This is a genomic window from Amycolatopsis sp. CA-161197, from assembly GCF_050942255.1.
In the GTDB taxonomy this organism is placed as follows: Bacteria; Actinomycetota; Actinomycetes; order Mycobacteriales; family Pseudonocardiaceae; genus Amycolatopsis.
The window spans coordinates 6,248,495-6,304,949 of record NZ_CP192059.1 but is presented as its reverse complement, the minus strand read 5'-3'; the positions used below and the strand labels follow the sequence as shown (position 1 = coordinate 6,304,949).

The following is a 56,455-nucleotide window of genomic DNA, read 5'->3' as shown; positions in this document are numbered from 1 at the left end:
GAGGTAGAGCGGGATGGGGGAGAGCCCGATCCGGCCGGCGAGCCTGCCCAGCACGCCGAGCACGAAGAAGACCCCGCCGAGTTCGATCAGGGACAGCGCGGTGTGGTCCATCAGCCTTGCTTGAGGATCTTGGCGGCGGCGTCCAGACCTTCGGACGTCCCGACCGCGACCAGCAGGTCGCCGGCGGTGAAGGTGAAGTCGGGCGTCGGCGACGGGTGCACCTGGCCCGCGCGCGCCACCGCGACCACCGACACGCTCGTGCGCGTGCGCATCGCCGTGTCGCCGAGCGTGCGGCCGTCGAACGGCCCGTCCTCGGTGATCGGCAGCTGGCGGGTGTGGATGCCCGGCAGTTCGCGGTGTTCCTCGGTGAGCTGCGCCACGAGCTGCGGCGCGCCGAGCAGGTTGGCCAGCGCGCCGGCCTCGTCCGCGGTGAGCGGCAGCGAGGCGAGGCAGGCGTCGACGTCGTCGGCCTTGGACACGATCAGCTCGATCTTGCCGTCCCGCTGGGTCACGACGCCGATGCGCCGTCCCGCACGCGTGGCGAAGTCCTTCCGGACCCCGATTCCGGGCAGGGGAGTCACTTCCACGTTCACACCGGCCACGGTAACCCATTGTCCGATTCGCGAGGCTCGGGCGAGCTCCGGCAGACGAGTGGTCACGACCACCGCCGGCCGCGGCGTCCCGGTGAAATTCCCGCCCCGCACCAGGTCTGGAGCACCGCGGCCGGGCGCGCCTAGGGTTCCCCGTGGTGGGAGGAGGCCACGATGGCCGAGTTCGCACGCGGGCGCGTCACCGCGAACGGGATCACGTTCGAGTACCTCGAGGCGGGTGAGGGCCCGCTCGCGTTGTGCATGCACGGGTTCCCGGACACCCCGTTCACCTACCGGCACCTGCTGCCCGCGCTCGCCGCGGCCGGGTTCCACGCGGTCGCGCCGTTCGTGCGCGGGTTCGCGCCGACGGAACTGCCGCCGCTGCGCCACTTCGTGCACTCCAGCGTGATGGTCGCCGACCAGATCGCGCTGACCCGCGCGCTCGGCGGTGGCCCGGACGCGCTGCTGGTCGCGCACGACTGGGGCGCGGTCGGGGCGTGGGGCGCGCTCGGGCGGGCTCCCGAGCTGTGGGGCCGCGCGGTGATCCTCAACATCCCGCCGTTCGAGATCTTCGGCGAGAACCTGGGCACCTACGCGCAGATCAAGCGCAGCTTCTACTTCTGGTACTTCCAGATGCAGCGGGTGATCGAGGACCGGATCCGCCAGGACGACTTCGCGTTCATCCGCGACATCTGGGGCGACTGGTCGCCCGGCTACCCGGCCGACGAAGACCTGGGCTACCTGCGGGCCGCGCTCGCCGACCCCGACCACCTGCACGCCGCGCTGGGCTACTACTGGGGCCAGTTCGACCCGACGCGGTTCGGGACGCCCGAGTGGGTCGCCGAGCAGGCCGCCGCGTGGGGTGGCAGCGCGCCCCAGCCGCTGCTCTACCTGCACGGCACCACCGACGGCTGCCACGGCATGACCGCGGCCCAGGTCGAGCGGGTCAAGGAGTTCGGCGGGCCGGGCTCCGAGTCGGAGCTGATCGAGGGCGTCGGCCACTTCATGCTCGTCGAGCGGCCGAAGGAGCTCAACAACCGCATCAGCGGCTGGCTGGACCGCACCGGCTGACCGGCCGCGCCACGTGCCGTGGCGCAGTCCCCGTGGCGCCGCCGGTCAGGAGAGTTCGAGCAGGAGCGTGGCCACGACCATGACGGCCGCGGTCGCGCCGTGGACGGAGAACGCGATCGCCCGGCTTCCCTTGTGGCGCAGGATGATCAGCATGTCGCCGACGGGGATGAACGCCTCGGCGAGCAGGATCCAGCCGAGGACGTGCGGGCCGCCCGCGAGCATCGCCGCGCCCACCACCAGCCCGGACGCGATGTCACGCACGCCCTTGATGTGGAAGAACGCCGTCGTGCCGGTCGGGATCGTGGCGAGGCCGAAGCCGGCGGCGGTCTTCTCCGGCGCGAGCAGGTAGCCGAGCCCCACGTAGATGATGCCGATCGCGACGATTCCGGCGATGACGTAGGCGGTGACGATCACGGGGTCCTCCAGGAATCTAGCGTTGCTAGGAACCCTGCCAACGGTAACTTGGTGACGCTAGTTTGTCTAGCGTTGCTAGATCTGCTCGTCGGTGACCTGACCTTCGCCGCGGGGGCGCCCGGCCGTGCCGTTGTCGCGCTTCGGTGGCTGACCGGCCCGCCGGGCGCGCCGCCGGGCGGGTTGCCGGACCCGGACGAACACCCCGGCAGAGCCGCCTCACCGGCCGTGACGGGCGGCGGGCAGAATGAACGCCGATCACGCAGAGCACGACGAACGCGAGGAGAGTTTCGGTGACGGGAGCCCTACGTGGTGTGGTCGCGCTGGACGGCCCGTCGGGAACCGGCAAGACCACGGTCGCGCGCAAGCTCGCCGACCGGCTCGGCGCGGGCTACCTCGACACCGGCGCGATGTACCGGCTCGTGACGCTCGCCGTGCTGCGCGCGGGCACCGACCCGGCCGACACCGACGCCGTCGGCCACCTCGCGCACGACGTGCACTTCAGCATCGGCACCAGCCCCGAGCGCCCCGAGGTCCGCCTCGGCGACGAGGACGTGGCCGCCGACATCCGCGGGCCCGAGGTCACGCAGGCCGTGTCGGCCGTCTCCGCCGTGCCGCAGGTGCGCGAGCTGCTCGTGGCGCGCCAGCGCCGGATCATCGCCGACGTGCTGGCCGCCACCGGCGGCATCGTCGTGGAAGGCCGGGACATCGGCACGGTCGTGGCGCCCGAGTCGCCGCTCAAGGTCTACCTCACCGCGTCGGCCGACGTCCGCGCCGCGCGCCGCAGCGGGCAGGACAGCGCCGCCGGGCGCGAGACGAGCGTCGCGGCCGCCCGCCAGTCCGTCGAACGCCGTGACCGCCTCGACTCCACGCGCGCGACGTCGCCGCTGCGCGCGGCCGAGGACGCCGTGCCCGTCGACACCTCGGAGCTGTCCATCGACCAGGTGATCGTCGCGCTGTCCGAGCTGGCCTGCCGCCGCGGCCTGCTCGACGACTGCCCGGCCGGAGCCGGGGCCGAGGCGCGCGCATGACCGGTGGCGCTCTCCCTGAGGGTGCGAACGGCCTCCTGCACGACGCCGGGCGGGTGTTCGCCCGGTACCATCTGCGGTCGGCCTTCCGGATCCGCGTGCACGGGCGCGACCGGATGCCGGATGCCGGCCCGGTCGTGGTGATCGCCAACCACAGCTCCATGATCGAGCCGCAGCTGATCTTCGGAATGCTCCCGCGGCGTTCGGCGTTCCTGGTCAAGGCCGAGATGTTCAAGGGCGCGGCCGGGCGGTTCCTGCGGGCGATCGGCCAGATCCCGGTCAAGCGGGGCGAGATCGACCGCACCCCGCTGATGACGGCGGCCGGCGTGCTGAAGGCCGGCGGGGTCGTCGGCATCTTCCCCGAGGGCACCCGGGGCGCCGGTGACGTCGGCGTGGCCGAGAAAGGCGCGGCCTGGCTGGTGCGCGCCTCCGGGGCGACCGTGCTGCCGGTCGCGACGCGGGGCACGTTGAAGCCCGCGGACGGGAAGCGGCGCTGGCGCCCGCGCGTGGACATCCTCGTGGGGGAGCCGTTCACGCCGAAGGTGGGCCCGGGCCGGACCGGCCTGGAAGAGGGCACCGAGGAGCTGCGCCTGCAGCTCGCGGGGCTCGTGAAGACTTTGGACGATTGGCGCGCCGAGAACCGAATCGGCTCGCCGTAGGTGAAGTGGGAACACGATGACAGGGTTTGACGGCGCCACTGACGCCGGGTTCGAAGGTGCCGGAGAGATCGACGGCACCTGGTCCGACGAGACCGAGTTCGCCGCGCTCGACGCGCAGATCGAGGCGGAGGGCGCCGCCGAGGAGGCGAACCTCGCGCAGCCGGTGCTGGCCGTCGTGGGCAGGCCCAACGTGGGCAAGTCCACGCTGGTCAACCGCATCCTCGGCCGGCGCGAGGCCGTGGTGCAGGACGTGCCGGGCGTGACGCGCGACCGCGTCGCCTACGACGCGTACTGGGGCGGCCGTCGGTTCACGCTCGTCGACACCGGCGGCTGGGAGCCCGACGCGACCGGCCTGCAGGCGTCGGTGGCGGCGCAGGCGGAGATCGCGATGCAGACGGCCGACGCCGTGCTGCTCGTGCTCGACGCGTCCGTGGGCGCCACGGCCACCGACGAGGCCGTGGCCCGCGTGCTGCGGCGCTCGAAGAAGCCGGTGCTGCTGGCCGCCAACAAGGTGGACGACGACCGGCTGCTCGCCGACACCGCGTCGCTGTGGCGGCTCGGCCTGGGCGAACCGCACCCGGTCAGCGCCCTGCACGGGCGCAGCTCGGGCGACCTGCTCGACGCGATCATCGAGGCCCTGCCCACCGCGCCGCGCGAAGCCGGCACCGTGAGCACCGGGCCGCGCCGCGTCGCGCTCGTCGGCAAGCCGAACGTGGGCAAGTCGAGCCTGCTCAACAAGCTCTCGGGCGAGCAGCGTTCGGTCGTCGACTCCGTGGCCGGCACCACCGTCGACCCGGTCGACTCGCTGGTCGACCTCGACGGCGAGATCTGGCGGTTCGTGGACACGGCCGGCCTGCGCAAGCGCGTGAACTCCGCCAACGGCGCCGAGTACTACGCCTCCCTGCGCACCAAGACGGCGATCGACGCGGCCGAGGTCGCGATCGTGATGCTCGACGCCGCCGAGCCGCTGTCCGAGCAGGACCTGCGGGTGCTCACGATGGTCGTCGAGGCGGGCCGCTCGCTCGTGCTCGCCTTCAACAAGTGGGACCTCGTGGACGAGGACCGCCGCCACGCGATGGTGCGCGAGCTCGACCGCGGCCTGGTCCGTGTGCCGTGGGCGGAGAAGGTGAACATCTCCGCGCTCACCGGCCGGTCCGTACGCAAGCTCGCGCCGGCGCTGCGGACGGCGCTGAAGTCGTGGGACCAGCGCGTGCCCACCGGCCAGCTCAACGGGTGGCTGTCGGACCTCATCGCGGCCACGCCGCCGCCGGTGCGCAGCGGCAAGCAGCCGAAGGTGCTCTTCGCCACGCAGGCCGGCATCCGCCCGCCGACGCTCGTTCTTTTCACCACCGGTTTCCTGGAAGCCGGTTACCGACGGTTCATCGAACGCAAGTTCCGCGAGCGCTTCGGTTTCGAGGGCAGCCCCGTGCGGGTGAACGTGCGCGTGCGCGAGAAGAAGGCGAAACCCAAGGTCGGCGGCAAGGCCGCCAAGACCCGCTGACCCGGTCGAACGCTGATCGGACACGGTCCGGACGCGCCGGGGAGAGGGCTTCCCCGGCGCGTTTTCGCGCTCTGTCACCGACTGCGGAACCGGTGACGTCCGACACTCGACCGTGACCCTTGCGCTATCTGACGTTCACCTCCGCGTATTGTGGACGGTCTGCACCGGGCGCCTCATTCGGAGAGCCAGCCCGAATGACGCTCGCGGAAGGTGAGTGATGGGCTTGCGCGCCCAGGGGATGACTTTGTACGGCCTTTTTCCGAAACCCATGGTCACGTTGCGTGACGGGGTGGTCCGGTGACTCTCACCGCCGACCACGCCCGCACCGCCGACCTCATCCCGGTCACCGACGACGCGAGCGCCGCTCTCACGTGCGTTGCGGAGGTGACCCACGCTCCTTCCGAGGCGCCGGTCGCCGACCGCGCCCTGTTCTGGTCCGGCCTCGGCGCCAGCGAGCGCACGCTGCTCCAGATCCTCACGGAGACGGCGGAGCAGCACCCCAACGCCGCCGCGATCGACGACGGCAGCACCACCCTGACCTACCGCCGGCTGCTCGAGGAGATCGAGACCTTCGGCCGCGAGCTGCGCGCCCACGGCGTCGGGCTCGGCGACCGCGTCGGCGTCCGCGTCTCCTCCGGCACGGCCGAGCTCTACGTCGCGATCCTCGCCACCCTGTCCGTCGGCGCCGCCTACGTGCCGGTCGACGCGGACGATCCCGAAGAGCGCGCCGAGCTCGTGTTCGGCGAAGCCGGCGTGGCCGTGATCATCACCGACGGCACCATCACCGTCGCCGGCACCCCGGGCGGCCGCGACGGGCGCCCCGGCCCGGCCGACGACGCGTGGATCATCTTCACCTCCGGGTCCACCGGCAAGCCCAAGGGCGTCGCCGTCACGCACGCCTCCGCCGCGGCCTTCGTGGACGCCGAGGCCCAGCTGTTCCTCACCGAGGAGCCCATCGGGCCCGGCGACCGCGTGCTCGCGGGCCTGAGCGTCGCGTTCGACGCCTCCTGCGAGGAGATGTGGCTCGCGTGGCGCCACGGCGCCTGCCTGGTGCCCGCGCCGCGCGCGCTGGTGCGCACCGGCGTCGACCTCGGCCCGTGGCTGGTCGCGCAGCGCATCACCGTCGTCTCCACCGTGCCGACGCTGGCCGCGCTGTGGCCGGCCGACGCGCTCGAGGACGTGCGCCTGCTCATCTTCGGCGGCGAAGCGTGCCCGCCGGAGCTGGCCGAGCGCGTGGCCGTGGAAGGCCGCGAAGTCTGGAACACCTACGGCCCCACCGAAGCCACCGTCGTCGCCTGCGCCGCGCAGATGACCGGCGAAGGTCCCGTGCGCATCGGCCTGCCGCTGGCGGGCTGGCAGCTGGCCGTGGTCAACGAGGCGGGCGACCCGGTCGCCATGGGCGAGACCGGTGAGCTCGTGATCGGCGGCGTCGGTCTCGCGCGCTACCTCGACGCGGAGAAGGACGCGCAGAAGTTCGCGCCCCTGCCGTCGCTGGGGTGGCAGCGCGCCTACCGCAGCGGTGACATGGTCCGCGCCGAGCACGAGGGCCTGCTGTTCCTCGGCCGGCTCGACGAGCAGGTGAAGCTCGGCGGCCGCCGCATCGAGCTGGGCGAGGTCGACGCCGCGCTGCAGTCGCTGCCCGGCGTGCAGGGCGCGGCCGCGGCGGTCCGCCGCACGAAGGCCGGCAACCAGGTCCTCGTCGGGTACGTCGTGCCGAGTGCCGGGGCCACCTTCGACTCGGACGACGCCGCCACCCGCCTGCGCGAGCAGCTTCCGGCCGCGCTGGTCCCGCTGCTCGCGGTGATCGACGACCTGCCCACGCGCACCTCGGGCAAGGTCGACCGCGCCGCGCTGCCGTGGCCGCTGTCCACTGTGGACGCCGGAGCCGCGGGCCTGTCCGCCACCGAGGCGTGGCTGGCCGAAGGCTGGTCGGAGATCCTCGGCGTGTCCGTGACGGACCCCAAGGCCGACTTCTTCACCCACGGCGGCGGCAGCCTCACGGCCGCGCAGCTCATCGCGCGCATCCGCACCCGCCACCCCGAGGTGTCGGTCAACGACATCTACCAGCACCCCAAGCTCGGGTCGCTGGCCACGATGCTCGACACGCTCAGCGGCCAGGAGACCGAGCGCCGCGACATCGCGCCGACGCCGCGTCGCGCGGGCGTGATCCAGACGCTGCTGATGCTCCCGCTCATGGGCCTGGTCGGCCTGCGCTGGACGACGCTCGCGGCGGCGGCCTCGAACGTGCTTTCTCTGCTCGGGGTCGCCTGGGCGCCGACGCTGAACTGGGCGTGGGTCGTGCTGGCGTGGCTGGTGCTGTTCAGCCCGGCCGGCCGCATCGCGATCGCCGCGGGCGGTGCGCGGGTGCTGTTGTCGGGTGTGCGGCCGGGCAGCTACCCGCGGGGCGGCAGCGTGCACCTGCGCCTGTGGACGGCCGAGAAGCTCGCGGAGTTCAGCGGCGCGGACAGCGTCGCCGGTGCTTCGTGGATGACCACGTACGCCAAGGCGCTCGGTGCCCGGGTCGCCAAGGACGTGGACCTGCACTCGCCGCCGCCGGTCACCGGCTTCCTCAAGCTCGGCCGCGGCGCCGCCGTGGAGCCCGAGGTGGACCTGACCGGGCACTGGGTCGATGGCGACCTCGTGCACATCGGCAAGATCCGGATCGGCGCGGAGGCCCGCATCGGTTCGCGCAGCACCCTGTTCCCGGGTGCCCGCATCGGCAAGGGCGCGGAGATCGCCGCCGGGTCGACCGTGCGCGGCGCCGTGCCCGCCGGGCAGCGCTGGGCGGGTTCGCCCGCGGCCCACTCGGGCAAGGACGCCAAGGACGCGCTGAAGTGGCCGGCCAGCCGCCCGCCGCGGTCGCGGTTCTGGGCGACGGTGTACGGCCTGACGTCGGTCGTGCTCGGCTTCCTGCCGGGCATCGCAGCGCTGCCGGGCGTGGCCGTGCTGGGCGCCGCGCTCTGGGGCGCGCCGACGCTGGGCGCCGCCGCGACGCAGGCCCTGATCTTCACCCCGGTCGCCACCGTCGCCTACTTCCTCACCTACGCGCTGCTGGTGCTGGCCGGCGTGCGGCTGCTGGGCGTCGGCATGGTCGAGGGTTACCACCCCGTCCACGGCCGAGTGGCGTGGCAGGTGTGGGCGACCGAGCGCCTCATGGGCATGGCCCGCGAAGGCTTGTTCCCCTTGTACGCCAGCCTGTTCACGCCGGTGTGGCTGCGGCTGCTCGGCGCGAAGGTCGGCCGCAACGTCGAGGCGTCGACCGTGCTCGCGCTGCCGAAGATGACCCAGGTCGACAGCGGCGCGTTCCTCGCCGACGACACGATGGTCGCGACCTACGAGCTGGGTCACGGCTGGCTGCACGTCGCGCCGGCGCGCATCGGCAAGCAGGCGTTCCTCGGCAACTCCGGCATGACCGCGCCGGGCCGTTCGGTGCCGAAGCGCGGTCTCGTGGGCGTGCTGTCCTCGACGCCGCTGAAGGCCAAGAAAGGCTCGTCCTACCTCGGCATGCCGCCGCTGCCGGTCCGCCGGGCGGTCGGCGACGCCGACACCAGCCGCACCTACACCCCGGCGCTGCACCTCAAGGCCGCGCGGGCGTTCGTCGAGCTGCTCCGGATCGTGCCGGTGATGTGCGGGGTCGCCCTCACCGTGGGCGTCGCGTTCTCGCTGCTGGCGATCGCTTCGCTGTGGGGCTTCGGCATCGCCGCGCTGCTGGCCGGGCCGGTGCTGCTGGCCGCCGGCGTCGTCGCCGCGCTCACCGCCACCGTGGTGAAGTGGCTGCTGGTCGGGAAGTTCCGCGCGATCGAGCACCCGTTGTGGAGTTCCTTCGTGTGGCGCAACGAGCTGGCCGACACCTTCGTCGAGACGCTCGCGGTGCCGTGGCTGATCGGCTCGGTCGGCGGCACGCCGCTGCTCACCGCGTGGCTGCGCACCATGGGCGTGAAGATCGGGCGCGGCGTGTGGCTGGAGACGTACTGGCTGCCGGAGTCGGACCTCGTCCGCCTCGGCGACGGCGCGACGATCAACCGCGGCTGCGTGGTGCAGACGCACCTGTTCCACGACCGGATCATGAGCATGTCGCGGGTGGAGCTCGACGAGGGCGCCACGCTCGGCCCGCACGGCATCGTGCTGCCGGGCGCGAGCATCGGCGCGCGCACCACCGTGGGCCCGGGTTCGCTCGTCACGCGCGGCGACGCGGTGCCGGCGGACACGCGCTGGCTCGGCAACCCGATCTCGACCTGGCGTCGGTGAGCCTCGGACCGTTGCGGCGCGCCAAGATCCGCGCGATCCTGCTGGAACAAGACCACCTCACGGAAAGCGGGGTTCTGCTCGGGTGACCTCGAAGGCTGCCGCGCCGGCGCCCGGCGCGGAAACCTCCGCAGATTCGTACCTCCCCGGTCACGGCAACGGCGGCTACCTCGTCCGCCACTACGACCTGGACCTCGACTACCGCGTCGGGCCCAACCGGCTCAGCGGTACCGCGGTGCTCACCTGCGTGGCGACACAGGCACTGTCGCGGCTGACACTCGACCTCGGCGAGTTCCGCGTCTCGCGGGCGCTCGTCGACGGCCGGCCGGCGAAGTTCGTCCGGCGCGGGCTGAAGCTCCAGGTGAAGCCCGACAGGTCGATGGCGGCCGGCACGGAGTTCCGGGTCGAAGTCCGCTACGTCGGCAACCCGCGGCCGGTGCCGAGCCGCTGGGGCGACATCGGGTGGGACGAACTCACCGACGGCGCGCTCGTCGCGAGCCAGCCGATCGGCGCTCCGTCGTGGTTCCCGTGCAACGACCACCCGGCCGACAAGGCGACCTACCGCGTCACGGTCACGACCTCGTCGTCGTACCTGGTCGCGGTGACGGGGAACCTCGTGTCGCGCTACCAGTCGGCGAGCACCGCGACCTGGGTGTTCGAGCGGCCGGAGCCGACGGCGACGTACCTGATGAGCGTGCAGATCGGGCGCTACGACGACGTCGAGCTCGTGGCCGGTCCGGGCGCGGGCTGGTTCTCGCACCCCGAGGCGCGGTCGTTCCGGATGCGGCTGGGCTTCGGCCGGGGCAACGGCGTGGAGTCCGTGGTGGCGACCGTGCCGCAGCGGGCCGCGGTGCCGCCGCGGCTGCTCCGGGCGTTCTCGCGCGACTTCGGCCGCCAGGGCCGGATGATGGACGTGCTGCAGCGATTGTTCGGGCCCTACCCGTTCGGCGAGTACGTGGTGGTCGTGACCGACGACGCGCTGGACGACCCGATCGAGGCGCAGGGGATGTCCATCTTCGGCGCCAACCACGTCGACGGCCGGCGCACCTACGAGCGCCTGGTCGTGCACGAGCTCGCCCACCAGTGGTTCGGCAACAGCCTCACCGTCGCCGACTGGCGCCACATCTGGCTCAACGAGGGCTTCGCGACCTACGCCGAGTGGCTGTGGTCGGAGGAGTCCGGCGGCCAGTCGGCCGACTCGCTGGCCCGGATGTGGCACGCGCGCATGAAGGCCAAGCCGGCCGACGTCCGCATCAGCGACCCGGGTGTGGCGCGGATGTTCGACGAGCGCGTGTACAAACGCGGCGCGCTCACGCTCCACGCCCTGCGCGGCGAGATCGGCAACCCGGCGTTCTTCGCGCTCGTCAAGGCGTGGACCTCGGAACACCGCCACAGCACGGTGAGCACCGAGGAGTTCATCGCGTCCGCCGAGGCCTACGCGGCTCGCTCGCTGCGGCCGTTCTTCACGGCCTGGCTGGAGACACCCGCGCTGCCGGAGCTGTGACCGGTTCCCCGGCGCGAGCCGGGGCGGGCAGAATGGCGGCCTGACGAAGGGGGCGTCCATGACGTGGCCGCAGCAGCCCGGTCCGCCACGCCGAAGCGGGGCCGGCGCGTGGGTGGCGTTCGCCGCGGTGGTGGTGGTCGTGGTCGCCTTCGGGGTGACCGCGTTCGTCGCCCCGGGGTTCCTCCGCCCGACGCGCACGGTGTCGGGCGTGGGGCAGGTCGTGCCGGGCGCCTCCGTGGCGGCTCCGCCGTCCTCGGACACCGCTCCGCCGCCTGCGGGCGACGGGCCGCCGGTCTCCATCCCGGCCGCGCGCACGGCGGAACCGCACCGCCCGCAGCCGCTGGCCGACCCGTCGAGCTGCAGTTACCCGGCCGACCCGAACGGGCCCGCCGCCAAGCCCGCGACGCCGCCCGCCGACGGGCCGGAACCCGCGAGCGGCACCGTCGCCGCGACCTTGGCCACGACGGCCGGGGACATCGGACTGACACTGGACCGCGCGCTCGCGCCGTGCACGGTGGCGAGTTTCGTGACCCTGGCCAAGGAAGGCTTCTACACGGGGACCAGCTGCCACCGGCTCGGCACGACCGATCTGCAGATGCTGCAGTGCGGCGATCCGGCGGGCGACGGCACGGGCGGGCCCGGGTACACCGTGCCGGACGAGTTCTTCCCGCAGCTGACCTACGGACGCGGTCTGGTCGCGCTGGCCAACACGGGCCAGCCGACGTCCGGCGGCAGCCAGTTCTTCCTGATGTTCGGCGACACCCCGATCCCGCCGACGTACACGGTGTTCGGCACCGTCTCCGACGCCGGCCTCAGCGTGCTGGACAAGGTCGCGCGCGGTGGGGTGGACACGTCGTCGGCGGGTGCGTACGGCGACGGCACGGGCCGGCCGCGGATCCCGGTCACCTTCACGGCGGTGACGGTCCAGGGCTGAGGGGCCCCCGGATGGGCACCCGGCGTCACCCCGGCCGTCACGCGGACGGCGGCTGTGGCCCCGCTCGGTGGGACGGCAGGCTCTCCCGATGGCTTCCGTCAGGCGGCAACGGCATCTGAACCAGGCGCTCATGGGCATCCCGCGAAGGGCGGAGTCGTCGGACCGGGCCACGCTGACGCGGACGTTCGTGGCGGCCGGGTCGTTCTCGGCGATGCTGCACTCGACCGACCACCAGGTGCTCTACGGCCGCCGCGGCGCGGGCAAGACGCACGCGTTGCTGTACTTGAGTGATCTCGTGGACCGCACCGGCGACGTCGCGGTCTACGTCGACCTGCGCACGCTCGGCAGTGCCGGCGGGTTGCACTCGGACGGCGGAACGTCGGCGGCCGTCCGGGGGACGCAGCTGCTCGTGGACACGATCGAGGCGGTGCACGAGGAACTGCTGGCCGTCGCCGTGGAACGCGAGCTGGGGAACCCGGACACGCTGCTGCCTTCGCTCGATACGCTGGCCGAGGCGGCCACGGCGGTCGAGGTGGTGGGGGAGGTGGAGCGCGAGACGCGGGCGAGCGCGTCGGAGGAGGCTTCGCTCGGGGTCGAGCTCGGCCTGCCGCCCGCGGCGCGGATTTCCCTGGGGCACAAGCGTTCCGCCGGCAGGGAGAGCCGGCTGCGGCGCACCGGTACCGAGCGCCATCACGTGGTGTTCGGCCCGTTGGGGCGTGCGTTGCGGGCGGTGGTGCGGGCGCTGGAGGGCCGGCGGCTGTGGCTGCTGCTCGACGAGTGGAGCGCGCTTCCCTTGCAGCTGCAGCCGTTGCTGGCCGACCTGCTGCGCCGCACGTTCCTGCCGACGGCCGGCGTCACCGTGAAGATCGCGGCCATCGAACGGCGGTCGCGATTCCGGGAACGGCTCGCGGACGGCGACCACCTGGGCATCGAGGTCGGCGCCGACGCCGCGTCGGCCGTGAGCCTGGACGACATCATGATCCTCGACGACGCCCGCACGCGGGCGCTCGAGTTCTTCGCGCAGCTGTTCCACAACCACGCCGCCGTCCGGCTGGTCACCACGCTCCCGGCGCCGCCGCCCGACGCGGAGGCGTTCGTCGCGGAAACCTTCCGGGGCACGGCATTCGGCGAGCTGGTGCGCGCGGCCGAAGGCGTGCCGCGCGACGCGATCAACATCGCGGCACTGTCGGCCCAGTACGCCCACGACCAGCCCATCGGCCTGCGCGACGTCCGCCTCGCCGCCCGCGACTGGTACCTGCGCGACAAGCACAGCGCCATCAGCGCCGACGAGACCGCCACGACGTTGCTGCGCCTGCTGGTCGACGAGGTCGTCGGCCGCCGGCGCTCGCGCACCTTCCTGCTCGACCGCTCACCGGGTCCGCGCCACGCCGTGATCGCCGACCTCTACGACGCGCGGCTGCTGCACGTCCTGCGCCGCGGGCTCGCCGACCCGCACCGGCCCGGCACGCTGTACGACGGCTTCGCCATCGACTACGGCTGTTACGTGGCTTTGCTGCTGGGCAAGGACGCGGCCCGCCGGCCGCACGCGCGGGGTTCGTGGCTGGCGCTGCCGAAGGGCGTGCCGCCTGACGGGTTCAACCTGGCGCACGAAGCCGTGGACCTCGAGGCCCTGTGACGCCCTCCGCCCGCGGAGCCACCGAAGTGACCCCGCGGGCGGAGGGAGAGCACAGCGCGCTCAGGCGCGGGACAGCACCGTCTTCAACGCGGCCAGCAATGCCGTTGTCGCTTCGGGTTCCGCGGCGCCGGTGGTGTGGCGCCAGGCCACGTAGCCGTCCGGGCGGACCAGCAGCGCGCCGGCCTCGTCGATCTGGCTCGCGCGGGTCCAGTCGCCGTAGGAGTCGCGGGCGCCGTCGGCGCCGACGGTCACCACCCGCAGGTCCAGGCCGAGCTCGGCGGCCGCCTTCTCGGCGGCCACGCGCCAGGCCTCGCCCGACAGGCCCGTGACGACGCTCCAGCGGCCGCCGCCCACGAGGTCCAAAGTGGACACCCGGCGTCCGTGCGAGCCGACGAGCCACACGTGCGGGATCTTCGCGCCCGGCGTGGTCGTGGCCTGGTGGAACAGCTCCGGGTCGCGGCCGGAGACCGGGGCGGCCCCGTCCGGGATCACGGCGGTCGAGGCATAACGCTGGTCCAGCTCCACGCCGTGGGCGTTGAACTCATAGTGCTTGAGCTCGATCGCCTTCTCCAGCTGGCGGCGCTTGCGTGCCCCGTCCTCGGTCGGCGCCTCGCACGCGGCCAGACCGGCGGCGATGGCGTCGGCGTCGGTGTCGCCGGTGATGCCGAGCGTCTCGAAGATCGGGCCGAACTGGTCGCGGGACAGGTTCGCGCGGTCCACGATCTGCTTGCCCACCGGCGCGCGCTCGGCCGAGTAGGTCTCCAGCAGCTCTTCGCCCGCCTCGCCGCGCACGACCATCGCGAGCTTCCACGCGAGGTTGTACGAGTCCTGGATGGACGTGTTCGAGCCGAGGCCGTTGGACGGCGGGTGCCGGTGCACGGCGTCGCCAGCGCAGAACACGCGGCCGCTGGAGTACTGCGTGGCGTAGCTGTGGTTGACCGTCCACAGTGACGTCGAGGTGATCTCGACCTCCAGCTCCGGGTCGCCGATGAGGTCGCGCACGATCCGCGTCGCCTCTTCCGCGTCGACCTCGGGCGGTGCCTGCGCGATGTCGTAGCCCCACACGAGCAGCCACTTGTTCCACGGCCGCACCATGCGGACCAGGCCCATGCCGATGCCGCCCAGGTGCGCGCCGGGCCGCATGACCCAGTAGAGCACGCTCGGCCGGTGCGCCACGTACTTGCCGAGGTCGGCGGTGAACGTGATGTTCATGCTGCCGGCCTTGCCCGTCTCGCCGGCGATCGGCAGCCCGGCCTGCTCGGCGACGCGGCTGCGCGCGCCGTCGGCGCCGACGAGGTAGCGCGCCCGCAGCGTGAACTCGTCGCCGCGGACGCGGTCGAGGAAGCGGGCCGTGACGCCGTCGGCGTCCTGGGTGAAGTCGAGGAACTCCGTGTCCAGGCGCAGTTTCGCGCCGCGCTCGGCGGCGTTGGTCGCGAGGATCGGCTCCAGGTAGGTCTGGGGCAGGTCGATCATGTGGCACGGGCTCGCGGCGCCGTACTCGGTCGCCGACCGGTCGCCGGTGCCCCAGCTCGCGATCCGGCCGATCTCGTTGCCGGCCAGCGACGTGCACAGCACGGTGTCGCCCATCAGCTCCGGCGGCGTGCCCTGCGCCAGGGCCTGCTCCTCGATGCCGAGATCGCGCAGGACCTCCATGGCGCGCTGGTTGGTGATGTGGGCGCGCGGCGTGTTCGCCGTCCAGCCGTACTTGGTGGCCAGCACCGTGCGCACGCCGTAGGTGGCGAGCAGCAGGGCCGCGGTACCCCCGGCCGGCCCGCTGCCGACCACGATGACGTCGGTGTCGTATTCGCTCATGGCAGGAGTCCTCGTCAGTGCGCGGGGGCGGGGGAGATGCGGAACGTGAAGTCGAGGCGGCGCCAGCCGTTCGCGGGCTCGCGGCCGTCGGGTGCGGCACCGGACTGCTCGGCGAAGTCGACGATCAGCCCGTCCTTGACGCCGAATACGGTGTCGGAGTCGAGGTAGTCGCCGCCCCGGACGAACAGCTGGGTCACGAGCGTGCGGAAGCCCGGCTTGGCGATCATGAAGTGCACGTGGGGCGCGCGGAACGGGTGGCGCTCGACCGCGTCGAGCATGTGCCCGACCGGGCCGTCGGCCGGGATCGGGTAGGCCGAGGGCACGATGGTCCAGAACTTGAGCCGGCCGTCGGCGTCAGTGCGGAAGCGCGCGCGCAGGACAGGACCGTCGATGTCGGGGAGCTGGACGTCGTAGAAGCCGTCCTCGTTGGACTGCCAGACGTCGACGATGGCGTCGGCGATCGGGGCGCCGTGGGTGTCGGTGACGGTGACGTCCGTCCACAGGGGAGTGCCGGGTAGTCCGTCGGCGAGGTCGGCGCCCTGGGCGGTTTCGGGTGGGCCTTGGACGTAGAACGGTCCGAGGACGGCGGAGGGGGTGGTGTCGGGTGTGCGGGAGTTGGTGAGGACGTCGACGACGCTGGAGACGCCGAGGGTGTCGGACAGGAGGATGAATTCCTGGCGTTTGTCGTCGGAGATCTGGCCGGTGCGGGTGAGGAACCCGATGGCGTATTCCCATTCCTCCTGGGTGAGGTCGGTGCGGACCACGTAGGAGTGCAGGGTGCGCACGAGTTCTTGGAGGAGTTCGCGCAGGCGGGGGTCGGGGGTGGCGGCGAAGCTGTCGACGACTTCGGTGGTGAGGCTGCGCAGGTCGGGTTTGGTGCCTGCGGCGGGCGTGGGGCGGGTGCCGGTCCAGGCGTGGTGCAGGAGGTCTTCGATGCCGTCGCGGGTGACTTCGCGGGGGTTGGGGTAGGGCTTGGCGGTGGCGATTTCTGCGGCGGTGGTGATGTCGTTCTCGGTGAACCCGAGCTCGGCCAGCGAGTGCGGGACGGGTAGGGCCGCGATGAGGTCGTAGACGCCGGTGGCGGCGTCGGGGGCGCCGAGGACCTCGGCGATGCGGCGCATGGCGTCGGGGGCGCCGGCGGTGTTGTAGGCCATGGAGTAGGGCAGGACGACGGTGTGGGTTTCGGAGTGGGGCAGGTTGAAGCTGCCGCCGAGGGTGTGGCAGAGCTTGTGGTGCAGGGCCATGCCGACGGAGCCGAGGCAGGTGCCGGCGAGCCAGGCGGCGCGCAGGGCTTGGCCGCGGGCGTCCGCATCGGAGGGATCGGCGGCGATGCGGGGGAGGGCGGTGGCGAGCAGGCGGATGGCTTCGAGGGCGAACTGGTCGACGATCGGGTTGGCGTCGGGTGAGTAGAGGGCCTCGACGGCGTGGGCCATGGCGTTGACGCCGCTGGTGAGTGACACTTGGACCGGCAGTTTCAGGGTGAGGTCGACGTCGTAGACGACGACCTCGGGCAGCACCTTGGGTGAGGTCTGGGTGGTTTTGCGTCCATCGGCGGTCTCGCCCAGGACCGGGGTCATCTCGGAGCCGGCGTAGGTGGTGGGCACGATGATCTGCGGCAGGTCCGTGCGCAACGCGATCGCCTTGGCCAGACCGGTCGTCGAGCCGCCGCCGATGGCGAGGACGCAGTCGACGTCGTTCTCGGTCACGACCTTGAGCGCGCGCTCGGTCACGTCCACGGGGGTGTGCATCGCGGCCTCGTCGAAGCGGGCGGCGAGCAGCGGGCCGAGTGAATCGGCGACGCGGTCCGCAGGCCCGGCCAGCGGCGGGCTGCCCAGCAGCAGGACGCGGGTGGCGCCGAGGCGGCGCACCTCGTCGGGCAGCGAGGCGAGGGTGCCGCTGCCGAAGACGACCCGGGCCGGGTTCGCGGTGTAGCTGAACATCGTTGGTCCTTCCACGCGGGTGCCTCGAGTATCCGGATGTCGCCGCCCGGTTTCCTGCACGTTCCTGCCGCACAGGCAGCACGAAACGCGCGCGTCACCCGGAGGGGTGCTTATCCCTCGCGCCGCAGGGCGGCCGGAGTGGTACCGAGCTGCGTGCGCAGCACCCGCGTGAGGTGCTCCTGGTGTGAGAAGCCGCAGCCGGCCGCGATGTCGGCGATCGGGTCGCTGGACGTGCGCAGCAGCAGCCGGGCCTGCTCGACGCGCAGCTTCAGCAGGTACTGGTGCGGGGGCAGGCCGGTGCGGGCCTTGAAGCGGCGGGCGAACCGGCTCACGCTCAGCCCGGTCACGGCCGCAAGCTCCGGCAGCCCCAGGGGTTCCGCGAGCCGCTCGGCCATCAGGTCGCGCACGCGGCCGAACTGCCGGTCCGACAACGCGGCGGGCGCCGCCGGGGCCGGTTCGGCGGCGGTGCCCCCGGCCCGGTGGCGGCGGGCGAGGTGCGTGGCCACGAGGGCGCACAGCTGGTCGGCGTACGTGCGGGCGCTCGGCTCCCAGTCGCGGACCACGCCGTCGAGCGAGAGCAGGAGCTGCTCCAGCAGCGGGTCGACGGTGCCGAGCTCCTCCGAGAGCCGGATCGGCGTATCGGTGCCCGCGGCCTCCTGCACGGCCGAGTCGGCGACGTACACGTGCAGCGTGTCGAGCTCCCCGCCCAGCTCCACGGACAGGTCCGCGTGCGAGGGCTGCAGGAACAGCCCACCGGCCGGCACGCGCCGGCTCTGCTCGCGGGGCGTACCGACCCGCCGGCGGACCGTCACGGGCCCGGCGAGGTGCAGGATCAGCTGGTGGGTCGGCGCGGCCCCGAACAGGCCGCGGTGGGGCCGCTCGTGCTGCTTCGACAGGTAGAGGTGCTCCCAGCCGAGACCGGCGCTGGTGCGTTCGGGCCGGATCCAGGGCAGCGCGAGGATGCCGTTGGTGTCGGCGGCCGAAAGCTCACCCACCCGCGCCCTCCTTGTCACGCCGTCTCCGAACACCACGAGTGTAGGCGCCCACGCGGCTCCGCCGGACGCGTGAAGGCCCGCCGGGCAGGTCGGCGGGCCTTCACGGGCGGCTCGGGCTCTCGGACCGGTCGCGACACCCCGGTTCGGGGATGCGCGGGAGGTCCGTATCCGGGCGGTGCGCGGGCCGCTGGGGCCGCGGAGGTCGGCTGCCGAGCGGGCCTGACGTGGGTGGCTTGTGCAGGTTCAGTCGGTGACGCCGGGGCTCATGCCGACGCCCGCCGGCCGCGCCCGAAAGCGCGCACGTCCACGACCACGCTGCGTTCGGCCTGGCCCTCGCCACCGTGTCTGCTTCCGCGCCCCGGCCGGTCCGTGGCGGCGCGGTTCGTACTTCCCGAACAGCACCGGCCTCCCCGGCCGAACGCTCGGCTGGGACAGCCCAGCCGAGCGAGCCGGCTCAGAGCGGGTTGAACTGCCCGAGCGGTGCGGTGCAGAACGGGCCGCCCACGAACTCGGCGGCGGCGCCCGTCGGGGCGGGCTTGCCGGCGAGCTGGTCGGCGTAGGTCTCGGCGTTGTCGAGGGACTTGTAGCCCAGCGCTTCGGCCTCGGCGAGCGAGTAGACGCGGCGGGTGTTGTCCGAGACGCCCCAGACCAGGCGGTAGCCGGGAGAGGGTGCGCTGAGGCAGGCCTCGAACAGGCGCGCGCCGTCGTCGGGGGAGAGCCAGGTGGTCAGGCCGCGCGGGCCGAGCGGCAGCGGTGTCTCGAAGCACGAGCCGATGCGGATCACGATCACGTCCATCGCGAACCGCGACGCGTACAGGCTGCCCAGCGACTCGATGGCCGCCTTGCTCACGCCGTAGTACGTGTCCGGGCGCGGGCTCGAGTCCGCGGGCAGCCCGGCGGCACCGGCGTCGGCGTTGCGGCGGAAGCCCACGGCGTGGTTGCTCGACGCGAGGATCACCCGCTTGATCCCGGCTTCGCGGGCGGCTTCGAGCACGGTGTGGGTGCCGTTGATGTTGACGTCGAGCGTGGCTTCCCACGTGTTCTCGCGGCTGTGGCCGCCGAGGTGGATCAGGGCGTCGGCACCGGCGCAGGCCGCCGCCATCGCCTCGCGGTCGGTGACCGAGCCGGTCACGATCTCGACGGCCTCACCGGTCTCGGCCGGGGCCTGCTCGGCCAGGTCGAGCAGCCGCAGCACCCGGCCGGGCTTGCGCAGCCGCGGGCGCATGAGGGTGCCGACGATGCCTGCCGATCCGGTGATCAGCACGCGCTGGTCTGCCATGGGGTTCCTCTCGAAACGCTTCGCAACAGGGGAATGGCGGCGGTCAGCGGATGCCGGCCCGGCGCAGCTGCTGCCCGAGCTCGGCGGTCGTCTCGGCCAGGAGCTCGCCGACGCGCTGCACGTCGGCGTCGGTGACCTGGCCGACCGGCATCGAGCAGCTCATCGCGTCGGTGCCGGGAATGCGGTAGGGGATCACGGCGGCGACACAGCGGACGCCGAGCGTGCCTTCCTCGATCTCGGCGGCGTAGCCGACTTCACGGGTGCGCGCGAGGTCGGCGTGGAGCTGCTCGCGAGTGGTGATGGTGTGCGGGGTGAGCGGCGGGAGCTTCGCCGGCATCAGCTCTTCGATCTCGTCGTGCGTCAGCTCGGCGAGCAGCGCCTTGCCCAGCGCCGTGGCGTGGGTGGGCAGCGTGCGGCCGACGCGCGAGACGAGGTGCGTCGAGTGCTGCGACTCGCGGGTCTCGAGGTACACGACCTCGGTGCCGTTGCGGCGCGCGAAATGCGCGGTGAACCCGGTCTTCTCGCGGATGCGCTCCAGCGCCTCCGTGGCGAACGGGACGATCGCGTCGCGGTCGAGGTAGGCGGTGCCACAGATCAGCGCGCGCACGCCGAGGCGGTAGCGCGCGGTGTTCGCGTCGGCTTCGAGCCAGCCGGCTTCCAGCAGCGTGCGCAGCAGGCCGTGGAGGCTGGAGCGCGGGAAGCCGGTGCGCGCGTGCAGGTCCGAGAGCGACAGCCACACGTCGTTGGCCGCGAACGTCTCGATGAGGTCGATGGCGCGCCGCGCGGACTTCACGCCAGCGCTCTCCGCACCGGGCGTCGCGATCCGCTCCGCGGTGGCCGGCTTCTGCGCCATGTGCGTCCTCCAACCGGGCCGTTGACTTGTGACTCCGGCCATATTAGCGTCCCGAACAGCATTCTTATGGATGAACATAATCAGCATAACAGACTCCATTCAAGAATGTGAACACCGGGGCGGTCTCGAGCGATCAGACGGCGGCGGTGGGATCGTCGAACCCGTGACCGGGCACGCCACCCGGACGCCCCGACGAGGACGGAAAGAGCAGAAACTGATGGCACAGCCCAAGATCGAGCTGGACGGCCTGCTGGCGTTCCCGCTGACGCCGTTCACCGAGGACCTCGAGGTGAACCTCGACGGGTTCGCGGAGAACGTGGAGAGCCACGTGGCCGCCGGCGCGGGGGCGTTGTTCGTCGCCTGCGGCACGGGCGAGTTCTCCTCGCTGTCGCCCGACGAGGTCGCGGCGCTGCTGGCGCGGGCGCGCGAAGTCGTGGCCGGGCGCGTGCCGGTGTGGGTCGGGGCGGGTGGCGGTGCGGCCGCCGCGCGCGCGGGCGTGGCCGCGGCGCAGGCCGGTGGCGCCGACGGGGTGCTGCTGCTGCCGCCGTACCTGGTGTCCGGGCCGCAGGCGGGGCTGGTCGATTTCGTGCGGTTCGCCGTGGGCGGCACGTCGGTGCCGGTGATCGTGTACCACCGCAGCACCGGGGTGTTCACGGCGCCGTCGGCGGCGCGGCTGCTCGACATCCCGTCGATCGTCGGGCTCAAGGACGGGTACGGCGACGCGGAGGTGATGACGCGCATCGTCACCACCATCCGGTCGCTGGGCACGCAGCGGTCCGCGGATTTCCTGTTCTTCAACGGGTTGCCGACGGCGGAGGTCTCCGCGAAGGCGTACGCGGCTATCGGGGTGGCCCGGTATTCCTCGGCGGTGCACTGCTTCGCGCCGGAGATCGCGCACCGCTTCCACCGTGCGCTGGCCGAGGGCGACACCGAGGTGATGGACACGTTGCTGGCCGGGTTCTACCTGCCGCTGGTGGCGTTGCGCGACGAGACGCCGGGCTTCGCGGTGTCGCTGGTCAAGGCCGCGGCGCGGTTGCGCGGGGACAAGGTCGGCACGGTCCGGCCGCCGCTGGTGGAGCCGACGACCGAGCAGATCGACCGGCTCGGCGGGATCGTCGAGCGCGGGTTCGAGGTGCTCAAGGGGATCGAGGGCCGATGAACATCCGGGATGTGGTGCTCACGCCCGTCGCGTTCGCGGATCCGCCGCTGCTGAACGTGATGGGGGTGCACGAGCCGTTCGCGTTGCGCAGCGTCGTGCAGGTGGTGTGCGACGACGGGGTCGTCGGCCTGGGCGAGTCCTACGGCGACGCGGCGTTTCTGGGTGAGGTGCGCAAGGTCGTGCCGGAGCTGGCCGGGCACGACGTGTTCGACCTGCCGGGGTTGAAGCGGATCGTGACGCGCGTGCTGGCCGGGACGGTGCTGACGGACGAGCACGGGCTGATCGGCGGGTTCTCCATCCGCAAGACGATCGCCAGCGTGTATTCACTGTTCGAGGTCGCGTGCCTGGACGCGCAGGGGCAGGTGCTCGGGCGTCCGGTGGTCGATCTGCTGGGCGGCAAGGCTCGAGACGCCGTGGATTTCTCCGCGTACCTCTTCTACAAGTACGGCGCGCACGTCGGGGCCGAGGCGGATTCCTGGGGCGAGGTGATCACGCCGGAAGCTCTCGTCGGTGAAGCGCGGCGGATGGTCGAGCAGTACGGGTTCCGCTCGATCAAGCTCAAGGGCGGCGTGTTCGAGCCGGACCAGGAGATCGAGGGCATCCGCGCGTTGGCCGAGGCGTTTCCCGGGCACCCGTTGCGGATCGACCCGAACGCCGCGTGGACCGTCGAAACGAGCATCCGCGTGGCCCGGGAGCTCGACGGCGTGCTGGAGTACCTCGAAGACCCGACGCCGGGCATCGAGGGCATGGCCCGGGTCGCCGCCGAGGCGAGCATGCCGTTGGCCACCAACATGTGCGTGGTCAACTTCGGCGACATCGAGCCCGCGTTCCGCGCCCGCGCGATCGGGGTTCTCCTGTCGGACCACCACTTCTGGGGCGGGATGCGCGACACCCAGGCGCTGTCGGTCCTGTGCGAGACCTTCGGGGTCGGGCTGTCGATGCACTCCAACAGCCACCTCGGCATCAGCCTGGCCGCGATGGTCCACGTGGCCGCGGCGACGCCGCACCTGACCTACGCGTGTGACACGCACTGGCCGTGGAAGACCACCGACGTGATCGTGCCCGGGGTACTGGATTTCATCGAGGGCGCGGTGGCGGTGCCGGACAAGCCGGGGCTGGGCATCGAGCTGGATCAGGACGCGCTGGCCCGCGCGCACGAGGACTACGTCCGATGTGGACTGACGAAACGGGACGACGTGACCTACATGCGCTCCTACGTACCGGACTTCGCCCCCAACACGGCCCGGTGGTGATCCCGTGAAGGTGACCGGATACGCCTACTCCTGGGACGTCCTCGGCGATCCCGGCTTCGTGGAGCGCGTGCAGGACCTGGAGGTGGACGAGGTCGCCGTGGCGCTGACCTACCACAGCGCCCGGGCCGCCACGCCGTACTCCGCCGAGCGCACCTCGGTGATCGCGCGCACGGCGGCGAGCTACCGGCCCGTGCGCGACGAAGCGTGGCAGGGCCGGGAGCTGCGTCCGTCCACTCCGGACTGGGTCGCGCGGCCCGACAGCGGCGGCGACGCCGTGCGCCTGCTCAACGCCGCCGGGATTCCCGCCGCCGCCTGGATCGTGCTCACGCATAACTCGCAGCTGGGCACGGCTTTTCCGCAGTACACCGTGCAGAACTGCTTCGGCGAGTCCTATCCGTGGGCGCTGTGCCCGGCTCAGCCCGCCGTGCGCGAGTACGCCGCGACACTGACGGCCGAGGCCGTGGCGGGCCTGGAGCTCTCGTCGGTGATCCTGGAGGCGTGCGGCCCGCTCGGCGCGGTGCACCAGCACCAGCACGAGAAGACCGACGGCGTGTGGGCGCCGGGCGTGGCGCGGCTGCTGTCGATCTGCTGCTGCACCGCGTGCGGCGAGGGCTGGACCGGTCTCGACGCCGCCGAGGTGCGCGAGACACTGCGCACGGAGGTCCGCAGGCTGCTCGACACGGCCGACCTCACCGTGACCGCGGACCGGCTGCCGGTCGCGCTCAAGGACATCGTGCTCGCCGGACGTCAGCGCGCCACCGACGCGTTGCGCGCCGCGGTGCTCGCCGAGCTGGCGCCGGGCACGCGGATCGTGCTGCACGGCGCGCTCGACCCGTGGGTCACCGGCGCGCTGCCGGGCCTCACGCCGACCGCGGCCGGCGACGCCGCCGTGGTGGTGCTGCAGAACTGGGCGCCGGGCCAGGGCAGCGTCGACGCCGTGGCCGCGGCCCGCCGGGCGCTGCCCGAGAACGTCGCGGTGGGCAGCTACATCACCGCCGTCGCAGCGAGCCCCGTGCCCGACATCGACGCGTACGTGACCGAGCTCGGCAAGGCCGGCGCGGCCGAGCTGCACCTCTACCATCTGGGCTTGGCGGGTCCCGGCCGGTGGCCGGACCTGCACGCGGCCACGGCGGCCGCACACAGCCTGCCCTGAAACCGTGCCCGACCCTGAGCGATCCACCGAGGAGACACGTTCCACCATGAGCCGAGAAACCTCCGCACCGGAGCTCGAGCGCACCCTCGCCGCCGCGGCCGCGGCCGCCCGCCCGTTCGCGGCGAGCACGCCCGCCGAGCGCGCCCGCTGGCTCGAAGCCGCCGCCGACGCTCTTGACGCCGAAGCCGAGGAGCTGATCGCCCTCGCCCACACCGAGACCCACCTGCCCGCCGCGCCGCGCCTGAAGGGCGAGCTCGCCCGCACCACGTTCCAGCTGCGGCTGTTCGGCCAGGTCCTGCGCGACGGCGCGTTCCTCGGGGCCACCGTCGACCACGCCGACGCCGAATGGCCCATGGGCCCGCGCCCCGACATCCGCCGGGTGCTCGTGCCGATCGGCCCGACGCTGGTGTTCGCGGCCAGCAACTTCCCGTTCGCGTTCAGCGTCGCGGGTGGCGACACGGCGTCCGCGCTGGCCGCGGGCTGCCCGGTGATCCTCAAGGCGCACCCGGGCCACGAGGAGCTGTCCACGCGCACGGGCGAGATCGTCGTCGGCGCGCTCGCCGCCGCCGGGGCGCCCGCGGGTGTGTTCGCCGTGATCCACGGGTTCGAGCAGGGCGTGACCGCGCTCAAGGACCCGCGCGTCCAGGCCGCGTCGTTCACCGGCTCCGTGCCGGGTGGGCGCGCGCTGTTCGACATCGCCGTCTCGCGGCCCACGCCGATCCCGTTCTACGGCGAGCTCGGCAGCGTGAACCCGGTCGTCGTCACGCCGGGCGCGGTCGCCCAGCGCGGCGAGGCCGTGGCGAAGGCGTACGCGGGGTCGTTCAGCCTCGGGGCCGGCCAGTTCTGCACGAAGCCGGGCCTGCTGTTCCTGCCGGAGGGCCACGGTCTCGACGACGTGCTGCGCGAAGCCGTCGGCGCCGTCGCGGGCCAGCCGATGCTCAACGAGCGCATCGCGCAGGGCTTCGCGCACAAGCTCTCCGAGCTGCGCCAGGCGCCGGGCGTGACCACGGTGGTCGACGGCACGCATCAGGGCGAGTCGTTCACCCCGAGCCTGCTCTCGACCACGGCCAAGGAGTTCCTGGCCGGCGGCGAAGCGGTGCGCGAGGAGCACTTCGGTCCCGCGTCGCTCATCGTCACCTACAGCGACGCCGACGAGCTCATCGGCGTGCTCGACACGCTGGAGCCGGGCCTGACCGCGACGGTGCAGGGCGAAGCCGACGAGGCCGACTACGTCCGCCCGCTGCTGCCCGCGCTGACCCGTTTGGCCGGGCGGCTGCTGTGGAACGACTGGCCCACCGGCGTCACGGTGAGCTGGGCGCAGCAGCACGGCGGCCCGTACCCGGCCACCACCGCGCCCACCAGCACGTCGGTCGGCACCGCCGCCATCGAGCGGTTCCTGCGCCCGGTCGCGTGGCAGGGCTTCCCCGACGCGCTGCTGCCCGAGCCGCTGCAGGAGGACAACCCGTGGCAGCTGCCGCGGCGCACGGACGGAGCGCGCTGACCGGTTTTCCCGCCTGAGTCTTCCGCGGCGTCACCACAACTGAATTCCCCTTCGAGGTCCCCGAAAATCCCGCAAGCCAAGGACGTCTTGATCCTGGGAGGCATTGTCATGCCCGTAAACCGGAGAACTGCCCTGCGCGGCGGCGCCGTCGCGGCCGCCTCGGTGGCCCTGACCGCCGCCGCGCACCCCGCTCTTGCCGCGGGCGCCGTCGCGGCGGGTTCCGTGCCCGCCGCGAACGGTGCGGCCATGGACCCGCTGAAAGCGATCGTGGCCGGCTACCGCGAGCTGCAGACCGGGATCAACCGGCCGTCACCGGAGCGCACGGCCGCGCTGCAGAACCTCGGCCGCGTCGCGAAGGCCTACAACGACACGATGACCGTCACCGGCGGTCCACTGTGGACCGACCTGCCGCTCGGACCGGGCAGCGACTACACCACGTTCATGTACGCGCGGCTGCGCGCCATCGCCGTCGACTGGGGTACGCCGGGCGGCACGCTCTCGGGCGACCCGCAGGTGCTCGACCGCATCAAGAAGGCGCTCGAGCTGATCTACGCCAGCCAGTACAACCCGCAGGTCGGCGAGATCGGCAACTGGTACACCTACGAAATCGGCGTGCCGTACTACGTACTGCACACCCTCGTCACGGTCGCCGACGAGCTGACGGCCGACGAGCTCGCGCGCTACGTCAGCCCGATCAAGCGGTTCGTGGGCAACCCCAATGTGCGGGCCAACAGCCCGGGCACGGTCGAGACCGGCGCCAACCGCGCCGACAAGGCCCTGATCTCCATCGTCTCCGGCGCGCTCATCGGCGACACCGCGTGGATCAAGACGGGCATCGACGCACTCACCGACGTCGCCGGCGGCGGCGCGGCGAGCCTCGTGGCCAAGCTGGACAAGGCCGGCAGTGACGGCTTCCACGTGGACGGCTCGTTCATCCAGCACGACACCATCCCGTACCCCGGGCACTACGGCATCGTGCTGCTGACCGCGCTCTCTGGCGCGATCCACGTGACCGAGGGCACCGAGTACGCGCTGCCCGAGGACCTCAAGCAGAAGATCTACGCGCTCGTGCCCGACACCTTCGCCCCGTTCGTCTACGCGGGCGCGCTGATGGAGCCGGTGCGCGGGCGGATGCTCTCGCGCCAGGGCGAGACCGGCCACGACATCGGGCACCAGCTCACCGTCGCCACGCTCGTGCTGGCGCGCGCGGCCACCGGTGCGGCCAAAGCCGAGCTGTCGGGCCTCGCGGCGAAGTGGATCTCCGAAGGCACCTACGCGCCGTTCCTGGAGATCCCCGACCCGGAGCGGTTCGCGCCCGGCCCGGATCTCGTGGCGACGCCGGGCATCGAGTTCGCGCAGGAGATGCTCGCGACCCACGTGCGGCCGACGCCGATCACGGCGACGCACCGGATCTTCGGCCAGCAGGACCGGATGCTGCACGTGACCGAAGGCTGGTCGAGCTCGCTCGCGGTGGGGTCCACCCGGATCTCGCGCTACGAGTCGATCAACGGCATGAACCAGCACGGCTGGTACGTCGGCGACGGCGTGCTCTACCTGTTCCTGCCGAACGCCAAGGGCCACTACTCCGACGCCTACTGGCCGACCGTCGACCCGCTGCTGCTGCCGGGCGCCACCACCAAAGCCGGACCGACGGGCGCGCTGCAGTCCACGCCGATGTCGACGAAGGCCCACGTCGGCGGCGTGCGCTGGGACGCGCGCCACGGCGCGTACGCGATGGACTTCGTGTCGCTCGACGGCACGCTCACCGCGAAGAAGTCGTGGTTCTTCACCCCGGCGGGCGTCGTCTGCCTCGGCGCGGGAATCACCGACACGTCGGGGCAGCAGGTGCGGACCACCATCGAGAACCGCAGCCTGGGGGAGAACGGCCGGGGCACGCTGCTGGCCGACGCACGGCTCGTGTCGTCCGCGCCGGGGCGCACGACGTCGCTGCGCAACCCGCGCTGGTTGCACCTCGACGGTGCCGCCGGGAACGTCGCCGGCTACGTGCTGCTCGACAAGGCCGAGGTGACCGCGCTGCGCGAGGACCGCACCGGTGCGTGGCGCGACATCGACACGGGCGCGAACACCAAGGGCACGACCGATCCGTACACGCGGCGTTACCAGAAGCTGGTGATCGAGCACGGAGTGAAGCCGTCGGACGCGAAGTACGCGTACGCGGTGTTGCCCGCGGCTTCGGTGGTGAGCACCGTCGCTTCGGTGCTGGCATGGCGAGTGCGGGCGAACACAGCCGCCGTTCAGGCGATTCGGCTGTGGGACAACACACTCCTCGCAAACTTCTACAAGGCTCATACTGTAGATGAGGTGACTGTCTCAGGTCCGGCTTCCGTGGCCCTGGGACGCAGCGGCTCGGGCTGGCAGCTCGCCGTCTCGGATCCGACGCAGTCGCAGGACAGCGTGCGGGTGACGGTGCGGCGCCAGACCGTGGAGGTCCCGCTGAAGGGCACCTTCGGCGCGACCCAGGTGGTGCACCTGCCGCGCTGACCCCAGGTTTCCCTGCCGGGCCGGTGATTCCCCGCCCGGCCCGGCAGGGCCCCACTTCCGAATCTCGTTCTGCCCGTGCCCGGCGGAAAAGCGCATTCCGACGGTACGATCTCGGGAACACACTCGAGCCGGGGAGAGTGATCACGATCGCCACGCACGTCGACGTCCTCGTGGTGGGTGCGGGGTTGTCCGGGATCGGGGCGGCGTGCCGCCTCCAGCTTCGGACCCCCGGCAAGACGTACGCGATCCTGGAGGCCCGCGACTCGATCGGCGGGACCTGGGACCTCTTCCGCTACCCGGGCATCCGGTCCGACTCGGACATGTTCACGCTCGGTTACCCGTTCCGGCCGTGGAAGGACCCGAAGGCCATCGCCGACGGGCCCTCGATCCTCGGCTACATCCGCGCCACGGCCGAGGCCTACGGTGTCGAGCGCCACATCCGCTTCGGGCACCGCGTGGTGTCCGCTTCGTGGTCCTCGGCCGACGCCCGCTGGACGGTGGAGGCCGAGCACGACGGCTCGACGGCCACGTACACGTGCTCGTTCCTGTACCTGTGCAGCGGCTACTACAGCTACGACAGCGGCCACGTCGTCGACTTCCCCGGTCGCGAGGACTTCGCCGGCGAGATCGTGCACCCGCAGCACTGGCCCGCGGACCTGGACTACGCGGGCAAGAACGTGGTGGTGATCGGCAGCGGCGCCACCGCCGTGACGCTGGTGCCGGCGATGGCGCCCGAAGCGGCTTCGGTGACCATGCTGCAGCGCTCACCGAGCTACGTCGTCGCGCGCCCCGGAGCCGACGCGCTCGCCGACCGCCTGCGGGCCGTGCTGCCGGAGAACCTGGCGCACCGGCTGGTGCGCGGCAAGAACGTGGTGATGGGCACGCTGTTCTTCCAGCTCATGCGCCGCCTGCCCGAGCGCGCGGCCGCGGTCTTGCGCGACGGTGTGGCCAAGCAGCTGCCGCCGTCCATCCCCGTCGACCCGCACTTCGTGCCCGACTACAACCCGTGGGACCAGCGCCTGTGCCTGGTGCCCGACGCCGACCTGTTCCGCGCGCTGCGCAGCGGCAAGGCCGACGTGGTCACCGACCACATCAGCCGCTTCACCCCGGACGGCATCCGGCTCGAGTCCGGCCGCGAGCTGCCCGCCGACATCATCGTCACCGCGACCGGCCTGCGGATGGTCGCGTTCGGGCAGGTCGCGCTGACCGTCGACGGCCGCGAAATCAACCCGGGCGAGCAACTCGTCTACAAGGGCATGATGTTCGGCGGCATCCCCAACCTGGCGTGGTGCGTGGGCTACACCAACAACTCGTGGACGCTGCGCGCCGACCTCGCCTCGCAGTACGTCTGCCGGCTGATCTCGCACATGGACCGCCACGGTTACGTCGCGTGCGCCCCGGACCCGGGCCGCGCCCCGACCACGGGCCTGCGCCCGGTCGTCGACCTGATGTCGGGCTACATCAAACGGGCCACTCCCGCCCTGCCGAAACAGGGCGGGCGCCGCCCGTGGGTGATGCGCCAGAACTACCTGCTGGACCTGGCCGACATGCGCCTCAACCGGCTCGACGACGGCGTCATGGCCTTCCGCCGGGCGGACGAACGCATCCCGGCGCCGGCCTGAGGCCGCGGCCGAGCACAAAAAAGGGGCGCCACCCACCTGAGGTGGATGGCGCCCGACGCTGTGCAGCTCAGCCCTGGCGAGCCTTGTTCCGCGGGTTGTCACGGTTGATCACGAGGACCTTGCCGTGCCTGCGGATGACCTGCGCCCCCTGCTGGCGAGCCAGCGACCTGACCGACGCGCGAACCTTCATGGCTACCCGTCCTCTCTTCGAAGTCTCGTTCTGTCTTCTTCAACCAGATGACCGGTCGGTTTAATCCCCGCTCGCGGTGGCGGCGCTCACCCAGCGGCCGAGGTCCTCGCGGCGCAGGGCCGCGGCCATCAGCTCCGGGAACAGGTCCGGGGTGCACGCGAAGGCCGGCACGCCGAGCTCGGCCAGGGCGGCGGCGTTCTCGTGGTCGTAGAACGGCGCGCCGGAGTCCGAGAGTGCCAGCAGGGTCACGACCTGCACCCCTGAGCCGACCAGCTCGCCGACGCGGCGCAGCAGCTCGTCGCGTACGCCGCCCTCGTAGAGGTCGCTGATGAGCACCAGCAGCGTCTGCTCGGGACGCTCGACGAGGCCCTGGCAGTAGGTGATGGCGCGGTTGATGTCGGTGCCGCCGCCGAGCTGGGTGCCGAAGAGGAGCTCCACGGGGTCGTCGAGGTGCTCGGTGAGGTCCACCACGGCCGTGTCGAACGCGACGAACTTCGTGCTCAGCGCCCGCATCGAGGCGAGTACGGCGCCGAACAGGCCCGAGTAGACCACCGACTCCGCCATCGACCCCGACTGGTCCACGGCCAGGATCACCTCGCGCTGCACGCTGTGCTGCCGCCGGCCGAAGCCGACCAGCCGCTCGGGCACGATGGTCTTCAGCTCGGGGGAGTAGTGCTTCAGGTTCGTGCGCACAGTGCGGGCCCAGTCGATGTCCGCGGCGCGCGGACGCTGCGTGCGGGCGGCCCGGTCGAGCGCGCCCCGGATCGCCGCGCGGGTGGGCTCGGCCAGCCGTTCCTCGAGCTCGGCCACGACCGTGCGCACGACCGAGCGCGCCGTCTCCTTCGTCTCCTCGGGCAGCACGCCGTTGAGCGACAGCAGCGTGCCGACCAGGTGCACGTCGGGCTCGACCGCGCTCAGCAGTTCGGGCTCCATGAGCATGCGGGTGAGCCCGAGGCGGTCGACGGCGTCGCGCTGCATCACCTGCACGACCGAACCCGGGAAGTACCGCCGGATGTCGCCGAGCCAGCGGGCGACGCGCGGCGCCGAGGAGTTCAGGGTCGCGCCGCGGCGGTCGCCCGAGCGGACGGACTCCTCGCGTCGGTCGTAGAGGGCCGCGAGCACGGCGTCAAGGCCACTGTCCTCTTCGGACAGTGAGCGGCCGGTGCCGTCCGCGCCGCCGCCGAGCACGAGGCGCCAGCGGCGCAGGCGGTCGGGGTCCGGGGTGGTCATGACGCCGCTCCGAGAAGGGTCGCGAGCACGGGCAGGGCACTGCGGGCGCGGATCTCGTCCAGCTCGTCGGCGACGGAGCGGGCCGCGGGGGCGCCGCCGGAGAGGCCGGCCGCGCGTTCGCCGATGGCGCGTTTCTCCGGGCCCGCGAAGGCGCCGAAAGTGCGGCGCAGCAAGGGAAGCACTTCGGTGAACACGTCGGACGGGATGGTGCCCAGCCAGGTGTCGACGACTCGCAGCATGCGCTCGTCGTGGACCAGCAGGAGCGCGCCGCCGGCGAAGAAGCCCTCGACGTACGCCGCACCCGCGGCCGGCTCGACACCCGGGGTGAGCGCGCGGCCCAGGCGCAGCTCGACTTCCGCACTGTCGAACAGGTCGGCGTCGTGCAGCAGCCGCACGACGCGCCCGGCCAGCAGCGGCGGCAGGGAGTCGCGGCCGGCGAGCTTGCGCAGGGCGGTGAGCCAGCGGTCGCGCGCCGCGTCGCCGAGGAGCGTGGTGGCTTCGTGGACGTTGTCGACCAGGTCGCAGAACTTCCGGGCCGCGTCGTCGTCGATGCCGTGAACGGCCGGCGGCAGCCCGGCGCACACGCGGGTGAGCAGGCGGTCCGCGACCTCCCGCAGCTGCGCGGTGTCCGTGCCGCGGACGTCGCCGTAGCGGGTGGAGCGGGCCAGCGGGGGCAGCGAGGTCATCAGGTCGGCGACGTCGGTGTCGGCAGCCGCGCGGGCGTCGAGCGCGGTCAGCACCTCCGGCAGCGCGTCGCCGAGGCCGCCCAGCAGGCAGCCCTCGACAGCCGTGGTGATGTCGGCGAGCGGCGGCTTGCCGGCCATGGCCTCGCGTACGCGGGCCGAGGCCGCCGAGGCGACCGTGGTGCCGTGGACGGCGGCGGCGACCAGGTCGACCTCGAAGCCCGGCTCCCAGCACAGCGTCCACGTCTCGCGGAAGGTGCCCTTGCTGCGCGTCGCCGATATTTCCGGGCTGCCCCAAGGGATGTCGAGCAGGCGCAGCCGGTGCAGCAGCCGTGAGCGGTCGAGGCCGCCGGGCGTGCGCAGGTCGAGGTCGAGCTCGCGCGCGGTCGGCTCGCGCTTGAGCCGCAGCCGGCGCGCGGTCGCGATCAGGTCGGCGGCGAGCGGAGCCTGCGGCACGGTTTCGGGGACTTCGCCGAGGCGTTCGCCGACGACGAGCTTGCGCGTGACGAGGTCGGCCTGCACGTCGTCGCCCGAGCACAGCACCGAGCGCGTGGCGGCGTCGACTTCCGCCAGCCCCGCCGAGGACCGGCCGCGCAGCGCGGCCAGCGTTTCGGCCAGCCGCACCGCCTCGATCACGTGCGCCGTCGAGACCGGCAGGTCCTCCTCGCGCAGCACCCCGGCGACGGCGGTGAGCCAGCGGGCGGTGACGTCGTCGGCCGTGGTGAACAGGTGGTGGTACCAGCCGGGCGAGCGCACGCCCGCGCCGTAGCCGCTCGCCGTGGCGAGCCGGCCGTGGGTCCACGGCACCCACGTGCAGACGACCTTGCGCTTGGGCAGTCCTTTGAGGACGGTCTGGTCACGGCTCGCCGGAGGCAGCGGATCGGCCAGCGCCGGCACGTGCCACGCACCGCACACCACGGCGATGCGCTCGAAGCCTTCCTTGCGTGTCTTGCGCAGCACGCCGCGCATGTACGCCTCGCGGCGCTGCTCGTGGAGGTCCGGCGGGCGATCGTCCTCACGCAGCGCGGTCATCGCCTCCGCGATCACCTCGAACGGCGACTCCCCGCCGCGCCGCGATTCCACGACGTCGTCCCACCAGCGCTCGGGGTCGTCGTACCCGCCCGCGGCGGCCAGCTCGGCGAGCGGGTCGCCGCGCGGCACGCGGTCCTCGTCGCCGAGCGCGAACTGGTGCGCGGCCGGCAGGTCGCAGAACCGCACCGGCACCCCGGCTTCCGCGGCGTAGCGCAGGGCCTGCCACTCGGGGCTGAACACCGCGAACGGCCAGAACGCCGCGCGCGACACGTCGTCGGCCGCGTATGCGAGCAGCGCGACGGGCGGCCGCATGTCCTCGTCGGCCGCCAGGTCCACGAGCTGGTCGGCTTCGGGCGGGCCCTCGATGAGCACCACGTCGGGCTCCAGCTCGGCGAGACTCGAGGCCACCGCCCGAGCCGAACCCGGCCCGTGGTGCCGGATCCCGAGCAGGTGCGTGGTCATCCGCTGATCTCCTGCCCCGCGCGGTAGAAGTCGGCCCAGCCGTCGCGTTCGCGGACCACGGTCTCGAGGTACTCGATCCAGATCGCGCGGTCGGCGACCGGGTCCTTCACCACGGCGCCGTGGATGCCGGCCGCGACGTCCTGCGCCCGCAGCACGCCGTCGCCGAAGTGCGCGGCGAGCGCGAGGCCACCGGTGAGGACGCTGATCGCCTCGGCCGTCGACAACGTGCCCGACGGGGTCTTGACCGCCGTGCGCCCGTCTTCGGTGCGGCCGGCGCGCAGCTCGCGGAACACCGTGACGACGCGGCGGATCTCGGTCAGCTCGGCGGCTTCGGCCGGCAGGGCGAGCGAGGCGCCCAGCTGCGCGACCCGGCGGGTGACGATCTCCACCTCGGCCTCGGCGGTGTCCGGCAGCGGCAGCACGACGGTGTTGAACCGGCGGCGCAACGCGCTCGACAGCTCGTTCACGCCTTTGTCGCGGTTGTTCGCGGTGGCCACGAGCGTGAAGCCGGGGCGCGCCTGCACCTCGGTGCCCAGCTCGGGCACGGGCAGGGTTTTCTCCGACAGGACGGTGATCAGCGAGTCCTGCACGTCGGCCGGGATGCGGGTGAGCTCCTCGAGCCGGGCCACCTTGCCGTCGCGCATCGCGCGCAGGATGGGGCTTTCCACCAGCGCCTGCTCGCTGGGGCCTTCGGCGATCAGGCGGGCGTAGTTCCAGCCGTAGCGGATCTGCTCTTCGGCCGTGCCCGCCGTGCCCTGCACGAGCAGCGTGGAGTCGCCGCTGATGGCGGCGGCGAGGTGCTCCGACACCCAGGTCTTCGCGGTGCCCGGCACGCCGAGCAGCAGCAGGGCGCGGTCGGTGGCGAGCGTCGCGACGGCGACCTCGATCAGCCGGCGCGGGCCGACGTACTTCGGGCTGATCTCGGTGCCGTCGGGCAGCGTGCCGCCGAGCAGGTACGTGACCACGGCCCACGGCGACAGCAGCCACGACGGCGGCTTCGTGCGGTCGTCGGCCGCGGCCAGCGCGGCCAGTTCACCGGCGTACTCCTGCTCGGCGTGGGGCCGGAGGACTGCGGACGTCATGAGAGCTCCTCGTGCATTTCGCGGCGGAAAGTCAGCGTTTCGGCCACGGCGCGCCGCCACGGGGCGGCTTCGCCGGGCTGGGGGATCAGGGACAGCCGGTGGCGCAGGCACGCCGGCGGCACGGCCTTGGCGATGAGCGCGGCGGCGTGGGCCACGAGCCGGTGGTCCTGCTGCGCGGCGACCCAGTCGAGCAGCACCCGGCCCAGCTCCTCGGGCCACGGTTGCGGCAGGTCGAGGATCAGCCTCGTGAGCGCTTCGACCTGCAGGCCGCGCGCCAGCTTCGCGACGGTGGCGGCCTGCTTCTCCGGCGCCAGCACCCCGACGAGCGCCGCCGTGGCCCGGCCGCCCGGCTCGGCTTCGACGAGCGCCTGTGCCCACGCTTCATCGCGTTGCCGGATCGCCGCGGTGGCCCAGCTTTCGCGCACCACGGCGAGCGGGCAACCTTCGACGAGCATGCCCACGAGGTCGCCCGGCGTGCCGAACTCCGCCCAGAACTCCAGGGGAGTGGCGGCGATGATCGCGCGCAGCCGCGCGGTGTCCTGCCCGGGCCCGTGGGGCACGCGGACGCCGTCGCGCACCAGCGAGTCGTCCGGCCCCGGCAGCGTGACCTGCAGGACGTCGGCCCGCAGCGACCGGCTGCGCACGGTGACGCACTCCCGCAGCCGCGCCGCCATCCGCTTGCCGAGCCCGGTGCCGGGCAGCCCGCCGAGCAGCCGCACGGCGGTGTCGCGCACCGCCGCCGCGCGGTCGGCGAGGGCCGCGTCGAGGAACGGCTCGTCTTCCTGCGTGAGGTGGCGGCCCAGCAAGGCGAGGAACACCGCGCGCAGGTCGGCGGGCTCCGTGCGCCACGTCGCGGTGAGCGCCGCGCGCGCCGCCGCGGGATCCTGCGCGAGCGCTCGTTCGAACCACGCCTGGCGCCGCGCGGGAGTGCCGAACTGCCACGCGTCGTCGCTGTCGTCCTCGACCTCGGCGACCAGGAATGCCCAGTCGGTGTTGCGCGCACCCAGCCACGCCCCGACCGGCCCCGCCACCTCCGCGAGCGGCGCCCGCAACGACACCCGCGCCCGCGCCGCGTCCGCCAGCGCCGGCACCAGCTCCGGGGCCACCCGGAACCCCCGTTCGGCCGCCGTCTGCAGCCACTCCTCGAGCAGCTCGGGCCGGTTCGCGTGCAGCAACCGCGCCAGCCGCTCCCGCGCGAGCGGCGGCACGAACCTCCGGCCGTCGGGCTTGGCCGGCTCTTCGCGGTGCGCGTTCGCCACGGGCAACCGGCCCGCCCGGCGGTAGTTGGTGAGCAGCGCCGCCGTGACGAGCACGGCGTCGGCCTGGTCCCCGGCCTTGCCCGCAACCTCCCGCACCTCGTCCGGCAACCCACTCACGTCCAGCCCTCGCCGGCGCGTGCCGAGCAGAGCCGTGCCGACCAGGTCTTCCCACGCCTTCATCGGCCCATCACCGCCTCGGCCTTCCCGCCGTTCCCCGAAGCCAGCCGACGCACGCGCCACCGCGCGGCCGCGGGGTGGGTGATCGATCGCGCCGGGAACGGCGCGCGGGCGTTCGGGCGAAGTCTTGGCGTGGCCGGGTTCGTGAGGCGACAAGGCCGCGTCCCCGGCACCGGGCGTCGGCGTCGTGTGGGCAGGTTTTCGCGTGGTGCCAAGGGTTTCGGGGTCTCCCTGAGGTTCGGGGTCACAGGCGCACCACGCCGTTCGGGTGCCAGCAGGTGAGGGGGCGCAGGCCGGCCGGGGTGAGTTCGGCCGCGAGGGTCACCGGGTGTTCCGCGGCGAGGGCGAGCAGGGGCCACGGGTCGACGCCCGGCAGCAGTGGCAGGGCGGCACCGTCCACATCGGACAGGGCCCAGCCGCCGGCGTGGCGGGCGGGGGTGAGGTCGGACAGGAGCACGGGCCAGCGGTCGAGCCACGGGTCGACGGCGAGGGCGTCGGCGAACGAGGCCAGGGCGTCCGCGACGGTGTCGCCGCGGGGGATCGGGGTGGGGACGGCCTGGGTGCGGTCGGCGACCAGCGCGCGCAGCGGCAGGGCGCCCGGGTGGAAGGCGAGCTCGCCGGGGACGACGTAGCCGGGCGGCAGGGAGCTGTCCAGCGGACGGCCGGGCGGGGCGAAGGACAGGACCAACGCGACGCGCCCCGAGTGCCGGCCGCGCAGCCAGGTGCGGCGGGTGCGGAGGTTGTCCTGTTCGTCGTCGACCGCGCCGGTCACGAGCCACTGGTCGGCGACGCGTTCGCCCGACTCCAGCACCTGCGCGGTGCCCGCCGAGAACCCCAGGCGGGTGCGCACGGTTTCGGCCAGCGGCGCGGGCAGCTCGTCCAGGCGAAGGGCCGCGCCGGCCAGCACGTACAGCAGCGACAGCTCGGCCAGCAGGTCACCCGGCCAGTCGCGGCCGCGGCCGAGGAGCCCGGCCGCGCGACGCAGACCGCCCGCCAAACCCGGGGCCTGGGCGTCGATCATCCGTGCGGCGACCGCGCGCAGCTGCTCGGCACCGCCGCCGGAACCCGAGCCATCCGCGAAACCACTGCTCTCGAAGCTCGCGAGACCGGCCCCGACACGATCGGCCAGCCAGCCACGCAACTCGGCCGCGCCCGCGGTCACGCGCGCGAGCCGCTCCTGCGCGCGTTTCGCCGCGGCTTCCAGGTCCTTCGGCGCGTCCGGCTTGCGTTCGGCGCGCGATGCCCGCGCCTCACGCTCCGCGAGCCACGTGGCGACGTCGGGCTCCTCGGCGGCGAAAGGCACCTGCTCGGCCGACCACAGCAGCAGCAACCCCAATGCGTGCTTGCACGGGAATTTCCGCGACGGGCACGTGCACTTGAACGCCGGCCCCGCCAGCTCGACCACCGTGCGGTACGGCTTCGCGCCACTGCCCTTGCACGAACCCCACACCGCCCGCGCCGAAGCGCCGGCGCCCGACCACTTCGCCGGCACCGCGAGCCCGCGCCCGGCCTTGGCCGACGCCGGGTCCGGCGCGAGCCCGGCGACCTGCTCGGGACTCCAGCGCGCTGCCACCTGTTCGGCCACGTTTCCCTTGCCGCTCCGTGTTTCCGACCCCCGTGAGGGGCTGACCGGAGAAGCATCTCATCCGCGACCGACAAAATGTGCTGCCGATACGATCCGGCCCCACGATCCCACCTGTCGACGCCGTCGCCGACGCCCACCGGCGCCTCGCCGCAGCGCTCACCGACCTCACGGACGTTGCCGTGCGAGAATCCTCGCGATTGCCCGGCTGGACCCGCGGCCACGTACTGGCTCACCTCGCCGACGCTGCGCGCGCCCGCGCGCGAGTCGTCGAATTCGCACTGCGCGGTGAAGCCGTCGCGATGTGGGCGGCGGGGGAGCGGGACGCGATCATCGAGGCCACCGCCTGCCGGAGCGCCGACGAGCACCGCACCGCTGTTGACGCGCACGCAAAAACACTCGAACGCGTGTGGGAGCGCGTCGAGGACTGGCCAGCCTTCATTCCGGCGGTGTACACGCGCTGGCGCGAAGTCTGGATCCACCTTGTGGACCTGGACATCGGCGTCGGTCCGGACGACTGGGACGTGGATTTCGCTTGCCACGCCGTTGATCTGCTGAGGACACGGATCCCGGCCGGCACGAGCATGACGGCCACCGATGTTCCGCAGCGCTGGGGTGAGGGTGACGGGGTCGCCGGAGCCATCCGCGACCTGGCGGCCTGGCTCGCCGGCCGCGGTGACGGCGAGCGCCTCACCGGACCGTTGCCCCCGCTCGGCCCCTGGCCCGCCTACTGACGAAAAACGCCGGACCGCGCAACGGCGATCCGGCGTTTCAGCGTGCCAACGCGGCGAACGGGGTCAGGACTTGACCGCACCCCGCCAGCGCACGGTCGGGCGCATGCGCTCGTCGTTCACGCGGTGCTTGTTCGAACCGACGATGTCGAACAACGACTCGATCAGCGTGTCGGACAGCAGGTGCGGCTGCAGACCCAGCTCCACGAGCCCGGTGTGCTTCACGTTGTAGTAGTGCTCGGCCTGCTCCACGCGCGGGTTGTCCAGGTTCTCGATCTGGACCGGGCCGGGGAAGGTGTTCGCCACGATCTCCGCGATCTGGGCGACCGAGTAGCTCTCGGTCATCTGGTTGAACACGCGGAATTCCCCGCGGTCGGCCGGGTTCTCCACGGCGAGCCGGATGCACTCCACGGTGTCGCGGATGTCGAGCAGGCCGCGGGTCTGGCCGCCCTTGCCGTAGACGGTCAGCGGCTGGCCCAGCACCGCCTGGATCACGAAGCGGTTCAGCACGGTGCCGAACACCGCGTCGTAGTCGAACCGGGTCGCCAGGCGCGGGTCGAGCGCGGTCTGCGGCGTCTGCTGGCCGTACACCACACCCTGGTTGAGGTCGGTCGCGCGCAGGTCCCAGATGCGGCACGCGAACTCGATGTTGTGGGAGTCGTGCACCTTCGACAGGTGGTAGAAGGAGCCCGGCTTCTTCGGGTAGAGCATGCGGTCCTTGCGGCCGTTGTGCTCGACCTCGAGCCAGCCTTCTTCGATGTCGATGTTGGGCGTGCCGTACTCGCCCATCGTGCCGAGCTTCACCAGGTGGATGTCCGGGTTGATCTCGGCGATCGCGTAGAGCACGTTCAGGTTGCCGACGACGTTGTTCTGCTGCGTGTAGACGGCGTGCTCGCGGTCGATCATCGAGTACGGCGCGGACCGCTGCTCGGCGAAGTGGACGATCGAGTCGGGAGCGAAGTCGCGCACGGCCGAGTAGGTGAACTCGGCGTCGCACAGGTCGCCCTCGAACAGAGCGATCTTCTTGCCCGACACCTCTTCCCACGCCGCGATGCGCGTGGGCAGGTCTTCGATGGGGACGAGACTCTCGGCTTCGAGCTCCACGTCGTACTTGCGGCGGGCGTAGTTGTCCAGAACGGCCACTTCGTGGCCTTTGTCCGACAAGTGCAATGCCGTGGGCCAGCCGAGGTAGCCGTCACCGCCGAGAACCAGCACTCGCATTGAAGAGCCTTTCCGTATCGTTTACGCGACAAGCACGCTGATTCCTCTTTGTACATGACGCCTTGAACACGTCCGAACCTATCGACCAGGTGCTGATGATCACCTGGCAGACAGCTGTGAATCTACTGTGCGTCGGGGGGCCGGACGGCAGGCCGATCGGCCCGAGGGGAGACTGGGGGACATGACGACGGTAACCAACCCGGTGGAGCCTCGCACAACGGAGGATTCACCCCGGCCCCTGCGTCGCCTCGCCGGCAGGTTCTTCCGCGCGGCCACCAGTTCGGTCGCGGCGACTTTGCTCAGCCAGGCGGCGTTGCTCACGGTGCTCGCCATCGGCGGGGCTCCGTGGCTGGCCAGCGCGTTCGCGTTCGCCGCGGGCGCGGTGCTGAACTTCTTCCTCACCCGCCGCTGGGTCTGGGGCCGGCGCGGCCGGCCGGAGGTCGGGCGCGAGCTGCTGCCCTACGTCGTCGTCATCTCGATCGGCGGGCTCGCCTCCGTCGGGCTCACCACGCTCACCGGTCACCTGCTCGCGCCGCTGAACCTGCCGCACGCGTGGTGGGTCATCTTGATCGACGGTGCGTACGTGCTCAGCTACGCTCTGGTTTTCGTGGTGAAGTTCACGATGCTCGACCGCTTCGTGTTCGCCCGCGGCGCAGCACGTACCCCCGCCACCACGTCCCCGTCATGACCCGCGCGTAGTTCGCGCCGTAGACGACGCTGCCGCCCTTCTTGCTCTTCCCGGCCTTGCGCAGCCGCATGCTCATGGGCCGTTCGAGCACCCGGGCGCCGCGCGCGGTGACTCCCAGCAGCAGTTCCGAAGACTGGTACTGCGGCTCGTTGAGCGGGACCGCGCACGCGAGCTCCGCGCGCATCGACCGGAAACCGAAGGACGTGTCGGTGATCTTCCGCCACGTCAGCGCCGAAGCCAGCCACGCGAACACGCGCACGCCGAGCCAGCGCATGCGGCTGTCGGCCTCTTCGTGGCCCAGCCGCCGCGATCCCGTGACGAAGTCGGCGGTGTCGTCGAGCAGTGGTGCGACCAGTTCCGCCATTTCGCTGTTGTCGTACTGGCCGTCGCCGTCGGTCGTCACGACGTAGCGCGCGCCGCGTTCGGCCGCGAGGTGGTAACCGAGGCGCAAAGCCGCGCCCTGGCCCCGGTTCGTCGGCGCGACGCACACGTACGCGCCGTGGTCCTCCGCGATGGCGGCCGTGTCGTCGCTGCCGCCGTCGACGACCACAAGTACGTCGACCGGCAGGCCGAGGCACTCGTCGGGCATCTTCTCCAGCACCTGGCCGATTCCGCCGGCCTCGTTGTACGCGGCGATCACCACCGTCAGCTCCGACAGCTTCGCGCCCGGGTGCCGGTCGTCGAAGTCCGCGACCGCGCCCACGTCCACGGCGTCCGGGTATGCGGCGAGGCGTCGACGGCTCGCGGCCGTGAGTGTGGTGAAGCCCAGTGCGCCCGCGACGGGCAGCAGCACGAGCGCGGGCAGCTGATACCGCCACGAGAACTCGAACACCGCCGACGCGAACAGCAGGAAAAGCCCGGTGCCGGCGGCGAAAAGCGCACCGCTGCGGGCCTTGTCCCGCGGTTTCTTGCGGCGCAGCAAGGTGAGCAGCCCCAGCAGTGCGAAGAACCCGAGCACCGCGCCGGGCACGAACCCGCCGTTGATCTGGTAGTCGCGCAGGAACGTGGCGATCGGCTCGTTCACGCTCGGATCCACGCCGTCGTACTGCTGCGTGTAGAAAGCGGTCACCGGGGGATCGGACCAGTATGGATAGGTCTGCTGGAACTGCCAGCGGTCCACCGGCACGTCGTTGATCGCGGTGGCGCGGGTGATCCGGAAGCTCTTGGAGAAGTCGCTGAGGATCGCCTTCGCGACGTCCCACCACTGCGCCTTGAGCACCTGCACCGAGAATTCGTGCGCCAGCGCCGTCTTGTCCGCACCGGGCGGCAGCGGGCCGGGCCACGCGGGGTCGAGGTCGGCGTGCGTGTAGTTGTCGACGAGCCGGGTCGAGACGTCCTCGGTCGGGCAGAACACCTTCAGCGTCGGGTCGAGGTCGAGCTTCGCGCAGTCCGCGACGGCGGCCGTGCGCCCGTAGAGCATGCTGCCGGACGGACCGCTCAAGCCCCACTTTCCGGTTTGCGCCTTGACTTCCGCCGCGTACGGCACGAGCACGACGAGGATCGCGAGCAGCCCGACGCCGGCGTTGCGCCAGCCGCGCCACGACCGCCACGCGCTGCCCGCGCTCAGCACGTACAGCAGGAACGGCGCCGCGAGCACGACGCCGATCAGCCGCACCACCACGGCGAAGCCGATGACCAGACCGGCCAGGGCGATCCGCCGCCAGTTCGGCTTCCCCTTCGCCAGCAGCAGCCACAGCAGACCCAGCAGCAACGCCTCGAAGACGACCTCGGACATGATGTTCTGCTCGATCTGCAGCTGGTAGGCGTCCAGCAGCAGTGGCGCCGTCGCCAGCGCGCCGACCCAGCGGCGCGCGCCCAGGCGCAGCGCGAGCCGGTAGATCCCCACCGCGATCGCCAGCCCGCCCAGGTGCTGCAGCGCGGCGACGAACGACAGCCCGCCGATCGCGAGCAACGGCCGCAGCACCAGGTCGTAGCCGATCGGATTCAGCTGATCGGCCCGCAGCGCGTGCAGGTTGTCGAGGTAGCGGAAGGTGTCGATGTAGATGATCGCCGGCCGGTACGCGACCCAGGTCAGCACCCGCAGCGTCGTGCCGAGGACGAGCAGGACGAGCAGGAAGGCGTGGCGGCGGAGGAACAAGCTCACGGGGTCGCTTTCAGGTCCAGTTCCGAGAAGTACTTCCAGGCGGTGGCGAGGCCGTCGGCGAGCGAGATCGCCGGGGTGAAGCCGATGGTCCCGGCGCTGGCGGTAACGTCGACGACGACCGCTGGCATCTCGCCCTTGGGCGCGGCCACGTGCTCGACGGGCAGCTCGGCACCCGTCACGTCGCGCGCGGTCTGCACCATCTCCAGCACCGACACGGAGTGGCCGGCGCCGACGATCGCCCGGCCGCTGTAGCCGCTTTCCAGCGCCAGCGCGATGGCGCGCACCACGTCGTCCACGTGCACGAGGTCGCGGCGCTGCTCGCCCGTGCCGTACACGCGCACGCCCTCGCCCGCCATCGCGGCGCGCATCATGCGCGGCACGAAGCTGTCCTTGTGCGACATGCCGGGGCCGTAGACGTTGGTGAACCGCAGGGCGCACGTCGTCATGCCGTACGCGCCGGAGTAGCCCGACAGCAGCATCTCGCACGCGGCTTTCGTGGCCCCGTACGGAGTGAGCGGCCGGGTGGGCAGGTCCACGGTGATGGTCGATGTGCCGACGTCGCCGATCACCGCGTTGGTGGAGGCGAGCACGAAGGTCTGCACCCCGCGTTCGCGCGCGAGCTCCAGCAGCCCGTGGGTCACGGCGACGTTCTCGGTGAACGTGTCGTCGGGCAGCTCCACCGACTTCAGCACCGACGTGAGCGCCGCGAGGTGGACGATGGCGCCCGTACCCGCGGTGACGGCAGCCTCGCGAGTCTCCGCGTCGCGCAGGTCGCCGGTGACCACGCGCACGCCCTCGTCTTCGGTGACGTACGGGACCCGGTCCACGACGGTGACGGGGTAGCCGCGATCACGCAGCTCGCGTACGGCCGCGCGGCCGATGAAGCCGCTGCCACCGGTGACGACGACGGGTGTCCTTTCAGGACCGTTCTCCAGCACCATGGCGCACAACCTACCTCCGCAGCCTGTGAGCCAGGACAGCGGACGAGCGCCGCGGCGCCGGTCGATCGCCGTTCGGTCCCGGATGTCCGGTAGGTCCGCCCGCCCCCGGCGCCCGCGTGTGGCCACCCCCAGTGACCACACGCGGGCGCCCGTTTCGTTTTCGCGACATCCCTTGGTGGGGAGTGTATCGTTCACGGGACGGTTGATGTCAAGTTTTCGTGACAGCTATGCTTCACGTCGTCACGAGCGGAGGACGGTTGGGGGACTGATGACCGGGACGCCGGACACCGGGGACGCGGCGAGCGGTCCCGGCGAGGACACCAGCTTCGCCGAACGGCTCGCGCACTTGATCTCGACGGTGCACCCGCCGGACCGCAAGCCCTACTCCTACCGGGAGATCGCGCAGGGCGTCGCCGAGCTCACCGGGGTGAGCATGTCGGCCACCCACGTGCAGCAGCTCGCGGTCGGGGCGCGGCGCGACCCGAAGCGCTCGCACATCCAGGCGCTCGCGCGCTTCTTCGGCGTGCCCGTCACCTACTTCTTCGACGACGACGTGGCCGAGCGCGTCGACGGGCAGATCGCCGACGTCGTCGCCTGGCGCGACACCGGCGCCCGCGACCTCGCGCAGCGCGCGATGCGGCTCTCCGAACGCGACCGCGACACCGTGTCGGCGCTGGTGGACCAGCTGAACAGCTACGACGCCGGGCGCGAGCGCACCCGCCGCGGGCGCAAGCCCGAGTAGCTATGCTGATCATCGCCGGGGCGCCGCGGTGCACCCGGCTGGTCCAGCCGCCGAGCGCACCGGGAGGGGTCATCGACCCGAGCCTGAGAGCGCGCGCCCGCACCCGAGTGCGCGAGCTGCTGCGCGACGTGCCGCCGCCGCGCCCCTGGTCGATGAACGCGTGGGTCGACCGGCTGGAACGGCACCGTGGCCGTGACATCGACCTGGTGGCGGTGGAGTACGAGCCGGGCCGGCCGTCGGGCGCCTGGCAGCGGCGCGCGGACTACGACCTCGTCGCCTACACCGCCGGCACGTCACCGTTGCACCAGGACCACATCATCGCCCACGAGCTCGCGCACCTGCTGTGCGAGCACCGCGGGTCCTGCGTGATGTCCGACGCGGAGGCCGCCGCGCTCGCACCCGACCTCAGTGCCCACACGCTGTCGCACCTGCTCACGCGCGTGACCACGGACGTCGACGAGTACGAGGCCGAGCTCATCGCGGTGCTGCTGATGAGCGCGGCGACGGCCGAGGCCGAACCGCTCAAGCCCGGTGCGTCCGGGCGCTCCGCCGATCGCGCGCGGCGGCTCGCGTCGCTGCTCGGGTAGCGGCCGGATGATCGACGCGCTGTTCTTCGGGGTCGGGCTGGTCGCCGTGGCCGTCGGCGCCTGGCGCGCCGTGCGGGCGCGGCGCACCGGCGCGGGGGCCGGGCTGGCGACGAGCCTGATCGCGCTCGGTCTCGCGTTGTTCTTGCTGGCCGACAGCGCGCAGGCGATCGAGAGCCGGATCTACCCGAGCCTCGGGCGGCTGCTGTCGAACCTCGCGACGATGGTGGCCGCGTACGGCATCGAGGTCACCGTCGCCGAGATCGGCGGTGTGGCGGAGAAACGGCGCCGCGGCCGGCTCGCCGCGCTCGTGGTCGCGCTGGTCGTGCTGGTGGTCTCGTTCTTCTCGACCCGTGGCCTGCCGGTGGGCATCGGCCTGTTCGACGAGCTGTACCGGACCAATCCGACGCTGGTCGCCTACGTCGTGGTCTACACGCTCTACCTCGGGTTCGCGGTGGTGGACATCGCGATCGTGTCGGCGGGCGCGGTCCGCGCGGGCGCCGGCGCGCTGCGGGCCGGCCTCGGGCTGATGCTCGTGGCGTGCGTGTTCGCGCTGGCCTACCTCGCGGGCAAGGTCGTGGACCTCGTCGCCGACGTGACCGCCGAGCACCCGGTCGCCGTGGTCTGCCGCGGCGCGTTCTCGACGGTCGACTGCGCGCTGGCCGTGGGTTTCCCGGCGATCTCGGTGCTGCTGATCGTGGTCGGCCTGACCGTGCCCGCGCTGCCCGCGGCCGGGCGCGCGGTGCGCGACGCGCGGACGCGGGCCGAGCTGCGCCCGCTGCGCGAGCACCTCGCCGGGCGCTTCCCCGATGTCGTGCGCCTGGGTCGCGCGGGCGCGACCGGGCGCGAGCGGCTGCTGACGGTGCTGAGCGAGGTCAACGACGGGCTGCTGCTCGCCGGCATCCCGCCGTCGGCTCCGCCCGAGGCGGCGGCCGAGCTGCTGCGGGCCGGCGGTGGCGACGCCGTGGCGGACGAGCTGGTGCCCGAGGGCGACCGGCAGGGCGACACCGCGTTCGCGGCCGACGTCGCGCGGCTGCGGGCTATCGCGCGGGCGTTGCGAGCGGAGCGGTCAGCCGGAGCTGCCAGCCCTGTTCGGTGAGCACGACCAGGTGCAGCGCCTCGGCTCGCGCCGTCAGCGGCAGGAGCTGCTCCACGCGCCGCGCCACCTCGGAGTTCTGCTCGTCGGTGCCGCCCATCGCGACCGTGACGTGGGCCGGCGGGTGCGGGCCGAAGCGGCCGCCGTACGGCCGGACGCCGGGCCAGTGGTCGCACGCGGCGTCGGCGAGCGGCTGCAGCGCCGGGGCCGCCACGGCGACGAACCCGGGGGCGACCACGAGGTCGGCCAGCGCGACGTCGACCGCTTCGTGGGCGGCGGCCAGTGCGGTCACGGCGGCGTCGGCCTCGTCCGTGAGGTCGGTGGCGGGCAGGAACGGGTAGAGCGCCGTGACGTGCGGGGGCAGGCCGGGCCGCACGAGCGCGGGACTGACCGCGACAGCGGCTTCGAGCAGGCCGGCCGCGGCCGGGAGCTCGACGACGAGGGCACTGGTTCCGGGAGCGGGCACGAGGTGATCTTCCCGCATCCGCGCCGTGGCGAGGAATTGAGGCTCACCTACGTTCTCGGGTGTACCCGAATGGGAACCCTAAGTCTTTCCCAAGTTTTCCGCTGCATTGTGGACCGGGCCCTACACTCGGTGAATGAAGATCGTCCTATGGACCGCATTGTGCGGATTGTGCGCCCTCGCCGGCCACGTGCTCCTGGGCGTCGTGGCTGTTTCCCTGCTCCTGGTCTGTGTTCCCGTGCGCCGGGAAGTCGGCCGGGGAGCCGAAGAAAGAGAATTGATCACCACTCGCGGCTGATATTCGCCGGTTCGTCGTGCAATTGCAATTCAGTGGTAATAACCGGCCACGGGCACGCGGGCTTCGTCGAACAAAGCGGGGCCCTGCAGTTCGAAACTCGCGCCGGGTGCCGGTGGTTTGAGGGTGGCCAGCTGCTGCGTGGACAACGCGAAGACCACGCGGCCGAGTCCCGATCGTTCGATGGCGCCGGTGCACATCCCGCACGGCTGGCAGCTCGTGTACATCGTCGTCAGCGCGGCCGTCTCGGGGCTGAGCTCGCGCGCGGCCCAGCGCGCGAGCTTCAGCTCGGGGTGCGCCGTGACGTCCTGGTCGGTGAGCGACGTGTTCCACTCCTCGACGAGCACCTTCCCCTCGGCGCTGGCGAGCAGCGAGCCGAACGGCGGGTTCCCGCTGGCCCGCGCCGTGGCGGCGAGCTCGATCGCACGGCGGAGCAGGGCCTCGGTCATCGTGGTCCCCTTTCGAGGGAGTGCTGCTTCCAGGCGTCCGCGACGGCCGCGAGCGCCTGCCAGGCCGCCGAGGGCCGCCGGGTCTCTTCAGGGTCGCCCGAGAACGGGTCGAACACCACGTCTTCGGCGCCGAGGCGCCGAAGTTCCTCCAGATCGCCCACGATCTGCTCCAGCGTGCCCTCGCCCGCGAGCCGATCGGCGGGTGGCGCGTCGGTGAGCCGCAGGACGATCCGCGGCGCGAAGCCGGGCACGGGTTTGCCCTCGGCGGCGGCGTGGTCCCGCAGCCGGCCGAGCGCGTCGCGCACCCAGGGCAACCTGAAGCGCAGCGGATGCCACGCGTCGCCGAAGCGCACCGAACGGCGCAGCGCCGCGTCGCTGCCGCCGCCGATCCACAGCGGGACCCGGCCCGCGCGGTAGTCGTCCTCGTCGGCCCACGCGCTGCGGATGGTCGCCAGGTGCGCGTCGGTCAGCGCGCCGCGGCGTTCGAACGGCACGCCGAGCGCCGCGTACTCCTCGCGCGCCCAGCCGACGCCCACGCCGAGCACGAACCGGCCGCCGCTGAGGTCGGCGAGGTTCGCGGCCATGCGCGCCGTGAGCAGCGGATGCCGGTAGGGGAGGATCAGCACGGTGGTGCCCAGCCGCACGTCCGTCGTCGCGCCCGCCAGCCACGACAGCGTGGTGAACGGCTCGTAGAACGGCGCGGGGTACTGCGCCGCCACGTCGGGGGTGATGGCGACGTGGTCGGACACCATCAGCAGGTCGTAGCCGAGCCCCTCGCTCGTCTGCGCCCACGCGCGCAGCACACCGGGGTCGGCGCCGGGGCCGAAGTTCGGGATGTTCACACCGAGTCGCACGCCGCCAACGCTATCGACGCGGACCCGGGCCGGTGAAGGGATTCCGTCCGGGATATCGGCCCGATGGCCGTGGATCTGCCGGTAGATTGCGGGAATGGCCGAGACTCTCGACGACACCGACTGGGCGATCGTCACCGAGCTGCAGCAGGACGGCCGGCTCGCGCTCACCGAGCTGGGCAAGCGCGTGAGCCTCAGCGCGTCGGCGGCCACCGAGCGCGTGCGCCGGCTCGAGGCGCTCGGCGTGATCACCGGCTACCGCGCCGAGGTCGACCTGACCAAGGTCGGGTTCGGCGTGCTGGCCGTGGTGCGGCTGAAGTTCCCCGGCAACCGCCACGAGGCGCTGCACCGGCTGCTGGCCGAACGCGCCGAGCTGCTCGAATGCCTGCGCACCACCGGCGACGACTGCTACACGCTCAAGGTCGCCGCCACGTCCATGGCGCACCTCGAGCAGCTCATGGGGGAGCTGGCGCGGTTCGGCAGCACGACGACGAACGTCGTCTACAGTCAGACGCTGCCGTACCGGGGGCCACGCAAACCCGCCTGAAATTCTTCCGCGCCGATTTGTCGAAGCGCGCCCGCCTCCTCCGACGCATCCGTGACGGGGCGCACCTGGCGTCCCTCGGAGCGGAGGAGCCGACATGGGCACGGAGATCGACGTCCGGTGGGAAGGCGTGCTGGCGGGGACGCCGGAGCAGGTGTGGGACGCGTTCACCGCGCGCACCGGCGGCTGGCTGTGGGAGATCGCGTACGAGCCGCGCCGCGGCGGTGCCGAGCGTGGCCTGACGCCGACCGGCGGCACCGTCGTCGAGTGGGACCCGGCGCGGCGGTTCGTGACGCGCGCGGACTCGGCCGACGGGTGGTTCAACCAGCTCGACTACGACCTCGAGCCGCGAGAAGCCGGCACGCTGCTGCGCTACCGGCACCGTTCGGTCCTCGGCGAGGACCACGACGTGCAGCTCGACTCGTGCCTGCACCACACGAAGTTCTACTACCACTCGCTCACCGAGTACGTCCGCCACTTCGCGGGCCGCGACGCGACGTACGTGTCGGCCGGAGCGCCGGAGTCCTCGGCCGACGGCGGGTTCACGGCGGTGTGCGACGCGCTCGGCGTGGGCGACGCGGCCGTCGGCGACCGGGTCGTGGCCGCGGGACCGGCGCCGATCGAAGGCGTCGTCGACTACCGCACCGACCGCTTCCTCGGCATCCGCACTCCCGGCGCGCTCTACCGCGTCTACGGCCGCGACGCGTGGGGCTGGCCGGTCGCCGTCGCGGCGCACGTCTTCGACGGCCCGGCGGAGAGCGAAGTGGCCTGGACCACTTGGCTGGCCGGGGTTTTCCCCGCGGGAACAGGTGAGTAGCCCGGGTCGCCGAGTGTTCACCCGCGCGTCGTTGATGGCGGCGCTCGCCCTCGCCTAGCGTCGGGCCGTCTTCGACCTATGCGGAGGAACGCATGTCCACTGGGGATCTCAGCCGGCGTAACTTGTTGCGCGTGAGTGGTGTCGTGGCGGCCGGAGCGGCGATGGGCATGCTGCCCGGCGTCGCGTTCGCGGCTCCCGCGCCGGGCACGGCGCAGCAGACCAAGACGGTCACGGGCACGTTCAAGCCCGACGTGCCGGACTGGTACTACCTGCCCGTCGACGTGCCCCGCGGGGTCAAGCAGATCGATGTCGTGTACTCCTACGACCGGCCGTCCGTGCCCGCCGGCGTGCGCGGAAACGCCTGTGACATCGGCATGTTCGGCCCCGAGGGCCACGACCTCGGCAACGCCCGCGGCTTCCGCGGCTGGTCCGGCGGGTTCCGCGACCGCTTCTCGATCAGCGCTTCCGAGGCCACCCCCGGGTACGTCGCCGGTCCGATCAAGCAGGGCCGCTGGCACGTGATCCTCGGCCCGTACACGGTGGCGCCGCAGGGCATGAACTACCGGGTGGACATCACGCTGACGTTCGGCGCGGACGACAAGCCGTTCAAACCGAACCCCGCGCCGGAGACGGCGCCGGCCCGCCAGCGCGGCAAGTCCTGGTACCGCGGCGACTGCCACCTGCACACCGTGCACTCCGACGGCAAGCGCACGCCGGACCAGCTCGTCGCCGACTCCCGCGCGGCCGGGCTGGACTTCATCGTCTCCACCGATCACAACACCAAGAGCTCGCAGCTGATCTGGGGCGACTACGCCACCGACGACCTGCTGATCCTCAACGGCGAAGAGGTCACCACGCGCTCGGGGCACTGGCCCGCGATCGGCCTGCCCGCCGGTACCTGGATCGACTGGCGCTACCGCGCGTCCGACGCCGCGGACTTCCGGCACTTCACCGACCAGGTGCATCGCGCGGGCGGCCTGGTCACCGCCGCGCACCCGTTCGCGAACTGCTTCGGCTGCACGTACGAGTTCGCCTACGAGATCGCCGACCTCGTCGAGGTCTGGAACGGCCCGTGGACCCAGGACGACGAGGCCAGCGTCACGCACTGGGACGGCCTGCTGCGCGGCGGCCGCTGGATCCCGGCGATCGGCGACTCCGACGCGCACAACCCGGACCAGGTCGTGGCCCTGCCGCACACCGTGGTGAAGGCCAACAGCCTCCGCCGCGCCGACCTGCTGGCCGGCCTCAAGGCGGGCCAGTCGTGGCTGGCCGAGTCGAAGGACGTGAACCTCGAGTTCGGCGTGTCCGGAGGCGGGCGCAGCGCGGGCATCGGCGAGCGGCTCACGGCCGGCACCGGCACCGCGGTCACGGTGAGCGCGACGGTGACCGGTGCGCCGGGCACCACCGTCACGTTCCTCGACCAGCTCGGCCCCGAGCACGTCGAGACGGTGCCCGCCGGCGGTACCGCCACCGTGACGTGGACCACCTACCCGCGCTACAGCCGGTGGGTGCGCGTGGAGGTGCGGCGTCCGTCGGGCGGCCCGAACACCACCACGCCGAACGCGATGGTCGCCATGTCCAACCCGATCTTCCTGGGCGCCGCCGACGGCAAGTGATCCCGGCCCGTCCTCCTTCACCCACACACGGGCCCTACCGGTCGTCCGGGCAGAATTGTCCGAACAGGTCTTGTGAGAAGGGTGGGGGAGGACGGGTGCGCGGGTGCGGGGTCAAAGCGGCGATCGCTGCGGTCGTCGTGGTCCTCGTGGCCGTGGTCGTCGTGGTGGTGGTGCTGTCGCGGGGCAGCGACGTCTCGACACCCGGGTGCACGGTCACGTTGCCGAAGGAGCCGGGTCAGCAGGACGCGACGCAGTACACGCTGCAGCCCGACCAGATGAGCAACGCGGCGACGATCGCCGCGGTCGCCTCGAAGGAGGGGCTGCCGTCGCACGCCGTCACGGTCGCGCTGGCCACGGCGTTGCAGGAGTCGAAGCTGCGCAACCTCAGCGGCGGTGACCGCGACTCGGTCGGCCTGTTCCAGCAACGGCCGAGCCAGGGCTGGGGCACGCCGGCGCAGCTGCAGGACCCGGTCTACGCGGCCACGGCGTTCTACACGAAGCTCGCCAAGCTCTCGGGCTGGGAGTCGATGCCCATCACCGAGGCGGCGCAGGCGGTGCAGCGCTCCGCCGCACCCGACGCCTACGCCCAGTGGGAACCCGTCGCGCGCGCTGCGGCGAGCGCGTTGACCGGCCAGATCCCGGCCGCGCTGACCTGCCGCAACATCACCGTCGGCCCGGCCACCGCCGACCTCGTGAAGACCGCCGACGCCGAACTGGGCACGGCCCGCCTCAGCGGCGCCCACCCGGCCGCACAGGGCTGGGCGATCAGCACCTGGCTGGTCGCCCGCGCCGCCACGGTGGGCGTCGACAAGGTCACCTTCGCCGGCCAGACCTGGACGGCCGAGTCGGGCGCGTGGACGGCCGACCCGGCCGTCGGGCCGAACCTGACGCTGCATCAGGTGCCGGCTGCGCCACCGAGTTCGCGCTGAGCGTCCACTTCGGACTTTCAGCCCGCGAGCCCGTCGACCAGCTCCGCGGAACGCCGCCACAGCCGCGCCACTGCGGCGCTCGGCCTGCTCGGCGGCCGCGGTCTTCGGCAGCTCGTCGAGCTGTTCACCGACCACGCCCCGCCTCTCCCGAGTCAGCGCCCGCCACGGCGGTCGTTGATGGTGACCTGGTGCGGCGCGGCGGTCCCGCAGTCGTCCTGGTGATACAGGGCAAGCGTGTCAATATCGGTGGTGATCGCCGCGTTCGCGCCAAGGCAGTCGGGATCCAATTCGATCGTCACGGTGGTGCCCCGCCCGTGGGATGCGGTGAATGACTCGGGCGATCCGACCGGGCGCAGGCCGGAGAGCTCCTGGCTCAGGCCACTCCCGGCCCGCCACACTTCGACGACCGTCCGTCGGCTCACGACTGCGGCGGCCGCGAGTGTCCATCGGTCCGGGCCCAGCAGCGATTCGAAGTAACCGCGTTCCGGCACGCGGCAGCGCTCGGCCGGGCAGAGCTGGTCGTCGGTGATCGAGAAGGTGAGGTCACCGAGAATCTCGACTCGGACCACAGGGCTGCGCGGGTCAGCCAGATGCGTTGCGGGATGGACGGCGTGGCCGATGACGCCAATGAGGACGTCGGTCGGCAGCTTCGGGTCGTCGAGAGTGACACCGAAGTACATCCCCGGCCAGTGGCGAACAGACTCGTCGAACTCGATCAGCTTGATGTCCGCAGTGCTGTATTCGCGTTGTGGCACAACACAATTCTACGTCGTCCGCCCATCGCGCGGGTCTTCTCGGGCGTCCACGCCGGGCCGGCTGCGGTCACCTCACCGGCCGGGAGACTACGTCCAGGCGGGATCGCGGCCGGTCAGGCCGAGGATGCGGTCCAAGGTGGGTGCGTCGGCCGGTACCTCGACCTCCGGTCCGTACATGCCCATCGCCCGCCCCTGCTCCACGCCGGCGAGCACCGTGTCGTGCAGGTGCGCCAGCAGGTCGGCGGGCAGGTCCAGCCGCTGCCCGGTCGCGGCGGCCAGGTCCCAGCCGTGCACGGCCAGCTCGCCGACGATCATGTCGCCCATGACGGGCGCGGGCAGCGTGTGCGGTGTGCCCATGGTCGTCTCGCCCTGCCAGGCGCTCGGCGGCGCCCACGACGACGTGAGGTCGTCCAGCAGGGCGAGCAGGCGACCGCGCCAGTCGCCGGCCGTCAGGTCCACATCGGACTCGGCCGCCGCCGGCTGCGGAACGGACTCCTTGCGGCCGGCGCCGGCGAGCGACGGACCCCAGAACAGGAGGTGGTTGACCAGCGCCCGCACGTCGTACTCCGTGCACGGAGTCTTGTTGGCGAGCTGGTCGTCGGTGATGGTGCCGGCGAGGGCGGCCATGGCCCCGGCCGCGTCGGATACGTGTGACATGGGGGCGACGCTAGGCGGTGCGGGCCGGGGGGTATTGGACAAAGGCGACGTACACTCTGCCGGGTGGGGCGGGATGTTCGTGAGCTGCGGAGTGCGTGGACCAGGTATCAGAGCCACGCGTTCCACGACCCGTCGCCGGCGCTCGCGCCCTGGGTGGAGCGGTACTGGGAGGCGCGCTGGGACTACGCCGAGCCCTACCGGCAGAAGATCGTGCCTTACCCGAACGTGCACCTGTCGTTCGGCGGCGGCCGCGCGGACGTCAACGGCGTGTGCAGCGGCTACCGGATCAAGGTCCTCGGGGGCCGCGACCACGTCTTCGGCGTCGCGTTCCGGCCGGGCTGCTTCCGCTCGTTCCTCGGCGCCTCCGTTTCGACGATCACCGACCGCGTCGTCCCGGCGGCCGAGGTTTTCGGCCCCGACCTGCCCACGACGCTCGACGTGCCGACCGTGGACGCGTTCCTGCTGAAACACCTGCCGGACGACGACCCCCGGGTGCGCCAGGCGGTGGCCGCGGTCGAGCTGATCGCCGAGGACACGGCCGTGACGAGGGTCGAACGCCTCGCCGACGAGCTGGGGCTGAGCGTGCGGGGGCTGCAACGGCTGTTCGCGGAGTACGTCGGCATCGGGCCCAAGTGGGTGATCCGCCGCTACCGCCTGCACGAGGTGACCGCGCGCATGGCTGCGGACGGGGCGATCGACTGGGCCGCGCTGGCGGCGGACCTCGGCTACGCCGACCAGGGCCACTTCATCCGCGACTTCAAGAGCATGTTCGGCGAGCCGCCGACCTGGTACGCGCAGCGGTACTAGTCCGCCTCCCGCGATTCGCGAACTGCCGTTCCCCGCCGGGGCCGACGCGTTCCAGCCGGTGGGCCAGCACGTCCGCGCCGCCGATGAACAGGTCGATGCCGCGGCCGGAGCTGCGAGGTCGAGCGGGGCGGTGAGGAGCTTGAGCGCGCTCCAGGTCAAGTTCGCGTGGCGAGCGTGGGTTCCGGCGCGCTCTCGGGCACGTGGTCCGTGCGCCGCCGGGTGGCGATCGCGACGCCGGCCAACGACGTGGCGAGGCCGGTGCCGACGATGAGCAGCCAGCCGCGGCGGAAGGCCGCGAGGTCCTGCGCGCCGGCGTAGATCGCGACGAGCACGGCCGTGCCGAGCACCGTGCCGATCTGACGGCTGGTGTTGATCATCGACGATCCCGCGCCCCAGCGGGCGGCGGGCAGGACGGTGGCGACGATGCCGGAGACGCTCGGCATGGTGAGGCCCACGCCGACGCCCGTGAGCAGCTGCCCGGGCAGCATCGCTGACAGGTACGCCGGCTCGGGCCCCATCCGCAGCAGCCACACCGTCACGCCTAGCGCGAGGGCCAGGCCGCCGGCCGCGATCACCGGCCCGGGGCCGGTGCGGTGCGCGAGCCGACCGGCGAGCTGAGACATCGGCACGACCACGAGCGGGCCGGGCGCCAGCGAGAGGCCCGCCACGAGGATCGAGTCGTGCCACTGCGAGGTCAGGAACAGCACGTTGCCGAACAGCATCGCGCCGAAGCCCGCCGAGAACACGGCGACCGCGAGGCACGCCAGCCACAGCGTCGGCACGCGCAGCGCCGGCAGGTCGAGCACCGGCACGGCGTGGCGCGCCGAGCGCCACGGGACCCACGCGAGCGCCACCGCGGCGACGGCGAACGCGATGAGCACCGTCGGCGAGCCCCAGCCGCGGTCGGGCGCCTCGACCAGCGCGTACGCGAGCGCCCCGACACCCACGAGCAGGCCGAGCGCGCCGAGGAGGTCGGGCACGCCGGTGGTGCCGTCGCGCGTCTCGCGCAGCACCCGCGGCCCGAACCCGAGCGTGAGCAGGCAGATCGGCAGGTTCACCAGGAACACCCAGCGCCACGACGCTTCCACCAGCAGACCACCGACGGGCGGGCCGAGCGCCGCCGCCACCGCGCCGATCGACGCCCACACCCCGACCGCCATCGACCGCCGGTGCGGCGGGAACGCAGTGAGCAGCAGCGCCAGCGCGGTCGGCATCACCAGCGCCGCACCCACCGCCTGCAGCGCGCGGAACGAGACCAGCAGCTCGATCGACGTCGCCGCCGCGCACGCGGCGGAGGCCAGTGTGAACACCGCGACGCCCAGCAGGAACAGCCGACGGCGGCCGTAGCGGTCGGCCAGCCGGCCCGCCGGGGCGAGGAAGGCGGCGAAGAGCACGGTGTAGCCGTTGAGCACCCACGACGTCGTCGCGAGATCGGCGCCGGTGAAGGCCGTGCGGATCGCCGGGAACGCGACCGTGACGATGAACAGGTCGAGGCTCGCGAGGAAGGTCGCGGCCGAGACCACGAGGAGGACCGCGCCGGGACGGACCGGGGCTGGGGACATGAACGGGGCTCCCGTCGACTCGGTTGGCAAAAGCAACCTAGCTGGCGGAAGTCCGTCCCTACAAGAGACTGTGCTGGTTGTTACCTGCCGGAACCAGCCGTGACGGAGCCGTAGAGCCGCTGCATGTCGCCGTCGAAGTAGGCGCTGTAGGACACGTCCGGGGCGTCGCCGCCCTGCTCGTAGCCGCCGATCACGCCGACCACCGTGCCGAGCCCGGTCGCCGGGTCGGCCGCCGTGACCCACGGGCCGCCGCTGGTGCCGTCGGGGAAGCCGGGGCACTCCACGCGCTGCTGGTAGGTGTCGGACTGGGTCGTGGTGTTGGCGCAGACGACCGGGGCGTCGGCCGTGTCCGGGTAGCCGGTGAGCGTGATCGGGTTCGTGAAGCCCCGGTCCACCCCCAGCCGGTTCGCCCCGGTCAGGCTTTCCAGCGACGCGGCGGTGCCGGGCCGGGTGACGGTGAGGAACGCGAAGTCGAGGTCCTGGTCGGCCGAGGCGGTCCAGCCCGCCGGCACGGCCGCGGCGGTCACCGTCCAGCTGCCGTACGGGGCGACGCCGTCGTGGTAGCCGGGCTCGAACGTGAGGCCCTCGGTGCCGCCGCCGAGGCAGTGCGCGGCGGTGAGCACGAGGTCGCCGGCCGGGCTGTGCACCACGCTGGCGGAGCAGAAGTGCTTGCCCCCGGAGAACAACGCGCCGACCGCGTCGGTGGCCGCGGTCGTGGGTGCCGGTGCGGGTGACGAGGGCACGGCCGCGCTCGCGACCGGGTCGCCGCCGAGCAGCCCGTCGGAGTCCGCGACCGACGTGGACATTGCCGCGCCGCCCGTCAGCACCAGCACCGCGGCGGCCGCCACCGCCAGCGTCGCCCGCGAAACGTTGATCACCACTCGTCCAGGTCAGCACGCTTTCGGGCGCAAAGCACGCTGAGTGCCCGGATGCACAGCAACCTCACAGTGGTGCCGAACGGCGGCGCCGGTCCGGGGGATCCCGGCGGCGGGATCCCCGTGCTCGGCTCAGAAGCGCGTGACCAGCAGGGTCACGCCCGCTTCGCCCCCGCAGTCGACCAGGACCGGCCCGACGCCCGAACCGATCCCGTCCGACACCCGGGCCATGGCCCCGTAGTGCGCCGGGTTCGGGTCGACGACGCGGATGTCGACGAGCGCCGGGTGGTCCGGCAGCCCGCCCAGCACGGACTTCAGCCCGGTGCCGCTCCCGCAGTCGCCGGTGATCGACACTTCCTGGCCCCGCGCGGTGGCCGGGTTCG

At 72.5% G+C, this 56,455-nt stretch carries 50 protein-coding genes (2 of these 50 cut by a window edge); 25 read left to right on the top strand and 25 right to left on the bottom strand.

Going from position 1 to position 56,455, the window contains the following annotated elements; translation table 11 throughout:
- Positions 1-111, bottom strand: the 5' end (the start) of a protein-coding gene (locus ACQPXB_RS29425; RefSeq protein WP_432845193.1) for a cation:proton antiporter. The gene continues 1,080 nt to the left of window position 1, outside the view; the window shows 111 of its 1,191 coding nt (coding positions 1-111); its start codon is at positions 109-111; its stop codon lies off the left edge, out of view.
- A complete protein-coding gene (locus ACQPXB_RS29420; protein ID WP_364177619.1) occupies positions 111-593 on the bottom strand; it encodes a cation:proton antiporter regulatory subunit in 483 nt (160 codons plus the stop codon). The genes ACQPXB_RS29425 and ACQPXB_RS29420 overlap by 1 nt, the downstream gene beginning before the upstream one ends.
- 171 nt (positions 594-764) lie before the next feature.
- Here ACQPXB_RS29420 and ACQPXB_RS29415 point away from each other — a divergent pair, with 171 nt between their 5' ends.
- Positions 765-1,661, top strand: a complete 897-nt coding sequence (locus tag ACQPXB_RS29415; protein ID WP_432845192.1) for an alpha/beta fold hydrolase — start codon at positions 765-767, stop codon at positions 1,659-1,661.
- Between the two features lie 45 nt (positions 1,662-1,706).
- Here ACQPXB_RS29415 and ACQPXB_RS29410 read toward each other — a convergent pair whose 3' ends face one another.
- A complete protein-coding gene (locus ACQPXB_RS29410) occupies positions 1,707-2,075 on the bottom strand; it encodes a DUF4267 domain-containing protein (RefSeq protein WP_432845191.1) in 369 nt (122 codons plus the stop codon).
- Positions 2,076-2,386: 311 nt separating this feature from the next.
- Here ACQPXB_RS29410 and cmk point away from each other — a divergent pair, with 311 nt between their 5' ends.
- The 7 genes from cmk to ACQPXB_RS29375 all read left to right on the top strand — a co-directional run bounded on the left by cmk (position 2,387) and on the right by ACQPXB_RS29375 (position 13,579).
- Complete coding sequence (gene cmk, locus ACQPXB_RS29405; protein WP_366588569.1) at positions 2,387-3,103, top strand: (d)CMP kinase; 717 nt, start codon at positions 2,387-2,389, stop codon at positions 3,101-3,103.
- On the top strand, positions 3,100-3,759 hold the full coding sequence (locus ACQPXB_RS29400; protein WP_366588550.1) for a lysophospholipid acyltransferase family protein: 660 nt from the start codon (positions 3,100-3,102) through the stop codon (positions 3,757-3,759). Before cmk ends, ACQPXB_RS29400 begins: the two co-directional genes overlap by 4 nt.
- A 16-nt stretch (positions 3,760-3,775) precedes the next feature.
- The gene (gene der / locus ACQPXB_RS29395) at positions 3,776-5,260 is read left to right on the top strand and encodes a ribosome biogenesis GTPase Der (RefSeq protein ID WP_366588553.1); all 1,485 of its coding nucleotides are present in this window, start codon (positions 3,776-3,778) and stop codon (positions 5,258-5,260) included.
- Positions 5,261-5,644: 384 nt separating this feature from the next.
- Positions 5,645-9,508, top strand: coding sequence for a Pls/PosA family non-ribosomal peptide synthetase (locus ACQPXB_RS29390; protein ID WP_432856836.1), 3,864 nt, complete (start codon positions 5,645-5,647; stop codon positions 9,506-9,508).
- 82 nt (positions 9,509-9,590) lie between these two features.
- Entirely contained in the window at positions 9,591-11,009 is a 1,419-nt protein-coding gene (locus tag ACQPXB_RS29385) for a M1 family metallopeptidase (protein ID WP_432845190.1), read from the top strand.
- Positions 11,010-11,067: 58 nt separating this feature from the next.
- Positions 11,068-11,943, top strand: a complete 876-nt coding sequence (locus tag ACQPXB_RS29380; protein ID WP_366588558.1) for a peptidylprolyl isomerase — start codon at positions 11,068-11,070, stop codon at positions 11,941-11,943.
- An 88-nt stretch (positions 11,944-12,031) separates the two neighbouring features.
- Positions 12,032-13,579: a hypothetical protein gene (locus ACQPXB_RS29375; RefSeq protein ID WP_432845189.1), complete on the top strand. Its 1,548-nt coding sequence runs from the start codon at positions 12,032-12,034 to the stop codon at positions 13,577-13,579.
- Positions 13,580-13,639: 60 nt separating this feature from the next.
- Here ACQPXB_RS29375 and ACQPXB_RS29370 read toward each other — a convergent pair whose 3' ends face one another.
- The 5 genes from ACQPXB_RS29370 to ACQPXB_RS29350 form a co-directional block, all read right to left on the bottom strand.
- Positions 13,640-15,391: an FAD-dependent oxidoreductase gene (locus tag ACQPXB_RS29370; protein WP_432845188.1), complete on the bottom strand. Its 1,752-nt coding sequence runs from the start codon at positions 15,389-15,391 to the stop codon at positions 13,640-13,642.
- A gap of 14 nt (positions 15,392-15,405) precedes the next feature.
- The gene (locus ACQPXB_RS29365) at positions 15,406-17,331 is read right to left on the bottom strand and encodes a maleylacetate reductase and hydroxyquinol 1,2-dioxygenase domain-containing protein (RefSeq protein ID WP_432845186.1); all 1,926 of its coding nucleotides are present in this window, start codon (positions 17,329-17,331) and stop codon (positions 15,406-15,408) included.
- Between the two features lie 110 nt (positions 17,332-17,441).
- Positions 17,442-18,326 (bottom strand): helix-turn-helix domain-containing protein, encoded by an 885-nt coding sequence (locus ACQPXB_RS29360; RefSeq protein ID WP_432845185.1) that lies wholly within the window; start codon positions 18,324-18,326, stop codon positions 17,442-17,444.
- A gap of 454 nt (positions 18,327-18,780) precedes the next feature.
- Positions 18,781-19,605: an NAD-dependent epimerase/dehydratase family protein gene (locus ACQPXB_RS29355; protein WP_432845183.1), complete on the bottom strand. Its 825-nt coding sequence runs from the start codon at positions 19,603-19,605 to the stop codon at positions 18,781-18,783.
- Positions 19,606-19,648: 43 nt separating this feature from the next.
- The gene (locus ACQPXB_RS29350) at positions 19,649-20,458 is read right to left on the bottom strand and encodes an IclR family transcriptional regulator (RefSeq protein WP_220241887.1); all 810 of its coding nucleotides are present in this window, start codon (positions 20,456-20,458) and stop codon (positions 19,649-19,651) included.
- Positions 20,459-20,675: 217 nt separating this feature from the next.
- Between ACQPXB_RS29350 and ACQPXB_RS29345 the strand changes: the two genes are divergently transcribed.
- From ACQPXB_RS29345 to ACQPXB_RS29320, 6 genes are all read left to right on the top strand, one after another.
- On the top strand, positions 20,676-21,617 hold the full coding sequence (locus ACQPXB_RS29345) for a 5-dehydro-4-deoxyglucarate dehydratase (protein WP_366583524.1): 942 nt from the start codon (positions 20,676-20,678) through the stop codon (positions 21,615-21,617).
- Positions 21,614-22,870 carry a glucarate dehydratase family protein gene (locus ACQPXB_RS29340; RefSeq protein WP_432845182.1) on the top strand — a complete coding sequence of 419 codons (1,257 nt, stop codon included), beginning with the start codon at positions 21,614-21,616 and terminating at the stop codon, positions 22,868-22,870. The genes ACQPXB_RS29345 and ACQPXB_RS29340 overlap by 4 nt, the downstream gene beginning before the upstream one ends.
- A gap of 4 nt (positions 22,871-22,874) precedes the next feature.
- On the top strand, positions 22,875-24,023 hold the full coding sequence (locus tag ACQPXB_RS29335; protein WP_432845181.1) for a hypothetical protein: 1,149 nt from the start codon (positions 22,875-22,877) through the stop codon (positions 24,021-24,023).
- A 46-nt stretch (positions 24,024-24,069) separates the two neighbouring features.
- Entirely contained in the window at positions 24,070-25,524 is a 1,455-nt protein-coding gene (locus ACQPXB_RS29330; RefSeq protein WP_432845180.1) for an aldehyde dehydrogenase (NADP(+)), read from the top strand.
- A 108-nt stretch (positions 25,525-25,632) separates the two neighbouring features.
- Positions 25,633-28,026 (top strand): polysaccharide lyase 8 family protein, encoded by a 2,394-nt coding sequence (locus ACQPXB_RS29325; protein ID WP_432845178.1) that lies wholly within the window; start codon positions 25,633-25,635, stop codon positions 28,024-28,026.
- Positions 28,027-28,172: 146 nt separating this feature from the next.
- Positions 28,173-29,648, top strand: coding sequence for a flavin-containing monooxygenase (locus ACQPXB_RS29320; RefSeq protein WP_432856833.1), 1,476 nt, complete (start codon positions 28,173-28,175; stop codon positions 29,646-29,648).
- A 67-nt stretch (positions 29,649-29,715) separates the two neighbouring features.
- On the opposite strand, the gene rpmJ is transcribed toward ACQPXB_RS29320, so the two are convergent.
- From rpmJ to ACQPXB_RS29290, 6 genes are all read right to left on the bottom strand, one after another.
- Entirely contained in the window at positions 29,716-29,838 is a 123-nt protein-coding gene (gene rpmJ / locus ACQPXB_RS29315) for a 50S ribosomal protein L36 (RefSeq protein ID WP_326836634.1), read from the bottom strand.
- 60 nt (positions 29,839-29,898) lie between these two features.
- A complete protein-coding gene (locus ACQPXB_RS29310; protein WP_432845177.1) occupies positions 29,899-31,068 on the bottom strand; it encodes a VWA domain-containing protein in 1,170 nt (389 codons plus the stop codon).
- Entirely contained in the window at positions 31,065-33,245 is a 2,181-nt protein-coding gene (locus tag ACQPXB_RS29305; RefSeq protein WP_432845176.1) for a DUF5682 family protein, read from the bottom strand. The genes ACQPXB_RS29310 and ACQPXB_RS29305 overlap by 4 nt, the downstream gene beginning before the upstream one ends.
- On the bottom strand, positions 33,242-34,327 hold the full coding sequence (locus ACQPXB_RS29300; RefSeq protein WP_366583531.1) for an ATP-binding protein: 1,086 nt from the start codon (positions 34,325-34,327) through the stop codon (positions 33,242-33,244). The genes ACQPXB_RS29305 and ACQPXB_RS29300 overlap by 4 nt, the downstream gene beginning before the upstream one ends.
- A complete protein-coding gene (locus tag ACQPXB_RS29295; RefSeq protein WP_432845175.1) occupies positions 34,324-35,766 on the bottom strand; it encodes a DUF5691 domain-containing protein in 1,443 nt (480 codons plus the stop codon). Before ACQPXB_RS29295 ends, ACQPXB_RS29300 begins: the two co-directional genes overlap by 4 nt.
- Before the next feature lie 241 nt (positions 35,767-36,007).
- Positions 36,008-37,348: an SWIM zinc finger family protein gene (locus ACQPXB_RS29290; protein WP_432845174.1), complete on the bottom strand. Its 1,341-nt coding sequence runs from the start codon at positions 37,346-37,348 to the stop codon at positions 36,008-36,010.
- Between the two features lie 77 nt (positions 37,349-37,425).
- Between ACQPXB_RS29290 and ACQPXB_RS29285 the strand changes: the two genes are divergently transcribed.
- Entirely contained in the window at positions 37,426-38,079 is a 654-nt protein-coding gene (locus ACQPXB_RS29285) for a maleylpyruvate isomerase family mycothiol-dependent enzyme (RefSeq protein ID WP_366583534.1), read from the top strand.
- Between the two features lie 63 nt (positions 38,080-38,142).
- Here ACQPXB_RS29285 and ACQPXB_RS29280 read toward each other — a convergent pair whose 3' ends face one another.
- Positions 38,143-39,297, bottom strand: a complete 1,155-nt coding sequence (locus ACQPXB_RS29280; RefSeq protein ID WP_366583535.1) for an NAD-dependent epimerase/dehydratase family protein — start codon at positions 39,295-39,297, stop codon at positions 38,143-38,145.
- Positions 39,298-39,478: 181 nt separating this feature from the next.
- Between ACQPXB_RS29280 and ACQPXB_RS29275 the strand changes: the two genes are divergently transcribed.
- On the top strand, positions 39,479-39,985 hold the full coding sequence (locus ACQPXB_RS29275; RefSeq protein ID WP_366583536.1) for a GtrA family protein: 507 nt from the start codon (positions 39,479-39,481) through the stop codon (positions 39,983-39,985).
- Here ACQPXB_RS29275 and ACQPXB_RS29270 read toward each other — a convergent pair.
- Both ACQPXB_RS29270 and ACQPXB_RS29265 read right to left on the bottom strand, forming a co-directional pair.
- A complete protein-coding gene (locus ACQPXB_RS29270) occupies positions 39,915-42,089 on the bottom strand; it encodes a glycosyltransferase (RefSeq protein ID WP_432845173.1) in 2,175 nt (724 codons plus the stop codon). The genes ACQPXB_RS29275 and ACQPXB_RS29270 overlap by 71 nt on opposite strands.
- Positions 42,086-43,030 (bottom strand): NAD-dependent epimerase/dehydratase family protein, encoded by a 945-nt coding sequence (locus tag ACQPXB_RS29265; protein WP_432845172.1) that lies wholly within the window; start codon positions 43,028-43,030, stop codon positions 42,086-42,088. The genes ACQPXB_RS29270 and ACQPXB_RS29265 overlap by 4 nt, the downstream gene beginning before the upstream one ends.
- 268 nt (positions 43,031-43,298) lie before the next feature.
- Here ACQPXB_RS29265 and ACQPXB_RS29260 point away from each other — a divergent pair, with 268 nt between their 5' ends.
- From ACQPXB_RS29260 to ACQPXB_RS29250, 3 genes are read left to right on the top strand one after another with little or no spacing between them, the layout of a single operon-like run.
- Complete coding sequence (locus tag ACQPXB_RS29260) at positions 43,299-43,772, top strand: helix-turn-helix transcriptional regulator (protein ID WP_366583538.1); 474 nt, start codon at positions 43,299-43,301, stop codon at positions 43,770-43,772.
- Positions 43,773-43,774: 2 nt separating this feature from the next.
- Complete coding sequence (locus ACQPXB_RS29255) at positions 43,775-44,359, top strand: hypothetical protein (protein ID WP_432845171.1); 585 nt, start codon at positions 43,775-43,777, stop codon at positions 44,357-44,359.
- A gap of 7 nt (positions 44,360-44,366) precedes the next feature.
- Entirely contained in the window at positions 44,367-45,455 is a 1,089-nt protein-coding gene (locus tag ACQPXB_RS29250) for a hypothetical protein (RefSeq protein ID WP_432845170.1), read from the top strand.
- Here ACQPXB_RS29250 and ACQPXB_RS29245 read toward each other — a convergent pair.
- Entirely contained in the window at positions 45,397-45,918 is a 522-nt protein-coding gene (locus ACQPXB_RS29245; protein WP_432845169.1) for a 2'-5' RNA ligase family protein, read from the bottom strand. The two genes, ACQPXB_RS29250 and ACQPXB_RS29245, sit on opposite strands and share 59 nt — an antisense overlap.
- Positions 45,919-46,051: 133 nt before the next feature.
- Here ACQPXB_RS29245 and ACQPXB_RS29240 point away from each other — a divergent pair, with 133 nt between their 5' ends.
- The gene (locus ACQPXB_RS29240; protein ID WP_432845168.1) at positions 46,052-46,213 is read left to right on the top strand and encodes a hypothetical protein; all 162 of its coding nucleotides are present in this window, start codon (positions 46,052-46,054) and stop codon (positions 46,211-46,213) included.
- Between the two features lie 29 nt (positions 46,214-46,242).
- Here ACQPXB_RS29240 and ACQPXB_RS29235 read toward each other — a convergent pair whose 3' ends face one another.
- Together ACQPXB_RS29235 and ACQPXB_RS29230 are read right to left on the bottom strand one after the other, a co-directional pair.
- A complete protein-coding gene (locus ACQPXB_RS29235; RefSeq protein WP_366583542.1) occupies positions 46,243-46,659 on the bottom strand; it encodes a nucleoside deaminase in 417 nt (138 codons plus the stop codon).
- Positions 46,656-47,513: an LLM class flavin-dependent oxidoreductase gene (locus ACQPXB_RS29230; protein WP_366583543.1), complete on the bottom strand. Its 858-nt coding sequence runs from the start codon at positions 47,511-47,513 to the stop codon at positions 46,656-46,658. Before ACQPXB_RS29230 ends, ACQPXB_RS29235 begins: the two co-directional genes overlap by 4 nt.
- A 94-nt stretch (positions 47,514-47,607) precedes the next feature.
- Between ACQPXB_RS29230 and ACQPXB_RS29225 the strand changes: the two genes are divergently transcribed.
- From ACQPXB_RS29225 to ACQPXB_RS29210, 4 genes are all read left to right on the top strand, one after another.
- Entirely contained in the window at positions 47,608-48,057 is a 450-nt protein-coding gene (locus tag ACQPXB_RS29225) for an Lrp/AsnC family transcriptional regulator (RefSeq protein WP_432845167.1), read from the top strand.
- Between the two features lie 94 nt (positions 48,058-48,151).
- Positions 48,152-48,871: an SRPBCC family protein gene (locus ACQPXB_RS29220; RefSeq protein WP_366583545.1), complete on the top strand. Its 720-nt coding sequence runs from the start codon at positions 48,152-48,154 to the stop codon at positions 48,869-48,871.
- A gap of 131 nt (positions 48,872-49,002) precedes the next feature.
- Positions 49,003-50,487 carry a CehA/McbA family metallohydrolase gene (locus ACQPXB_RS29215; RefSeq protein ID WP_432845166.1) on the top strand — a complete coding sequence of 495 codons (1,485 nt, stop codon included), beginning with the start codon at positions 49,003-49,005 and terminating at the stop codon, positions 50,485-50,487.
- 95 nt (positions 50,488-50,582) lie between these two features.
- On the top strand, positions 50,583-51,416 hold the full coding sequence (locus ACQPXB_RS29210; protein WP_366583547.1) for a hypothetical protein: 834 nt from the start codon (positions 50,583-50,585) through the stop codon (positions 51,414-51,416).
- Between the two features lie 152 nt (positions 51,417-51,568).
- Here the strand turns inward: ACQPXB_RS29210 and ACQPXB_RS29205 are convergent, their stop codons facing one another.
- Together ACQPXB_RS29205 and ACQPXB_RS29200 are read right to left on the bottom strand one after the other, a co-directional pair.
- The gene (locus ACQPXB_RS29205; RefSeq protein ID WP_366583548.1) at positions 51,569-52,171 is read right to left on the bottom strand and encodes a hypothetical protein; all 603 of its coding nucleotides are present in this window, start codon (positions 52,169-52,171) and stop codon (positions 51,569-51,571) included.
- Between the two features lie 87 nt (positions 52,172-52,258).
- Positions 52,259-52,828, bottom strand: a complete 570-nt coding sequence (locus ACQPXB_RS29200) for a TIGR03086 family metal-binding protein (RefSeq protein ID WP_366583549.1) — start codon at positions 52,826-52,828, stop codon at positions 52,259-52,261.
- A gap of 63 nt (positions 52,829-52,891) precedes the next feature.
- Here ACQPXB_RS29200 and ACQPXB_RS29195 point away from each other — a divergent pair, with 63 nt between their 5' ends.
- A complete protein-coding gene (locus ACQPXB_RS29195; protein WP_366583550.1) occupies positions 52,892-53,635 on the top strand; it encodes a helix-turn-helix domain-containing protein in 744 nt (247 codons plus the stop codon).
- Between the two features lie 155 nt (positions 53,636-53,790).
- Here the strand turns inward: ACQPXB_RS29195 and ACQPXB_RS29190 are convergent, their stop codons facing one another.
- The 3 genes from ACQPXB_RS29190 to ACQPXB_RS29180 form a co-directional block, all read right to left on the bottom strand.
- On the bottom strand, positions 53,791-55,197 hold the full coding sequence (locus ACQPXB_RS29190; protein WP_386954463.1) for an MFS transporter: 1,407 nt from the start codon (positions 55,195-55,197) through the stop codon (positions 53,791-53,793).
- Between the two features lie 80 nt (positions 55,198-55,277).
- Complete coding sequence (locus ACQPXB_RS29185; RefSeq protein ID WP_432845165.1) at positions 55,278-56,078, bottom strand: trypsin-like serine peptidase; 801 nt, start codon at positions 56,076-56,078, stop codon at positions 55,278-55,280.
- A 126-nt stretch (positions 56,079-56,204) separates the two neighbouring features.
- Positions 56,205-56,455, bottom strand: the 3' portion of a protein-coding gene (locus tag ACQPXB_RS29180; RefSeq protein ID WP_366583552.1) for a hypothetical protein. 136 nt of this gene lie beyond the right edge of the window; the window shows 251 of its 387 coding nt (coding positions 137-387); its start codon lies beyond the right edge, outside the window; its stop codon occupies positions 56,205-56,207.

What these genes read in the sequence shown, in the direction of transcription:
- ACQPXB_RS29415 (WP_432845192.1), top strand. Translation starts at nt 765, where the DNA reads ATGGCCGAGTTCGCACGCGGGCGCGTCACCGCGAACGGGATCACGTTC.
- ACQPXB_RS29400 (WP_366588550.1), top strand. Translation starts at nt 3,100, where the DNA reads ATGACCGGTGGCGCTCTCCCTGAGGGTGCGAACGGCCTCCTGCACGAC.
- der (WP_366588553.1), top strand. Translation starts at nt 3,776, where the DNA reads ATGACAGGGTTTGACGGCGCCACTGACGCCGGGTTCGAAGGTGCCGGA.
- ACQPXB_RS29380 (WP_366588558.1), top strand. Translation starts at nt 11,068, where the DNA reads ATGACGTGGCCGCAGCAGCCCGGTCCGCCACGCCGAAGCGGGGCCGGC.
- ACQPXB_RS29375 (WP_432845189.1), top strand. Translation starts at nt 12,032, where the DNA reads ATGGCTTCCGTCAGGCGGCAACGGCATCTGAACCAGGCGCTCATGGGC.
- ACQPXB_RS29370 (WP_432845188.1), bottom strand. Translation starts at nt 15,391, where the DNA reads ATGAGCGAATACGACACCGACGTCATCGTGGTCGGCAGCGGGCCGGCC.
- ACQPXB_RS29365 (WP_432845186.1), bottom strand. Translation starts at nt 17,331, where the DNA reads ATGTTCAGCTACACCGCGAACCCGGCCCGGGTCGTCTTCGGCAGCGGC.
- ACQPXB_RS29355 (WP_432845183.1), bottom strand. Translation starts at nt 19,605, where the DNA reads ATGGCAGACCAGCGCGTGCTGATCACCGGATCGGCAGGCATCGTCGGC.
- ACQPXB_RS29350 (WP_220241887.1), bottom strand. Translation starts at nt 20,458, where the DNA reads ATGGCGCAGAAGCCGGCCACCGCGGAGCGGATCGCGACGCCCGGTGCG.
- ACQPXB_RS29345 (WP_366583524.1), top strand. Translation starts at nt 20,676, where the DNA reads ATGGCACAGCCCAAGATCGAGCTGGACGGCCTGCTGGCGTTCCCGCTG.
- ACQPXB_RS29340 (WP_432845182.1), top strand. Translation starts at nt 21,614, where the DNA reads ATGAACATCCGGGATGTGGTGCTCACGCCCGTCGCGTTCGCGGATCCG.
- ACQPXB_RS29330 (WP_432845180.1), top strand. Translation starts at nt 24,070, where the DNA reads ATGAGCCGAGAAACCTCCGCACCGGAGCTCGAGCGCACCCTCGCCGCC.
- ACQPXB_RS29325 (WP_432845178.1), top strand. Translation starts at nt 25,633, where the DNA reads ATGCCCGTAAACCGGAGAACTGCCCTGCGCGGCGGCGCCGTCGCGGCC.
- rpmJ (WP_326836634.1), bottom strand. Translation starts at nt 29,838, where the DNA reads ATGAAGGTTCGCGCGTCGGTCAGGTCGCTGGCTCGCCAGCAGGGGGCG.
- ACQPXB_RS29310 (WP_432845177.1), bottom strand. Translation starts at nt 31,068, where the DNA reads ATGACCACCCCGGACCCCGACCGCCTGCGCCGCTGGCGCCTCGTGCTC.
- ACQPXB_RS29305 (WP_432845176.1), bottom strand. Translation starts at nt 33,245, where the DNA reads ATGACCACGCACCTGCTCGGGATCCGGCACCACGGGCCGGGTTCGGCT.
- ACQPXB_RS29300 (WP_366583531.1), bottom strand. Translation starts at nt 34,327, where the DNA reads ATGACGTCCGCAGTCCTCCGGCCCCACGCCGAGCAGGAGTACGCCGGT.
- ACQPXB_RS29295 (WP_432845175.1), bottom strand. Translation starts at nt 35,766, where the DNA reads ATGAAGGCGTGGGAAGACCTGGTCGGCACGGCTCTGCTCGGCACGCGC.
- ACQPXB_RS29280 (WP_366583535.1), bottom strand. Translation starts at nt 39,297, where the DNA reads ATGCGAGTGCTGGTTCTCGGCGGTGACGGCTACCTCGGCTGGCCCACG.
- ACQPXB_RS29275 (WP_366583536.1), top strand. Translation starts at nt 39,479, where the DNA reads ATGACGACGGTAACCAACCCGGTGGAGCCTCGCACAACGGAGGATTCA.
- ACQPXB_RS29265 (WP_432845172.1), bottom strand. Translation starts at nt 43,030, where the DNA reads ATGGTGCTGGAGAACGGTCCTGAAAGGACACCCGTCGTCGTCACCGGT.
- ACQPXB_RS29260 (WP_366583538.1), top strand. Translation starts at nt 43,299, where the DNA reads ATGACCGGGACGCCGGACACCGGGGACGCGGCGAGCGGTCCCGGCGAG.
- ACQPXB_RS29255 (WP_432845171.1), top strand. Translation starts at nt 43,775, where the DNA reads ATGCTGATCATCGCCGGGGCGCCGCGGTGCACCCGGCTGGTCCAGCCG.
- ACQPXB_RS29250 (WP_432845170.1), top strand. Translation starts at nt 44,367, where the DNA reads ATGATCGACGCGCTGTTCTTCGGGGTCGGGCTGGTCGCCGTGGCCGTC.
- ACQPXB_RS29240 (WP_432845168.1), top strand. Translation starts at nt 46,052, where the DNA reads ATGAAGATCGTCCTATGGACCGCATTGTGCGGATTGTGCGCCCTCGCC.
- ACQPXB_RS29235 (WP_366583542.1), bottom strand. Translation starts at nt 46,659, where the DNA reads ATGACCGAGGCCCTGCTCCGCCGTGCGATCGAGCTCGCCGCCACGGCG.
- ACQPXB_RS29225 (WP_432845167.1), top strand. Translation starts at nt 47,608, where the DNA reads ATGGCCGAGACTCTCGACGACACCGACTGGGCGATCGTCACCGAGCTG.
- ACQPXB_RS29220 (WP_366583545.1), top strand. Translation starts at nt 48,152, where the DNA reads ATGGGCACGGAGATCGACGTCCGGTGGGAAGGCGTGCTGGCGGGGACG.
- ACQPXB_RS29200 (WP_366583549.1), bottom strand. Translation starts at nt 52,828, where the DNA reads ATGTCACACGTATCCGACGCGGCCGGGGCCATGGCCGCCCTCGCCGGC.
- ACQPXB_RS29190 (WP_386954463.1), bottom strand. Translation starts at nt 55,197, where the DNA reads ATGTCCCCAGCCCCGGTCCGTCCCGGCGCGGTCCTCCTCGTGGTCTCG.